Origin of the sequence: Serratia sp. CY33802 (genome assembly GCF_052169095.1) — a bacterium.
Taxonomy (GTDB): Bacteria; Pseudomonadota; Gammaproteobacteria; order Enterobacterales; family Enterobacteriaceae; genus Serratia; species Serratia bockelmannii.
In genome coordinates this window covers 55,456-110,485 of the sequence record NZ_JBJNLL010000001.1, presented here as the reverse complement: position 1 = coordinate 110,485, position 55,030 = coordinate 55,456, and the positions used below count along the sequence as shown (strand labels likewise).

At 59.6% G+C, this 55,030-nt stretch carries 54 protein-coding genes, 7 tRNA genes and 1 other RNA gene (2 of these 62 running past the window's edge); 29 read left to right on the top strand and 33 right to left on the bottom strand.

Features of this window, described 5'->3' with window-relative positions; translation table 11 throughout:
- The 9 genes from ccmI to ccmA form a co-directional block, all read right to left on the bottom strand.
- Nucleotides 1–620, bottom strand: partial view of a c-type cytochrome biogenesis protein CcmI gene (ccmI, locus tag ACJ8HA_RS00590; protein WP_043140192.1) — the 5' portion only. Its footprint begins 595 nt before the window's first position; 620 of the gene's 1,215 nt are visible here — the first part of the coding sequence; it begins with the start codon at nt 618–620; its stop codon lies beyond the left edge, outside the window.
- Nucleotides 620–1,087 carry a cytochrome c-type biogenesis protein gene (locus ACJ8HA_RS00585; protein ID WP_043140196.1) on the bottom strand — a complete coding sequence of 156 codons (468 nt, stop codon included), beginning with the start codon at nt 1,085–1,087 and terminating at the stop codon, nt 620–622. Before ACJ8HA_RS00585 ends, ccmI begins: the two co-directional genes overlap by 1 nt.
- A complete protein-coding gene (locus tag ACJ8HA_RS00580) occupies nt 1,084–1,635 on the bottom strand; it encodes a DsbE family thiol:disulfide interchange protein (protein WP_015378623.1) in 552 nt (183 codons plus the stop codon). The genes ACJ8HA_RS00585 and ACJ8HA_RS00580 overlap by 4 nt, the downstream gene beginning before the upstream one ends.
- Complete coding sequence (locus ACJ8HA_RS00575; protein ID WP_025303728.1) at nt 1,632–3,602, bottom strand: heme lyase CcmF/NrfE family subunit; 1,971 nt, start codon at nt 3,600–3,602, stop codon at nt 1,632–1,634. Before ACJ8HA_RS00575 ends, ACJ8HA_RS00580 begins: the two co-directional genes overlap by 4 nt.
- Entirely contained in the window at nt 3,599–4,093 is a 495-nt protein-coding gene (gene ccmE, locus ACJ8HA_RS00570; protein WP_004936264.1) for a cytochrome c maturation protein CcmE, read from the bottom strand. Before ccmE ends, ACJ8HA_RS00575 begins: the two co-directional genes overlap by 4 nt.
- Entirely contained in the window at nt 4,090–4,326 is a 237-nt protein-coding gene (gene ccmD, locus ACJ8HA_RS00565) for a heme exporter protein CcmD (protein ID WP_442515156.1), read from the bottom strand. Before ccmD ends, ccmE begins: the two co-directional genes overlap by 4 nt.
- Nucleotides 4,323–5,060, bottom strand: coding sequence for a heme ABC transporter permease (locus ACJ8HA_RS00560; protein WP_025303730.1), 738 nt, complete (start codon nt 5,058–5,060; stop codon nt 4,323–4,325). The genes ccmD and ACJ8HA_RS00560 overlap by 4 nt, the downstream gene beginning before the upstream one ends.
- A 120-nt stretch (nt 5,061–5,180) precedes the next feature.
- The gene (ccmB, locus tag ACJ8HA_RS00555) at nt 5,181–5,840 is read right to left on the bottom strand and encodes a heme exporter protein CcmB (protein ID WP_025303731.1); all 660 of its coding nucleotides are present in this window, start codon (nt 5,838–5,840) and stop codon (nt 5,181–5,183) included.
- Nucleotides 5,840–6,472, bottom strand: coding sequence for a cytochrome c biogenesis heme-transporting ATPase CcmA (gene ccmA / locus ACJ8HA_RS00550; protein WP_015378626.1), 633 nt, complete (start codon nt 6,470–6,472; stop codon nt 5,840–5,842). Before ccmA ends, ccmB begins: the two co-directional genes overlap by 1 nt.
- Before the next feature lie 229 nt (nt 6,473–6,701).
- Here ccmA and ACJ8HA_RS00545 point away from each other — a divergent pair, with 229 nt between their 5' ends.
- Nucleotides 6,702–7,628, top strand: coding sequence for a formate/nitrite transporter family protein (locus ACJ8HA_RS00545; RefSeq protein WP_089196128.1), 927 nt, complete (start codon nt 6,702–6,704; stop codon nt 7,626–7,628).
- Nucleotides 7,629–7,757: 129 nt separating this feature from the next.
- Nucleotides 7,758–7,832 (top strand) — tRNA-Arg (locus tag ACJ8HA_RS00540).
- Between the two features lie 93 nt (nt 7,833–7,925).
- Here ACJ8HA_RS00540 and ACJ8HA_RS00535 read toward each other — a convergent pair.
- The 4 genes from ACJ8HA_RS00535 to ACJ8HA_RS00520 all read right to left on the bottom strand — a co-directional run bounded on the left by ACJ8HA_RS00535 (nt 7,926) and on the right by ACJ8HA_RS00520 (nt 11,900).
- Nucleotides 7,926–9,200: a lactonase family protein gene (locus ACJ8HA_RS00535; protein ID WP_235614423.1), complete on the bottom strand. Its 1,275-nt coding sequence runs from the start codon at nt 9,198–9,200 to the stop codon at nt 7,926–7,928.
- A 20-nt stretch (nt 9,201–9,220) separates the two neighbouring features.
- Nucleotides 9,221–10,021, bottom strand: a complete 801-nt coding sequence (locus ACJ8HA_RS00530) for a helix-turn-helix domain-containing protein (RefSeq protein WP_025303734.1) — start codon at nt 10,019–10,021, stop codon at nt 9,221–9,223.
- Nucleotides 10,022–10,705: 684 nt separating this feature from the next.
- Complete coding sequence (locus ACJ8HA_RS00525; protein ID WP_230201404.1) at nt 10,706–10,864, bottom strand: hypothetical protein; 159 nt, start codon at nt 10,862–10,864, stop codon at nt 10,706–10,708.
- Nucleotides 10,865–10,928: 64 nt separating this feature from the next.
- Nucleotides 10,929–11,900 (bottom strand): TIGR04086 family membrane protein, encoded by a 972-nt coding sequence (locus tag ACJ8HA_RS00520; RefSeq protein ID WP_089196130.1) that lies wholly within the window; start codon nt 11,898–11,900, stop codon nt 10,929–10,931.
- Between the two features lie 227 nt (nt 11,901–12,127).
- On the opposite strand from ACJ8HA_RS00520, the gene ACJ8HA_RS00515 reads away from it, so the two are divergent.
- The 3 genes from ACJ8HA_RS00515 (at nt 12,128) to dsdC (ending at nt 15,381) form a co-directional block, all read left to right on the top strand.
- Nucleotides 12,128–13,624 carry a helix-turn-helix transcriptional regulator gene (locus ACJ8HA_RS00515; RefSeq protein WP_089196131.1) on the top strand — a complete coding sequence of 499 codons (1,497 nt, stop codon included), beginning with the start codon at nt 12,128–12,130 and terminating at the stop codon, nt 13,622–13,624.
- A 134-nt stretch (nt 13,625–13,758) separates the two neighbouring features.
- Entirely contained in the window at nt 13,759–14,010 is a 252-nt protein-coding gene (locus ACJ8HA_RS00510) for a CsbD family protein (protein WP_025303738.1), read from the top strand.
- Nucleotides 14,011–14,451: 441 nt separating this feature from the next.
- Nucleotides 14,452–15,381 carry a DNA-binding transcriptional regulator DsdC gene (dsdC, locus tag ACJ8HA_RS00505; RefSeq protein ID WP_025303739.1) on the top strand — a complete coding sequence of 310 codons (930 nt, stop codon included), beginning with the start codon at nt 14,452–14,454 and terminating at the stop codon, nt 15,379–15,381.
- Nucleotides 15,382–15,392: 11 nt separating this feature from the next.
- Here the strand turns inward: dsdC and ACJ8HA_RS00500 are convergent, their stop codons facing one another.
- From ACJ8HA_RS00500 to ACJ8HA_RS00490, 3 genes are read right to left on the bottom strand one after another with little or no spacing between them, the layout of a single operon-like run.
- Nucleotides 15,393–15,695 carry a hypothetical protein gene (locus ACJ8HA_RS00500; RefSeq protein WP_049294901.1) on the bottom strand — a complete coding sequence of 101 codons (303 nt, stop codon included), beginning with the start codon at nt 15,693–15,695 and terminating at the stop codon, nt 15,393–15,395.
- Between the two features lie 3 nt (nt 15,696–15,698).
- On the bottom strand, nt 15,699–16,622 hold the full coding sequence (locus ACJ8HA_RS00495) for a DMT family transporter (protein WP_049294925.1): 924 nt from the start codon (nt 16,620–16,622) through the stop codon (nt 15,699–15,701).
- 46 nt (nt 16,623–16,668) lie between these two features.
- Nucleotides 16,669–16,959: a hypothetical protein gene (locus tag ACJ8HA_RS00490; protein ID WP_025303742.1), complete on the bottom strand. Its 291-nt coding sequence runs from the start codon at nt 16,957–16,959 to the stop codon at nt 16,669–16,671.
- Nucleotides 16,960–17,355: 396 nt separating this feature from the next.
- On the opposite strand from ACJ8HA_RS00490, the gene ACJ8HA_RS00485 reads away from it, so the two are divergent.
- Nucleotides 17,356–18,507: a porin gene (locus ACJ8HA_RS00485; RefSeq protein WP_025303743.1), complete on the top strand. Its 1,152-nt coding sequence runs from the start codon at nt 17,356–17,358 to the stop codon at nt 18,505–18,507.
- 58 nt (nt 18,508–18,565) lie between these two features.
- On the opposite strand, the gene mltB is transcribed toward ACJ8HA_RS00485, so the two are convergent.
- A complete protein-coding gene (gene mltB / locus ACJ8HA_RS00480; protein ID WP_049203736.1) occupies nt 18,566–19,654 on the bottom strand; it encodes a lytic murein transglycosylase B in 1,089 nt (362 codons plus the stop codon).
- Between the two features lie 283 nt (nt 19,655–19,937).
- Here mltB and ACJ8HA_RS00475 point away from each other — a divergent pair, with 283 nt between their 5' ends.
- From ACJ8HA_RS00475 to ypdK, 3 genes are all read left to right on the top strand, one after another.
- Nucleotides 19,938–20,387: a DUF805 domain-containing protein gene (locus ACJ8HA_RS00475; protein ID WP_025303745.1), complete on the top strand. Its 450-nt coding sequence runs from the start codon at nt 19,938–19,940 to the stop codon at nt 20,385–20,387.
- 83 nt (nt 20,388–20,470) lie between these two features.
- Nucleotides 20,471–20,908: an antitoxin HicB gene (locus ACJ8HA_RS00470; protein WP_043140242.1), complete on the top strand. Its 438-nt coding sequence runs from the start codon at nt 20,471–20,473 to the stop codon at nt 20,906–20,908.
- A gap of 558 nt (nt 20,909–21,466) precedes the next feature.
- Nucleotides 21,467–21,541 (top strand): membrane protein YpdK, encoded by a 75-nt coding sequence (gene ypdK / locus ACJ8HA_RS00465; protein ID WP_099782600.1) that lies wholly within the window; start codon nt 21,467–21,469, stop codon nt 21,539–21,541.
- A gap of 66 nt (nt 21,542–21,607) precedes the next feature.
- Here the strand turns inward: ypdK and ACJ8HA_RS00460 are convergent, their stop codons facing one another.
- From ACJ8HA_RS00460 to ACJ8HA_RS00450, 3 genes are all read right to left on the bottom strand, one after another.
- Nucleotides 21,608–22,132, bottom strand: a complete 525-nt coding sequence (locus ACJ8HA_RS00460) for a cytochrome b (RefSeq protein ID WP_043140246.1) — start codon at nt 22,130–22,132, stop codon at nt 21,608–21,610.
- Nucleotides 22,133–22,242: 110 nt separating this feature from the next.
- Nucleotides 22,243–23,472: an alanine transaminase gene (gene alaC, locus ACJ8HA_RS00455; protein WP_016926818.1), complete on the bottom strand. Its 1,230-nt coding sequence runs from the start codon at nt 23,470–23,472 to the stop codon at nt 22,243–22,245.
- 119 nt (nt 23,473–23,591) lie between these two features.
- Nucleotides 23,592–24,131, bottom strand: a complete 540-nt coding sequence (locus tag ACJ8HA_RS00450; RefSeq protein ID WP_060447970.1) for a GNAT family N-acetyltransferase — start codon at nt 24,129–24,131, stop codon at nt 23,592–23,594.
- 168 nt (nt 24,132–24,299) lie between these two features.
- On the opposite strand from ACJ8HA_RS00450, the gene ACJ8HA_RS00445 reads away from it, so the two are divergent.
- From ACJ8HA_RS00445 to ACJ8HA_RS00435, 3 genes are all read left to right on the top strand, one after another.
- Entirely contained in the window at nt 24,300–25,544 is a 1,245-nt protein-coding gene (locus ACJ8HA_RS00445; RefSeq protein WP_089196132.1) for a DUF1479 domain-containing protein, read from the top strand.
- A gap of 99 nt (nt 25,545–25,643) precedes the next feature.
- Entirely contained in the window at nt 25,644–27,335 is a 1,692-nt protein-coding gene (locus ACJ8HA_RS00440; RefSeq protein ID WP_060447971.1) for a sensor histidine kinase, read from the top strand.
- A complete protein-coding gene (locus ACJ8HA_RS00435; protein ID WP_025303751.1) occupies nt 27,332–28,066 on the top strand; it encodes a LytR/AlgR family response regulator transcription factor in 735 nt (244 codons plus the stop codon). The genes ACJ8HA_RS00440 and ACJ8HA_RS00435 overlap by 4 nt, the downstream gene beginning before the upstream one ends.
- 4 nt (nt 28,067–28,070) lie before the next feature.
- Here ACJ8HA_RS00435 and ACJ8HA_RS00430 read toward each other — a convergent pair whose 3' ends face one another.
- A complete protein-coding gene (locus tag ACJ8HA_RS00430; RefSeq protein WP_025303752.1) occupies nt 28,071–28,403 on the bottom strand; it encodes a DUF2502 domain-containing protein in 333 nt (110 codons plus the stop codon).
- 397 nt (nt 28,404–28,800) lie between these two features.
- Here ACJ8HA_RS00430 and ACJ8HA_RS00425 point away from each other — a divergent pair, with 397 nt between their 5' ends.
- Nucleotides 28,801–30,030, top strand: a complete 1,230-nt coding sequence (locus tag ACJ8HA_RS00425) for an L-lactate MFS transporter (protein WP_060433775.1) — start codon at nt 28,801–28,803, stop codon at nt 30,028–30,030.
- Between the two features lie 70 nt (nt 30,031–30,100).
- Here the strand turns inward: ACJ8HA_RS00425 and glk are convergent, their stop codons facing one another.
- Nucleotides 30,101–31,063: a glucokinase gene (gene glk / locus ACJ8HA_RS00420; protein ID WP_060447972.1), complete on the bottom strand. Its 963-nt coding sequence runs from the start codon at nt 31,061–31,063 to the stop codon at nt 30,101–30,103.
- Nucleotides 31,064–31,373: 310 nt separating this feature from the next.
- Between glk and ACJ8HA_RS00415 the strand changes: the two genes are divergently transcribed.
- Nucleotides 31,374–32,621: an ion channel protein gene (locus ACJ8HA_RS00415; RefSeq protein ID WP_025303755.1), complete on the top strand. Its 1,248-nt coding sequence runs from the start codon at nt 31,374–31,376 to the stop codon at nt 32,619–32,621.
- On the opposite strand, the gene ACJ8HA_RS00410 is transcribed toward ACJ8HA_RS00415, so the two are convergent.
- Nucleotides 32,618–33,310 (bottom strand): aspartate/glutamate racemase family protein, encoded by a 693-nt coding sequence (locus ACJ8HA_RS00410; protein ID WP_025303756.1) that lies wholly within the window; start codon nt 33,308–33,310, stop codon nt 32,618–32,620. The genes ACJ8HA_RS00415 and ACJ8HA_RS00410 overlap by 4 nt on opposite strands.
- A 66-nt stretch (nt 33,311–33,376) precedes the next feature.
- Complete coding sequence (locus tag ACJ8HA_RS00405) at nt 33,377–33,829, bottom strand: multidrug/biocide efflux PACE transporter (protein ID WP_049203745.1); 453 nt, start codon at nt 33,827–33,829, stop codon at nt 33,377–33,379.
- A gap of 96 nt (nt 33,830–33,925) precedes the next feature.
- On the opposite strand from ACJ8HA_RS00405, the gene ACJ8HA_RS00400 reads away from it, so the two are divergent.
- Nucleotides 33,926–34,795, top strand: a complete 870-nt coding sequence (locus tag ACJ8HA_RS00400; RefSeq protein ID WP_025303758.1) for a LysR family transcriptional regulator — start codon at nt 33,926–33,928, stop codon at nt 34,793–34,795.
- Here ACJ8HA_RS00400 and ACJ8HA_RS00395 read toward each other — a convergent pair.
- The gene (locus ACJ8HA_RS00395; protein WP_442515155.1) at nt 34,792–36,453 is read right to left on the bottom strand and encodes an alpha-keto acid decarboxylase family protein; all 1,662 of its coding nucleotides are present in this window, start codon (nt 36,451–36,453) and stop codon (nt 34,792–34,794) included. The genes ACJ8HA_RS00400 and ACJ8HA_RS00395 overlap by 4 nt on opposite strands.
- 188 nt (nt 36,454–36,641) lie before the next feature.
- Here ACJ8HA_RS00395 and mgrA point away from each other — a divergent pair, with 188 nt between their 5' ends.
- Both mgrA and ACJ8HA_RS00385 read left to right on the top strand, forming a co-directional pair.
- A complete protein-coding gene (gene mgrA, locus ACJ8HA_RS00390) occupies nt 36,642–37,631 on the top strand; it encodes an L-glyceraldehyde 3-phosphate reductase (RefSeq protein ID WP_099816968.1) in 990 nt (329 codons plus the stop codon).
- Nucleotides 37,632–37,854: 223 nt separating this feature from the next.
- The gene (locus ACJ8HA_RS00385; protein WP_025303761.1) at nt 37,855–38,265 is read left to right on the top strand and encodes a DUF2502 domain-containing protein; all 411 of its coding nucleotides are present in this window, start codon (nt 37,855–37,857) and stop codon (nt 38,263–38,265) included.
- A 40-nt stretch (nt 38,266–38,305) separates the two neighbouring features.
- Here the strand turns inward: ACJ8HA_RS00385 and ACJ8HA_RS00380 are convergent, their stop codons facing one another.
- A complete protein-coding gene (locus ACJ8HA_RS00380; protein WP_025303762.1) occupies nt 38,306–39,541 on the bottom strand; it encodes an Nramp family divalent metal transporter in 1,236 nt (411 codons plus the stop codon).
- Nucleotides 39,542–39,918: 377 nt separating this feature from the next.
- Here ACJ8HA_RS00380 and ACJ8HA_RS00375 point away from each other — a divergent pair, with 377 nt between their 5' ends.
- Complete coding sequence (locus ACJ8HA_RS00375) at nt 39,919–41,106, top strand: NupC/NupG family nucleoside CNT transporter (protein WP_004936373.1); 1,188 nt, start codon at nt 39,919–39,921, stop codon at nt 41,104–41,106.
- 118 nt (nt 41,107–41,224) lie between these two features.
- On the opposite strand, the gene ACJ8HA_RS00370 is transcribed toward ACJ8HA_RS00375, so the two are convergent.
- Together ACJ8HA_RS00370 and ACJ8HA_RS00365 are read right to left on the bottom strand one after the other, a co-directional pair.
- Nucleotides 41,225–41,300: transfer RNA gene (locus ACJ8HA_RS00370), tRNA-Ala, on the bottom strand.
- 60 nt (nt 41,301–41,360) lie between these two features.
- A tRNA-Ala gene (locus ACJ8HA_RS00365) sits at nt 41,361–41,436 on the bottom strand.
- Nucleotides 41,437–41,744: 308 nt separating this feature from the next.
- Between ACJ8HA_RS00365 and ACJ8HA_RS00360 the strand changes: the two genes are divergently transcribed.
- The gene (locus ACJ8HA_RS00360; protein ID WP_043143749.1) at nt 41,745–42,530 is read left to right on the top strand and encodes a formate/nitrite transporter family protein; all 786 of its coding nucleotides are present in this window, start codon (nt 41,745–41,747) and stop codon (nt 42,528–42,530) included.
- A 67-nt stretch (nt 42,531–42,597) separates the two neighbouring features.
- Here the strand turns inward: ACJ8HA_RS00360 and gltX are convergent, their stop codons facing one another.
- Nucleotides 42,598–44,013, bottom strand: coding sequence for a glutamate--tRNA ligase (gene gltX, locus ACJ8HA_RS00355; RefSeq protein ID WP_025303764.1), 1,416 nt, complete (start codon nt 44,011–44,013; stop codon nt 42,598–42,600).
- 294 nt (nt 44,014–44,307) lie between these two features.
- On the opposite strand from gltX, the gene ACJ8HA_RS00350 reads away from it, so the two are divergent.
- The 9 genes from ACJ8HA_RS00350 (at nt 44,308) to ACJ8HA_RS00310 (ending at nt 49,228) form a co-directional block, all read left to right on the top strand.
- Nucleotides 44,308–44,383 (top strand) — tRNA-Val (locus tag ACJ8HA_RS00350).
- A 28-nt stretch (nt 44,384–44,411) separates the two neighbouring features.
- Nucleotides 44,412–44,487: transfer RNA gene (locus ACJ8HA_RS00345), tRNA-Val, on the top strand.
- Nucleotides 44,488–44,525: 38 nt separating this feature from the next.
- A tRNA-Val gene (locus ACJ8HA_RS00340) sits at nt 44,526–44,601 on the top strand.
- 7 nt (nt 44,602–44,608) lie between these two features.
- Nucleotides 44,609–44,684: transfer RNA gene (locus tag ACJ8HA_RS00335), tRNA-Lys, on the top strand.
- A 74-nt stretch (nt 44,685–44,758) separates the two neighbouring features.
- Nucleotides 44,759–44,882, top strand: a non-coding RNA gene (locus ACJ8HA_RS00330) — RtT sRNA.
- A gap of 207 nt (nt 44,883–45,089) precedes the next feature.
- On the top strand, nt 45,090–46,097 hold the full coding sequence (fepB, locus tag ACJ8HA_RS00325; RefSeq protein ID WP_442515154.1) for a Fe2+-enterobactin ABC transporter substrate-binding protein: 1,008 nt from the start codon (nt 45,090–45,092) through the stop codon (nt 46,095–46,097).
- 214 nt (nt 46,098–46,311) lie between these two features.
- On the top strand, nt 46,312–47,367 hold the full coding sequence (gene fepD / locus ACJ8HA_RS00320) for a Fe(3+)-siderophore ABC transporter permease (RefSeq protein ID WP_049209335.1): 1,056 nt from the start codon (nt 46,312–46,314) through the stop codon (nt 47,365–47,367).
- Nucleotides 47,367–48,404: an iron-enterobactin ABC transporter permease gene (fepG, locus tag ACJ8HA_RS00315; protein WP_025303767.1), complete on the top strand. Its 1,038-nt coding sequence runs from the start codon at nt 47,367–47,369 to the stop codon at nt 48,402–48,404. The genes fepD and fepG overlap by 1 nt, the downstream gene beginning before the upstream one ends.
- A 17-nt stretch (nt 48,405–48,421) precedes the next feature.
- Entirely contained in the window at nt 48,422–49,228 is an 807-nt protein-coding gene (locus tag ACJ8HA_RS00310; protein WP_004936408.1) for an ABC transporter ATP-binding protein, read from the top strand.
- 28 nt (nt 49,229–49,256) lie between these two features.
- Here the strand turns inward: ACJ8HA_RS00310 and ACJ8HA_RS00305 are convergent, their stop codons facing one another.
- The 3 genes from ACJ8HA_RS00305 to budA form a co-directional block, all read right to left on the bottom strand.
- Nucleotides 49,257–50,843, bottom strand: coding sequence for an ABC transporter substrate-binding protein (locus ACJ8HA_RS00305; protein ID WP_127146829.1), 1,587 nt, complete (start codon nt 50,841–50,843; stop codon nt 49,257–49,259).
- A 143-nt stretch (nt 50,844–50,986) separates the two neighbouring features.
- On the bottom strand, nt 50,987–52,672 hold the full coding sequence (gene alsS / locus ACJ8HA_RS00300; RefSeq protein ID WP_308381023.1) for an acetolactate synthase AlsS: 1,686 nt from the start codon (nt 52,670–52,672) through the stop codon (nt 50,987–50,989).
- A 32-nt stretch (nt 52,673–52,704) separates the two neighbouring features.
- On the bottom strand, nt 52,705–53,484 hold the full coding sequence (budA, locus tag ACJ8HA_RS00295; RefSeq protein ID WP_049205414.1) for an acetolactate decarboxylase: 780 nt from the start codon (nt 53,482–53,484) through the stop codon (nt 52,705–52,707).
- A gap of 450 nt (nt 53,485–53,934) precedes the next feature.
- Here budA and ACJ8HA_RS00290 point away from each other — a divergent pair, with 450 nt between their 5' ends.
- Entirely contained in the window at nt 53,935–54,837 is a 903-nt protein-coding gene (locus ACJ8HA_RS00290) for a LysR family transcriptional regulator (protein WP_442515153.1), read from the top strand.
- Here ACJ8HA_RS00290 and eutC read toward each other — a convergent pair.
- Nucleotides 54,816–55,030 carry the 3' portion of an ethanolamine ammonia-lyase subunit EutC gene (gene eutC, locus ACJ8HA_RS00285; protein WP_043140316.1) on the bottom strand. It continues 577 nt past the right edge of the window, so the window shows 215 of its 792 coding nt (coding positions 578–792); its start codon lies off the right edge, out of view; it ends in the stop codon at nt 54,816–54,818. The genes ACJ8HA_RS00290 and eutC overlap by 22 nt on opposite strands.

The following is a 55,030-nucleotide window of genomic DNA, read 5'->3' as shown; positions in this document are numbered from 1 at the left end:
AAGACCTCGGCATAGCCGAGCCGCACTTCCAGACTATTCGGATCCAATTGATAAGCATGAGCAAAGGCCTGCGTAGCGGTAGTGGCATTGTTCAACGCCATGCCGACGCGCCCCAGCATCATCCAGTCGTTGATATTGCGATCGTCCTGCTGCAGCGCGGTGCGCAGCCCCAGTCCGAGACGGGCAATCTCTTCCATGCTCAGCGGTTTGGCGCGCTCGTTGGCGACGCGCTCGCGCAATTCCGGCATTTGTGCCTGCACCAGACGCCAGTCCAGCACCTGCGCCAACCCGCCGGTTTTCAGATAAAAGCCAACGGTCACCGCCAGCAGTAACACCACGCCCGGCACCAGCGCCCAGCGGTTGATCGGCTTCGCCTGCACCATCTGCTCGGCCGGGATGTCGTTCAACAGGTTCTGTTGCAGCTCTTTGACCAGCTCCGGGCGCTCGGCCACCACGCCCTGCTGCTCATCCTGCTCCAGCTCGCTGAGGCGATCCTGATAAAACGCCTTGTTCAACGCATCGCGCGTGGCGGCGCTCTGCTTGCCGTGGCGCATCGCCGGCACCACCAGCAACGCGGCGGCGCCGGCCAACAACACACAAATAATCAGCCAAAAAGCCATTAGGGTTTCTTCCTGTCAGTCTCTTGCAACAGCGCCGCCAGGCGCTGCCGTTCCCGTTCGGAGAATTCATCATCCGCCGCCGCATCGGGCCGCCGACGGGTGCGCAGGATCACCACCGCCCCGCCGATCAATACGAACAGCAGCGGGCCGATCCACAAGATCAGCGTCGCCGGCGTTACCGGCGGCTCGTAGGTGACGAAGTTGCCATAACGCGCCACCATGTAATCGATAATCTGCTGCTTGTTTTGCCCCTGCATCATCAGTTCGTACACCTTGGTGCGCATGTCGGCGGCGATGATGGCGTTGGAGTCGGCAATGCTGTTGTTTTGACATTTCGGGCAGCGCAGCTGTTCGGTCAACTCGCGATACTGCTGCTCTTGCTCGACGGAGTTGAAGCGATAGGTATCGATCGCCGCGGCGGCGCTCCAGCTCAGCAGTGCGGCACACAGCAGAACAATCAGCCTCATGCCTCACCCCCGTACTTTTTATACAGCGGCAGCACTTCCTGCTGCCAGACGCGCTCGTTCATGTCGCCGGCGTGGCGATAGCGAATGATCCCCTGGCCGTCGATAAGGAAGGTCTCAGGCGCGCCGTACACCCCGAGATCCAACCCCAGCATGCCGTCGCCGTCGTACAGGCTGAGCGCATAGGGATTGCCGAGGGAATTCAGCCAGGTCACCGCCTTGGCACGATCGTCTTTATAGTTCAGGCCGACCACCCGCACGCCGCGCGCCGCCAGCGTATTGAGATACTGGTGCTCCGCGCGGCAGGTCGGGCACCAGGTGGCCCAGACGTTGAGCAATATCGGCTTGCCGTCGCGCAGCACCGCCTGATCGTAGGTTTTGCCGGGCTGATCCAGCGATTCCAGCCTGAAGGTCGGCACCGGTTTGCCGATCAGCGCCGACTCCAGCATGGTCGGATCTTCGCCGCCGGCGTTGCGCGTCAGTTGCACCATCAGGGCCGCCACCAGCAGCAGGAAGAGCACCAACGGGATAAACAGCAGCTTACGCTTCATGATTGCGCCTCCAGCTTGCCTTCACGCTTGAGCTTTTTGCTCATGCGATAACGCGGGTCGAGAATGCACAGCAGGCCGCCGATCGCCATAAAGACGCCACCGAACCAGATCCAGCGCACGAAGGGTTTATAATACAGGCGCACCGCCCAGGAGCCGTCTTCCAGCTCCTCACCCAGCGCCGCGTACAGATCGCGGCTGAACCCGCCGTCGATCGCCGCCTCGGTCATCATGCTGCGCGCCACGCTGTAGTAGCGTTTCTCCGCATGCAGCGTCGCCTCCGGCTTGCCGTTGCGCGTCACGTCGATGATACCGACGCCGCCGCTGTAATTCGGGCCGCGGATGTCGTGCACGTCGCGGAACACGAAATGATAATTGTGGATATCCACGCTGTCGCCGGCCTTCATCCGCACGTCGCGCTCCACGCTGTAATTCTGGCTGAAGGCGATGCCGATCACCGTCACCGCCACGCCGAGGTGGCCGAGCACCATGCCCCAGTGGCTGCGGGACAGCTGCCGCAGGCCGCGCCAGAAACCGTGACGATGGGTGGCGCGCTCATGCAGCTCCATCAGCGTCAGGATGATCACCCACAGTGCCATGATCAGGCCCACCACCGTCATGCCGGCGATGCTGTCCTGCAACAACCACGGCAGCAGAATCGACAGCACCAGCGTCGCCAGCAGCGCTACGCCGAGGCGCCGCCACAGCTTGCGCGGCTCATCGCGGCGCCAGCGCACCAGCGGCCCAATGCCCAACAGCAGCGCCAGCGGCGCCATCAGCCAGGTGAACATGGTATTGAAGAACGGCTCGCCGATCGAAATGCTGCCCAGCCCCAGCTGTTTGTGCACCAGCGGCAGCAGCGTGCCCAACAGCACCACCAGCATGGCGGCGATCAGCAGCACGTTATTGCCCAGCAGGAAGGTCTCGCGCGAGAAGGTCTCGTGCTGTACACGGCTACGCACCTGGCCGCCCTTGACCGCGTACAGCAGCAGCGAACCGCCGATGACGATCACCAGATAGGCGAGAATAAACATGCCGCGCGCCGGGTCGGAGGCGAAGGAGTGCACCGAGACCAGCACGCCGGAGCGCACCAGGAAGGTGCCCAGCAGGCACAGCGAGAAGGCGGTGATCGCCAGCAGCACCGTCCAGGCTTTGAACGTGCCGCGTTTCTCGGTCACCGCCAGCGAATGCATCAGCGCGGTGCCGGCCAGCCACGGCATAAAGGAGGCGTTCTCCACCGGATCCCAGAACCACCAACCGCCCCAGCCCAACTCATAGTAGGCCCAGGCCGATCCGAGCACGATGCCCAGCGTGAGGAACACCCAGGCGGCGGTAGTCCACGGGCGTGACCAGCGCGCCCAGGCGGTGTCGAGCCGGCCGGCCATCAACGAGGCGATGGCGAACGCGAAGGCGACCGAGAAGCCGACATAGCCCATGTACAGCAGCGGCGGGTGGAAAATCAGGCCGATATCCTGCAGCAGCGGGTTGAGATCGCTGCCGTCGATCGGGAAGTTCGGCAGCGTGCGGGTGAACGGATTGGAGGTCATGATGATGAACAGCAGGAAACCGGCGGTGATCATGCCCATCACCGACAGCACCCGCGCCACCGCGTCCTGCGGCATCGCCCGGCTGCACAACGCCACCGCCAGCGACCAGCAACTCAGCAGCAGCACCCACAGCAGCAGCGAACCTTCGTGCGCCCCCCAGGTGGCGGCGATGCGGTAATACACCGGCAGTTGGGTATTGGAGTTGGTGGCCACGTAGGCGACGGTAAAGTCGTTGACCACGAAGGCATGCACCAGGCACAGGAACGCCAGCGCAATCGCCGCGAACATGCCATAGGTCAGCGGCCGGGCCACCGCCATCATGCGGCTGTCCTGCCGCGCCGCGCCCCACTGCGGGTAGATGCTCAGCAACAGCGCGATCGCCAGCGCCAGGCACAGCAGAAAACTGCCCAGTTCCGGCATCATGACTTGGCACCCTCCGCCTGCGGCGCGTTATACGCTTCCGCCGGCCCTTTGTGATTCTCTTTCATCGCGTCGGCCACTTCTGGCGGCGTGTATTTCTCGTCGTGCTTGGCCAGCACTTCGCGCGCATTGACCACGTTGCCCTCGCCCAGCACGCCCTGCGCCACCACGCCCTGCCCTTCGCGGAACAGGTCCGGCAGAATGCCAGTGTAGGTCACGCCGATCGCGCCGCGCGCGTCGTAAATCTTGAAGCTGACCTGCAGCGTATTGGGATCGCGTTTCACCGAGCCGGGCATCACCATGCCGCCGATACGCAGCCGCTGGCCGACCTCGGGCTTCTCATGATTTTCGCCCTTGCCCTGCAGGATTTCACCCGGGGTATAGAACAGATCGATGTTGGAGCGCAGCGCGTACAGCATCAGGGTTGCGGTCAGCGCAATGCCGATCAGCACAACGATCGCCAGATAAAGGCGGCTTTTACGACGTGGATTCACAATGATTTCTCCCGCGGTGCGGCGGATTTTTGTTTTGATTGTTGCGCATGGCGAATGCGCCGCTCGCGCGCCTGACGGCGGCCGTTCTCGGCGAGCAACTGCCGCCGCTGCCAGACGGTGTGTGCCACCAGCCCCAACAGCGAAATCAGCGTGACGGCGACCGCCAGCCAGACATAGAAGGCATAACCGCCCATGGCGAAAAACGCCGGCCAGGAATCGAATGCGGCATTCATGACTGACGCTCCTTATTCACCAGCCCGGCAACCCACGGGCGCTGGCGCTCCTGGAACAGAATCAAATTGCGCAGACGCATCAGCGTCAACGTAACGAACAACAGCAGGTAGCCGAGGATCGCCCAGCGCAGCGGGGTGCGCATACTTGGCGCGATGGATTGCTGCATGTTGGTCGAGCCCTGATGCAGCGTATTCCACCATTCGACGGAGAAATGGATGATCGGAATGTTCACCACGCCCACCAGCACCAGAATGCCGGCGGCGCGGCCCGCCAGGCGGCGGTCTTCGAAAGCGTTATACAGCGCGATGACGCCCATATAAAGGAACAGCAGCACCAGCTCGGAGGTCAGCCGCGCGTCCCACACCCACCAGGTGCCCCACATCGGCTTGCCCCAGGCGGAGCCGGTCACCAGCGCGATAAAGGTGAACACCGCGCCGATCGGCGCCATCGCCGCCACCACGGTATCGGACATTTTCATCTGCCACACCAGGCCGATAAACGCCGCCACCGCCATCGAGGCATAGATGCCCATCGACCACATGGCCGCCGGCACGTGAATATAAATGATGCGGAAGCTGTCGCCCTGCTGATAATCCTTCGGCGCGAAACCAAAGCCCCATGCCCAGCCAAGCAGCAGGCAGGCCGCCGCCGCCAGCCCCAGCCAGGGGGTAAAGCGGCCGCAGACGTGATACAGCCGTTCAGGCCGCGCCAGTTGATGTAACCATTTCCACATTGTCGTCAGTGCTCACGGTAATTTTTATGCGTCGGCCGCCCCGAGCGATCGAAACGGCGAAAATCTTCTGCAGGGTACGCTCTTGTCGGCCTTGCCCCGTCTGTTCATTCAATACGTTAGCTAGTGCACGCTCACTCGCAGCGCCGCTGCGGTGGCAAACGGTGCCAATGTCACGCTGCCCGCCAGCATCGCACCGAGTATCGCCAGGTAACCGTCGATCGGCATGCCCATCGAGGCGGCGTCGATCGCGCCGGTGGCGAAGATCAGCACCGGGATATACAGCGGCAGCACCAGCAGGCTGAGCAGCACGCCCCCTTTGCGCAAGCCGACGGTCAGCCCCACGCCGATAGCGCCGATCAGGCTCAGCGTCGGCGTGCCGAGCAGCAGCGTACCCGCCACCGCCAGCCAGGTTTGCATATCGAGCGACAACAGCAGCGCCACCAGCGGCGACAGGATCAGCAGCGGCAATCCCGTCACGACCCAGTGAGCACACACTTTGCCCAGCACCGTCATCGGCAGCGGCGTCGGCAGCAGCAACAGCTGCTCCAGCGAACCGTCGAGAAAGTCGTCGCGAAACAGCCGCTCCAGCGACAGCAGCGAGGCCAGCAGCGCCGCCACCCACACGATGCCCGGCGCAATGCGCGCCAGCAGCTGCGGTTCAGGGCCAATCCCCAGCGGGAACAGCGTGATCACAATCAGGAAAAACCACAGCGGGTTGACGATCTCCGACCCTTTACGGCAGGCGATCTTCAATTCGCGACGCACCAGAGTCAAAAACATCACAAACTCCCCGCGTCGTGTTCCGCCAAACGAATTTTGCCCACCGTTTGGCTGACGCCGGCCAAATCCTGATGCGTGGTCAACAATACCATGCCGCCACGCTGCGCATGTTGTTCAAAAAGGCTAATCAACTCGGCTACGCCCTGTTTATCGATCGCCGTCAAGGGTTCATCGAGGATCCACAGCGGCGCCGCGCTGAGCCACAATCGCGCCAGCGCCACCCGCCGCTGCTGCCCGGCCGAAAGCTGCGCCACCGGCAGATCCTCGTACCCCACCAACCCGACCTGCTCCAGCGCGCGCCAGATGGCCTGATGCTCGGCCGCGCCGCGCACCGCCTGATAAAACTGCAGATTTTCGAAGGGTGTCAATACGGCTTTGATGCCCGGTTGATGGCCGATAAACAGCAAATCTTGCTGATACGCCGCGCGATCGCGCAGCGTGTTGCGCCCGCGCCAGCACACCTCACCGCCGTCCGGCCGCGCCAGACCGGCGAGGATGCGCAGCAAACTGGTCTTGCCCGCGCCGTTCGGCCCTTCTACCTGAATGATATCGCCCGGCTGAACCGAAAAGCTTAGCTCGCTAAACAGGATGCGCTCATCGCGCACGCAACTCAGACTTTTGGCTTCCAGCATCAGGGAACTCATATTTTTCTTTGGGATAGCGAATCATAGCATAAGCCTTTCCCCACACGCAGCCTGCGGCGGGCGCGCCGAGGGGCCAATATGGCGAGCAGGATCAAGAATGCGTGGAAAAAATCGGCGGATTTTAACTCTTGTTACCTTTTTCTGTATTTCGCCGCATTTTGGCCGGGCAACTACGCTTAATGACGTGACCTCACCCTTATTGAGCAGGAGCGACAGCATGAACGACCAGCAACGCCAGCAGCACGAGCCGGATGAGACAATGCAGGTAGAGAGCGAAGAGCAGGAACAGGGCAAACGCGAAATCGAAGTCAGGGAAGAGAATCTGCCGTCACGCGCGGCGGCGGTGCATGAACAGATCCGAATGGAAGGCGAAAAAGAGCTGGAGCGCGACGGGCTGGCGCTGCTGTGGTCGGCGATTGCCGCCGGGCTGTCGATGGGCGCCTCGCTGGCGGCGAAAGGCATTTTCCACGCCCGCTTGCCGGACGATCCCAGCCGCTTTTTCATTGAGAACCTCGGCTACACCTTCGGTTTTATCATTGTCATCATGGCGCGCCAGCAGCTGTTTACCGAAAACACCGTCACGGCGGTGCTGCCCATTATGCATAAACCCACGCCGCGCAACCTGCTTATCCTGCTGCGCCTGTGGGGCGTGGTGCTGCTCGGCAATCTGATCGGCACCGCGCTAGCGGCGCTGGCGTTTACCCATATGCCGCTGTTCGACGCCGAAACGCGCCGCGCCTTCATCAGCCTGGGCGAAGAGGTGATGCGCCATACGCCGGGAGAAATGTTCGCCAATGGCATCCTGGCCGGCTGGATCATCGCCACCATGGTATGGATGTTCCCGGCCGCCGGCGCGGCGAAAATTTGGGTGATCGTGTTGATGACCTACCTGGTGGCGATTTGCGATTTGACGCATATCGTGGTCGGCTCGGTGGAGATCCTGTATCTGGTGTTCAACGGCACGATGGGATGGCAAGCATTCGTTTATCCGTTCGCCCTGCCGACGCTGGCGGGCAACATCATCGGCGGCACCTTTATCTTTGCGCTGATCAGCCACGCGCAAATCCGCAACGATTTGAGCGCCAAAAATAAGGCGGCGCGCCTGCAAGAGGAAAAACGGCGCCACGGCGGGGAAAAACCGTGATCGCCGTCGGTTAGCCGAGGAAATTTCGGCGCGAACTGGCGAGGTATTGAGCAAACGCGCCGCTAAGCGCTTATTCTGCGGGTAAAAAAAGGTATAATGCCCCGGCAGCTTCGGTTGCCGGTCCGCAGCGTCCCCGTAGTTAAACGGATATAACAAGCCCCTCCTAAGGGCTAGTTACTGGTTCGATTCCAGTCGGGGACACCATTCTTTCTCATCAAGCCATTCCCCATCATCTGCACCCGCAATCCCCCTTTTCCCTTGTTCAGTCCCGGATTCCTCCAAGCGTTATGATGGGCATTAGTTGAAAAACTTGATATCCGTCGGCGTTGAGATCGTCGCCGCCTCACCTCTGGCCTGCAACTCGCCCGTCTCATCATCGAAATCGAACAGCGTAACGCTATTGGTGAACACATTCGTGACATAGAGGCGGTTGCCGTCGGCATCAAAAGCGAGCGCCCGCGGTTCAATGCCGCCGGCCTCATAGCGCGTCGGCACGCCTGGCAGACCGTCCCTGCCTATTTTAAATACCAGCAGGTGGTTATCGGTACCGCGATGGGTGGCAATAAGATATCTGCCGCCCGGGCTCAGGATAATAGCCCCGCCGCTTTTCGCCTCCGCCGAATCGAGGCCGCCGTTCAGTTTCACTTTTCCTCTCAGAGTCAATCGATTGTCGTTAACGGCAAACGCCTCGATCTCGCCCGCCATTTCAGTGATGACATACGCATATTCGCCTTCTGGCGAGAACACCATGTGCCGTGGACCGGCGCCGGGCGCAAAGCCGACATCGCGCGAAGCATCCGCCTGCAGCGGCTGCGCGTTATCCGGGCGATAGCGGTAGGCGTGCAACTTATCGCCGCCGAGATCCGCCGCGTACAGGTATTGGCCATCGCGGCTGAAGGTGGTGGAGTGCGCATGCCCGCCTTCCTGGCGCCCCTGCACGATGCCGGAGCCGGGTATAAACGGGTAATGCTGCACGCGTTCACCCAGTGTGCCGTCGCTGCGAATCGGCAATACCGTCACCCCCGCGCCGCCATTGGCGACGGAGTAGTTGGCGACAAACAGAAACTTACCGTCCGGGCTGAGTGTGGCATGCGTCGGCTGCTGGCCCGCACTGCTCACCGTATTCAGCATCCGCACGCTGCCAGCGTCGTCTATTGCCAAGGCGGTCACCGTTCCCGCATCCTCTTCATTGGTGACATAGGCGAAACGACCATCGCGAGATTTTGCGATCCATGACGGGCTTTTCATCTTGATGACATTGAGCAGCGTTAACGTGCCGTCGACATTTACCCTCAGACGATAGAGCCCTTCACTGGGGAACGCCGGTTTCTGCACCGCGGGCGCATCCGGAATATGGGTCCAGGTACCGACTAACGCTATTTGTTGAGGCTCCCGATTATTGGCCATCGCATTTCCTGAAAACATGAAGAGGGTTAATGCCAGCATTAATTGAATGACCTGCCAGCCTAAACCGGCAACGTTCACCCTGCCAGACACAGACAACGTTAAAGGTAGCATACCGAAAGCGTAATGGTGTTTATTCATTGAACCGGGGGATTTCTCTACACTCATGATGTCTCCTTTTCTCAACGCTACACCACAGGAATCAGTATATCGACATTAACAACTTCGCTGTTTAAATGCTCGTTTCTATATAGCTCAATAAAAAAGCTTTCCCTCATCTTGACATTAATGGCCGGCAGGTAAGCGTCATAGATGCTTTCAAAAAAATCAATGTACTCAGGCAACGCTCCCATAAAGGGAATAACAATATATTTCCCTCTGGGTATGTAGAAGTTAAAAATAGAGTGAAAAACCTCTTGTTCCTTACTATTTGAATGCCATTTACCCGCTCTGGTTTTTTCCACACCATAAGCTTTTCCATTCTTGCTTAACCATTTTTCATTAGTCTGCGTAATGTCACTGGCATCTCTGTATTTCCTTATGGAATGGAAAATCAATGCTTTGTACTGCTTTAACAACTCAATATCATCCGGCATGACCGTGTGATAAAAATAGGGCTTATTGTCATTGCCATACGGTGGGATCTGGATGGAGAAATCCCATCCCCGGCTGTTTCTAAAGCTGTTGGGCGTTTCGCCAAAGAAACGTTTGAATGCCCGCGTGTAACATTGCTGAGAGGCAAAGCCCGATGCCAAGGCGACATCCAGTATGTTCCCTTGATGTTGTTTAAGCAAAATTGCGGATCGGCTCAGCTTTCTGTGCCTGATATAAGTTCCGAGCGTCATACCAAAATAATGTTTAAACAGCCGTTGCAAATGCCATTTAGAATACCCTGAGATAATAGACACTTTCTCGACGGAAAGCCCCTCTATAATATTCTTCTCCATATACTCTAATACCTGTAAAAGAATATCTTTCCGATAGTCCATGTGCGCTCCTTGCCTTTATAAAAATTGTGTCCTTTTCATTAAAATCGTTAACCAACCAAACCAAGTCATTAAGATTAATCCTAAAAAAAATCACCTTGGCAGCGCCATTTTTGCGGCATAGGAAAAGTCATTACTTAAATAACTGAAAATGATCATGTTATATAAATCCACCCGCAAAAAAACGGCAAAACAAAAACAACCCACATAAAGTGCTCCCGTCAAAGATGCATTTACATCTCCAGGGAGAATCACACTTTTTGCCAATTGTTTTATCTTAACGTGTTTTTTTACACTCCACTGGCATGGCCGAATAGGAATTTCATCATCACAAATTAAATCGTGAATTTATTGTTTGGTCGGCTGATAAAATTATTGAACCTAATGCGAAGAAGTAGGAACAATGTCGAGGGAGGATGCGGTGGATAAACGCAAGGCCTTAACCTCGGGCCAGATAATCGCAGATCTTCATAGCGCGTTTCTTTTTTATCTTTTCCCATACAAAGCAGAATCGATGTTTCAACAAACCTTGTTCGATGCCCTACGTTACCCTCCACGCCAATTGGGGCGCCATTTATGCCTCGCTCTTCCCTCGTAACAGTGCCGTGTCTGCATACGCTGTGCTTTGTTGCCACAGCACGGCAAAAAGCCCGGCTCGCCAGGCCGGGCTTTTCATTAACGGACTGATTAATCAGCCAGGTTGTCGATCTCTGCCGATCGGTGCTTGCGCAACAGATACAGCAGCAAAGATACCCGCCGCTCGGTGCGTTCCGGGGTATCCGGCGGCAGGTTGTAGCGCAAGGTGTAGCGCTCGTTGTTCTCGTTGCAAAAATCGATGACGAGCACGGGAGCAGACGCTCCCGCCACTTTTCGATAGTTCAGCGAGATGCACGACAGGTTTTTTCTCATCTCAACTTACCGCGACGGTACGGCGGGTTGATTCGGCAATCCGCCCCACGCCGGCGCTCAGCGCAGCGCCCAACAGCAGTATCAGCAGTGAGCCCCATGCGGCGCGAGACAGTTGTTTGGCCGCTTCATCAGCCGCTTCACGCGCTTTCTGCTCGGCCTCGGCCTTGAGTTTCTCCACTTTCTGCACCGCTTGCTGGTAAGCCTGAGCATAATTATCGACGATTTGGCTCGCTTCATCGCGGCTCTTGCCGGTGCGTGCCGCAACGATATTCACCAACGCATCCTTGTCGGCGGCGCTCAACGTCGGCTCACCGGACTGCTTGACGCGCTCGAACCACTGCTTAAGCTCGGTGGCGGCCTGCGCCGGATCTGCCGCGGCATCCACGGCCGACTGTTTGCCGTCGGCGGTCGCCCTATCGGCCTTCTGTTCCAACCGAGCCGGATCCAATTCCGGCTTGCCGGTCTGCTTGAGCGTGGCGTTCAACTGATTTTCCAGGCTTCCCCAGTCAAGGCTGATGCCCTTTTTATCCAGCTGTTGCTTGAGGCCTTCACCCACGTTTGGCGCTGCCGCCGCCAGGCCGCTGCCCGCCAGCGAGAGCCCTTTACCCACCGCGCTGCCCGCCAGCCCCACCACGCCGCTTGCCAATGAAACCATCAGCCAGGTGGTCAGCAAGGTGGTGATCGCCCAGCTCAGCAGGCCATGCAAACCGCCGCGGTTCGGCGCAGTGCGTCCGGCGACGAACGCGCCGGCGGCCAGCGATGCCAGCGTGGAAACCAGCAGCCAGATCCCGGTGCCGGTGCCAAAGCCGCTCAGCGGATTGCCCTTTTGCATCATATCTACGGCCTGGGCGCCGATCGCCGTGCCCAGCACGCTGAAGATCAGGTAGGTCACCAGCGCTACGGCACTCCCGGCCAATATCGAGCCCCATGACACCTGAAACGCAAAGCGATTTGATTCATAGACAGTGGTCATCGTTGTTCCTTATATTTTCTGGACAAGTGATTGCACGCACGGTGGATAACCGCGCAGACAAATTCAGTCTGCCGCGCGGCGTCGTCGGCCGTCCCGGTTCATTTGCGCCAGAATGCCTAGTGCATTCACACCCTGCGAATACGCACGTTATGCACTAAGCTGCTCAGCGAGTAGCGTAACCCGCGGCCCCGTCAGAGGCCGCTCCCCTTCTGTCTAGCGGAGAGCACATGAACCCATCCGTCCTGGCCAGCGAAACCCACCGCGGCCACCTGCAGCAAATCATCTCCGGCTTGTCCGACGGCGTGATCCTGACGGATACCGATCAAACGCTTCTCTGGGCTAACGAGGCCGCGTTGGCCATGCACGGCGTGAGCCACCAGAAAGCCCTGGGGGCCAATGCCGTCGAGTACGCGGCGCGTTTTGCCCTGCGTTATCGCAACAACCACCCGCTGGCGCAGGAACAGTACCCGCTGAGCCGGGTTGCCGATGGCGAGACCTTCACCGATGTGGTGGTGGAGGTTCGGCAGGTCGACGGTCCGGAGAGCTTCTGGGTGCACCGATTGCGGAGCCTGATCATCACCGATGCGCAGGGGCAGCCGGAGCTGCTGGCGCTGATCCTGAGCGACGCAACGGAGTGGGCCAGCGCCGAACAGCGCTTTGAAAAAACCTTCAACGCCAATCCGGCGCCGGCGGTCATTTGTCGGCTAAGCGACCTGCGTTACGTCAAGGTCAACCAAGGGTTCCTTGATATGACCGGTTACCAGCGTGAACAGGTCATGGGGCGTTCGGTTTATGAACTCGACGTCTTGGAACAGGCAGAGCACAAAGAGCTGGCGGTTCAGCGCCTGGGGGAAGGCGCCACCATTCCGCAGATGGAGGCCGAGCTGAAACTGCCCGGCGGAGGAAGTAAGCTGGTGGTGGTTGCCGGTCAACCGCTGGATATCAATGAAGACGACTGCATGCTGTTCACGTTTACCGATCTCGAACCCCGGCGCCTGGCGGAATCGGCGCTACGAGAAAGTGAAGAGCGGTTCGCCAAGGCATTTCGCCTGAGCCCGGTGCCGACGTTGGTGTGTACCGCAGACGAGCGGCGCGTGCTGGACGTCAACGAAGCGTTCACCCGCACCACCGAGTACGACGCCGAAGCGTTGATCGGCAAAACGGTCGATGAGATCCAGTTTATTGACGATCCCGAGGCGAACCGCCGTTTGTTTGCCGCACTGGAAAAAAGCGGCAACGTCGAAGGGTTGGATATCCAGGTGCGAAAGAAAGGGAGCGAGCTAATCGACTGCGTGGCCTCGGCGGATGCCGTCAGTATCCATAATGCGCCCTGCTACCTGTTGGTGCTCATGGACATTACCGAGCGTAAACGATCGGAGCTGGAGCTGGTGAATGCCATCGAAGAAGTGATGCAGGATGCCTCGTGGTTCAGCCAAACTTTGATCGAAAAACTGGCCAACGTAAAAAGCATCAACCGGCCCGACCAGGCTGGATTCACCGCCAGCGACCTCACGCCGCGCGAGCGCGATGTGCTGGAATTGATTTGCGAGGGGCTGCCGGACAAGAAAATCGCGGCGCGTCTCAATCTGGCGCTCAACACCATCCGCAATCATGTCGCGACGGTCTATTCCAAACTCGGCGTGCACAGCCGCAGCGAAGCCATCGTCTGGGCCAGAGAGCGCGGGCTGTTTACCGGCGGAGCGGCCTCCAGGAACGGCAAGTAGCCTGCAAATGCACTACCCGCACCGATGCAAACGCCCCTTATGAGCGCAGAGTGAAGTGCATAACATGGCGGTGCAAATGCAGGCTTTCGCTCTGTGCGAACGCCAAACGGATCGAACCTTAGGAGCACATCATAATGAACAGCGAAAAAGCCAATGGCATGATGGACAAAGTGGCGGGCAAAGCGCAGGAAATCGCAGGTGACGTCAGCGGTAACGAACGTTGGCAGGCCGAAGGCGTCACGCGCCAGGCAGTGGGCGCGCTGCAAGAAAAATACGGCGACGCCCTGAGCTGCGCCGGCAGTATGATGAAGAAAAACCCCCTCGCCGCGTTGGCACTCGTTGCCGGCGCAGGTTTGTTGGCCGGCCTGCTGCTGCGTCGCCGTTGATTAGCGCCGACGATCAACCTGCTTTTCCCTGAATGTTGTGCCCGGTGGGTAACCACTGGGCACGGTTCTCTGGCCAGGCGGGGCTCAGCGTTATCGATTGCTACCTCCATCTCGTTGGCATCCGGGCTTAACGCGTACTCAACGTCGCCATGCGACGGATGATTATGGCGAAACCGTTATATCCCGCAGGGAATATGAGCTTTTATCGTTCAGGCTGCGGTACACCGCCTTTACTCGCTGCTTAACGGCACCTCTTTTTATTATATTCGTCCTATTGCTGATTATCATCGCCCCCACCGTCTGTTATTTCCGGTTGTTATGCAATTCTCTTCAACATATCGAAATCCCTCGGCATAAAAACCGAATAGATCAATCAGGCTGGGTTTATCCTCCGCGCCATTAAATGTTAATATTGCCAGATTGTGCGCACGGAGAAATAGCATGTTCCCCAGTAAAAAACATTCACAGCGGGCGACCCCGCTGACCAGCTATCAATTTTCCCGGCTGCATACTTTTGAATGCGTCGCCCGCCATTTATCTTTTGCGCTGGCGGCGCAAGAATTGTCGATCACCCCCAGCGCCGTAAGCCACCGCATTAATTTGCTCGAAAAGGAATTGGGCTTTCTGCTGTTTCAGCGCTTTCATCGCAGAATTACCCTGACGCCGGAGGGCGAGCGCATGCAATGGGCGCTGGACAGTTCCTTCAACACCTTGAATCAGGAAATTCTGGACATTAAAAATCGCGAGTTGACGGGAACATTGACCCTCTACTCACACCCGTCTCTGGTGCAATGTCTGCTGCTGCCGCGCATCGGCGACTTTATCGCCCAGCACCCCACCATTCACCTCAACATTTTGACCGGGCAGGAAATCATCAACCTGGCCAACCGCGGCGTGGACCTGGCGATGTACTTCGGCAAACTGCCCTCGGGGCGGCATCTGGACGAGGCCTTTATGCAGGAATCGATGGTGCCGATTTGCACGCCGCAGTACGCCGCTGCACATAACCTGTACGATGCGCCGGAAAACCTGGCTCACTGTACGCTGCTGCACGATCGCTACAACTCCGGCGAAGATGAGTGGCAAACCTGGTCACAACACTTTGCGTTGGGGCTGGATACCGACAGTAAAAGCATGGAGTTCGACCGTTCCGATCTCGCGGTACTGGCCGCCACACGGCACCTTGGCGTCGCCATGGGGCGGCTTAATCTGGTGCAGGACTGGATAAAAAGCGGCGAACTGATCATTCCGTTCACCAACATGACCGTGCCCTGTGAGCACTGCTATTTTACCTCGACCATTTCCGAACGGCAGTGGCCCAAGATCCTCGCGTTTAAGCAGTGGATCATGAAAATCTCCCCTCTGGTCTGATAGCCAGAGGGTTAGCGCTCTACTTTGGGGGAATAAGAAAAATGCAGCGCGCAGGCGTAGAGCCGGCCGGCCTTTGAATAAGAAATATATTTGCGACTTTTATCCCAGGTCAGCAGGGAATTATTGGCAAAATAATAAACCTCCAATCGCATCCCATTCGCCAACCTCGACCAGCCTCGGCTTCTTATCACGGTAAAATCACCGTTATCGCTGAGCGTAATCAGCGGCACGCCCCAAGCATAGCGGGATATTTGCAACTGAATAATGAATTGGCTTTCGCAGCTTATTTGGTAGTTCTGTACATCAACATCCATAATTTATATTTTTGGTGCCACCCTTCGGTCAAAATAAAGAAGATATGAACAACTCACCACGATTAACCCCAGCACGATCAGCACGGCACCCAATACAAACTCAATTTGCAGTGGTTCGCCGAGAATGGCTACCCCCGCCAGGATGCCGAATATCGGCGTCATAAAGGTGAGAATGCCCAGCGAGGAAGCCTGATAACGGCGCAGCAGTGAAAACCAGATCAGGTAGCTGAAAAACGACACGATCAGCGTTTGGAACAGCAGGCTGCACCAGGCCACCGGGCTCAGGACGACGTGCAAATTGCCCGTCGCTATCGCCAGCAGCGACAGCAGCACGCAGGCGCCCGTCAACTGGAATAACAACGTCTGTTTGGCCGGGCACTCCGCCAGACGCGTGGTACGGATCACCAGGGTAGAACCGCCCCAGGCGATCCCCGCCAGCAGGCCATAGAAATCGCCTTTCAGCCGATCGGCTCCGCCACTTCCGTCAGCCATGCCCGATATGGCCAGCACCACGCCGCCAAAGGCGATGAGCATGCCCAGCCACTGCACCGGCGACAGACGCTCCTGAGGAAGGAGAAAATGCAGACCGAGGGCGGAAAATAGCGGCGCGGTGTACAAAAACACCGCCATATGCGAGGCGCTGGTGTAGCGCAGCCCTTCGGAGACAAAAAAGAACTCCAGCGCGAACAATGCCCCTACGCTCAAACCGGCGCTCAGCGTGGCGCGATCCCAGGTGAAACACTCGCCGCGGCAACGCGCCAACAGGTATACCCCCAGCGCGGCGAGGCCCGAGCGAATGGCAATTTGCAGCACCGCCGACACATCCTGCTCGGCGGCCTTGATCGCCACCTGCTGCATCCCCCAGATGGCGCAAAGCAGCACCATGGCGGCGGCGGCCCTGCCGTCAATACCGACTCTTGCATTCATAATAGCATTCTCGCCACCGTTGAAATAATCACAGGCCACCGTAGAATTATTCTTTATACACCACGATTTCCTGATAAAGTTTAATAACCTCACCATCGCTGTCGACGGAGTCGGTATATTCAGTTTGCTGCGCTAAATGAATCACCCGCCATCCTTTACGCGCCAATTCCGGGATCGTCAGGCGCCCCACGCCGCGGCAGGTAAACAGGGTATCGTCAGATAACCTGAGTTTGCTAACCTCTGCATAATCATAAGCTTGAGAATGGCAAACGTGCGACTCCGCCGCCATCGTCGGTAATGAAAACAGCCCCACCAACAACATTAACAGATTTCTCATGGCGACCTCCCAATCGCTTATTCCTGCCGACCGTTTACGCAGAAGAAGGCAAACGTTAATACGGCGGTGACAGGCTGAAATTAATTATCTCTTGCACGACTAAAATTACAGGCTGACGCCGATGACTGACAAATGAAAAATATAAACCTTGGCGTTAGATGAATTCATCCGAATCGAGAGACATAAATAATGGCGCTTTTCACCGCACGAAATGGTCAAAAACCGGCCAATAATTAGCAAGAAAAGTAATTATTTATCTCACCGTTTATGTTACAAATGCCGCCCGCCGCTAAAACACCAAAAAAACCGTCAAAATGCGTGAAAACGCAGCGTTCTGCGCAAAACATCGGCATGGCGGCGCTGATGGGGCGGTCATACATAAAACAGGGATAACACATGGCAATGAAATTGCGCGTAGTGACTCAAGCGGTGGCGCTGGGTCTGGCGATCGGCAGCGCGTCGTTCGCCGCTCAGGCAGAAATCACTCTGCTGAAGCAAGATCCACAGGCCGGCGATCCGCTCAGCCGCCTGAACTTTACCGTTGGCGGCAGCATCCGTCCGCAGTTCAACAACATGACGGGCGACGGTGACAAGGGCTCGTATAAGCGTAACGGCTTCGATGGCGGCACCCGTTTCCGTTTCGCAGCGGACTACTACCTGTTCGACGATATCAGCTGGATCAGCTACTACGAGCTGGGCGTGAACATTCCGGCGCTGTTTGACTGGGATCACCACTATGCCGACGGCGCGAGAAACACCAGCCGCCGTATGCTGTATACCGGCCTGAAAAGCAACACCTGGGGCCAGATGACCTTCGGTCAGCAAAACAGCGTTTACTATGACGTGGTTGGCGCCAAGACCGATATCTGGGACTACGACATGCTGGCCCAGGCACCGGGCAACGGCATCAACGGCGACTACGACGGCTCTTACCGTTCACGCAAAATGCTGAAGTACAAGAACCGCTTCGGCGATGCGGACGTTTACGCCTCGTACCTGTTCAGCGACAGCGACTACCTGCCGGGCAACGGCCTGCGTTATAAGCGCAAAGGCGGCGGCTCACTGGGCGTGGATTACCACATTACACAGGATCTGACCTGGGGTACCGCCTGGAACTACACCCGCGCCGAAATGCGCAACCCGTCCACCAGCGGCAGCAAGAGTTATGACCAGAACATTTTCGGTACCGCCATCAGCTGGAAACCGGACAACTGGACGCTCACCTTCGGCGGCGGTTACTACAACGACTTCCTGACCACCAAGAAAGCCGACGTCAACAATTACTTCGCCGGCGATGCGTGGGGTATCGAATACCTGGCCGGTTATACCGTGCCGGTGGGCCAGTACGCGGTGAAATCGGTGATGCCGTACTTCATGGGCGACCGCCTGGAATACATCAGCGGCCGCAACTACCAGCGCATCGACAACGGCCTCGGGGTTACCGTACAGTTTGACTACGGTTTCCGCGTTGACGTAGAGCACGTGCTGACATCGAGCACCGACAACCTCGGCGATATGACCGTGGTCCGTCTGCGCTACGATTTCTGATTGCTCAGAACGTAAAAAAGGCCGCGCAAGCGGCCTTTTTCGTTGTTTGAAGCAGCGGTCAGAAGCCGCCGCGCGCCGAGCGCCCTACCGCTTCGCCCAGTTGCCATACCGCCATGGCGTAATGGGTGCTGTGGTTATAGCGGGTGATAGTGTAGAAGTTCGGCAGACCGTACCAATACTGGTAGCCGGTGCCGACGTCCAGCCGCAGCAGGCTGGCCTCTTGGTTATCCCCGAGTGAACCCTGCGGGCTCAGGCCGGCTTCAGCCAGTGCGGCGACCGAGTAGCGGGTCTTGAAGCCGTTTTCCAACCCCGGCGCCTGGCCGTTGGCCTGAATGGCGACCGGCTCGCCCTTGGACCAGCCGTGCGCCTTGAAGTAATTGGCCACGCTGCCGATGGCATCGACCGGATCCCACAGGTTGATATGCCCATCGCCGTTGAAGTCGACCGCGTAGCTTTTGAAGGAAGAAGGCATGAACTGCCCATAGCCCATCGCGCCGGCGAAGGAGCCGCGCAGCTCGAGCGGATCGTCACCTTCGGTGCGCGACATCAGCAGGAAGGTTTCCAACTCACCGGCGAAGTAATCGGCGCGGCGCGGGTAGTTGAAGGCCAGCGTCGCCAGCGCGTCGATAATGCGGGTTTTACCCATTACGCGGCCCCAGCGGGTCTCCACGCCAATAATCCCCACGATGATCTCCGGCGGCACGCCGTACACCTGCCAGGCGCGCTGCAGCGCATCCTGATATTGATTCCAGAACACCACGCCGTTTTGCACGTTATCCGGGGTGATGAACTTGTTGCGGTAGCGCAGCCAGGAACCGTTCGGCCCGGTTGGTCCCTGAGTAGACGGCGTCGGCGCCTGTCTGTCCATCAGCCGCAGCACCGAGTCCAATCGCCGAGCCTGCGCCAGCACGTCGTGCAGCTGCTGCCGGTCAAACCCGTGTTCCTGCACCATCTTATCGATAAAGCGCGCGGTATTCGGGTTATTGGCGAAATCCCCTCCCAGCGGCGCGCCGCTGTGCGCCGGGCTCAGCAAAAAGCCGCCCTTTACCGGGGTGCTCTGCGGCGTAGCGGTGGTACTGGGTTTCGGCGTGCTGCTACAGGCAGCAAGCAAGGTAATCAGCGGTAAAAGCGCAACCAGGTGACGCATCGGATATCCATAGCCATGCAAGAGATAAGTGGGAGTTATGTTAATGCATTGTTCAACGCGAACAAACAGGATTATGCCGCCAATGACCGCGTCAGGTAGCCAAACGTGCCAAATTGTGACGTTTTGCTCGGTGAAAGGACGCCCTGTGCGGCCGCGTGGAATCTCAACCGCGACTAAATGAGAAAAATTATCACCTTGACGCCCCCGTTTACCCCGCTAGAATGCCCGGCTGCTTGCCATCCGGCCTCCGCCGGGCGGCCAATGATGACGACAACGGACTGTGATGGAATCTCTCGGACAACTCACCAAAGACCTTTACCGCGGGCGCATCTCGCGCAAACCCTTTGTTTTCTCGCTGGCGATCTTCGCCGTTGGCATCGTGCTGCTGTCGTTTCTGTCGACCTATCTGGATAAAAACCATTTTCGCGCCCATGCGCACGGCGACACCGAGGAATTCGTCTCGGTGCTGCTGTATCTGCTGTGCATCATGGTGTGGGCGCTGTTCTGTTTTGGCCTGGTGGCGTGGTTTATGGCCAAAACCGCGTTTCGCCTTAATGATATCGGCCTGCCCGGTTGGGTGCTGGCCGTCACATGCTACGTTTGCTCGGTGCTCAACAACTACTCCCCCGGCCCGGTGGCGCGCTGGCTGCCGCTGTTCAGTCTGGCCGTCATGATCTGCGCCCTACTGTTGCCGCCCGACGGGCGTCGCAAGCCGCGTGAACATGCCGATTGAGCGCCATTCCGCTCAAGGCTATGGCTATCCGCCGGCCGCGCCGTCACAATAGCGCCTCATTCAGGTTTCAATCAGGGATTGCCATGTACAGCCACTACCCCGCCCATTACACCTTCGATAGCGACAGCGACGCCTGGCAGATCGGTTTCCACGACTTCCCCGAGTGGCAATCTGCCTGCTATAAACGCGAAGACATCGAGCTGGAAGCGCAGGAAAGCCTGCTGGCCGCCATCGCCGCCGCGATGGATGAAGGTCTGCCTCTGCCCGCCCCTTCTCCTGCGCAAACCGATGACTTGAAAGTACACCTGCCGGCGCTGGTGGCGCTGAAGATCGAACTGCACAATGCCATGCTACGCAAAAACACCGGCAAAGCGGCGCTGGCGCGCAAGCTGGGATTCAACGGCGGGCAAATGGAGCGGTTGCTGGATATCGGCTACGCCTCGAAGGTTGAAGCGCTGGAGCAGGCGTTGTATCTGCTGGGCTACGAAGTGCGCGTGACAATAAACGAAGTTTGCCAATAGGTTAGCAACAGGTAAGCAAAATATTATCCGCAGGGGCTAAATTTTCCTCCATTCGCGCCGATGTGATCGTTACCTAATCACTTGTCGCAACAACGAAGGCTAAAAATGGAGTGGAGTCGCCGTCATATTTGGGCCGTTATTCTGCTGTCTTGTCTCGTTTTTTGGGGCATTCTGGCGACCGGCATCAACGCCGTCGCCTGAGCGCCCGCCGCTGCATTGCTTCATCCCCTATTTTACAGCCCGCCACGGCGGGCTAGTTACTGTCGCCCGCCCATAAAAAGCGTTATAAAACAGCGCACCCTGTTCAAAAAACAGCCGAAAATTGTGATCAAAAACACAGTATTGAAATCAGACCAGTATTGAGAGTACATTAGCGCCGATCCTGTCGCGGTTCGGATTTTACCTCACGGAGCATGAGGCGCGACAACCGGACAGCCCGCGCTCGAGGACGTTGTTCTTTCGCTTGGAAGAATCCGCCCGACAAGCAGGCTGCCCATAAAATACTCAGCACAACAATCGGGATCATTGCTGGCGAGGACTCCAGACAGGAGTTGTTCAGTGAAATATTTTTTGATGGGCGTGTCATTCATGCTGGTTGCCTGGGTTGGCACCTTCATGTTGATGGTTGCCTGACGGTAGCCAGACCAGGAACACAGCCAAAGGGACGCGCAAGCGTCCCTTTGTCGTTTCTGTTAACGATCATTTGCCCGGCATCATGCGGCGCAAGGTGTCGTCCTTACGCAGGTAGTGATGAAACAGCGCCGCCAACGCATGTGCGCCAATGATAAAGTAGCCGATATTCGCCAGCGTCTCATGAACCGTTTTGACCAGCCTGCGCATCACCGGATCCGGCGTCACCCACTGCGGCATCGGCCAGCCCAGCAAAGACCACGATTTCCCGCCGTAGGCCAGGGTTAACATGCCCAGCAACGGCAACATCAGGAAGACCACGTACAGCAGCCAATGGAAGATCTTGGCGCCCACTTCCTGCCATTCCTCCAGCGGCGGCGTGGTCGGCGGCGCAGCGTGGAAAGCGCGCATGGCCAACCGAATCAGCATCAGGGCAAAAACCGATACCCCAAAATTAAAGTGCAGATTTTTGACCAGCGGCGCCCACGCCTCCGGCACTGAATCCTTCAGCAACATCGCCGCATAGGTGAGGATCACCATCAGCAAAGTCAGCCAATGTAAAACGATTTGCGATCGCGCGTAGCGGTTGCTCATACACTCTATCCAAAAAATAAAATTCAGCGTAGTTGAGCATAATGGGGAAATAATGAAGAAAACCTTGGGACGGAAAAAATAAGGCCGGGCGAACGCCCGGCCTGACAGGATTATTTGGCGCTGCCGGCTTTGCCCGGCTTCAGCAGCCCGTCCGCGCGGAACATCGCCTTGATACCGCGCACCGCCTGGCGGATTCGGTCCTGGTTCTCGATCAGCGCGAAACGCACGTGGGTATCGCCGTAGTCGCCGAAGCCGATGCCCGGCGAGACGCAGACCTTGGCTTCCGCCAGCAGGCGTTTGGCAAATTCCAGCGAACCGAGGTGGGCATAAGGCTCGGGAATTTTCGCCCACACGTACATCGACGCCTTCGGGTTTTCCACCATCCAGCCCGCCTCATGCAGCCCCTTCACCAACACGTTGCGGCGCTGCCGATACTGCTCGGCGATATCGCGCACGCACTGCTGATCGCCTTCCAGCGCGGCGATGGCCGCCACCTGCAGCGGCGTAAAGGTCCCGTAGTCGTGATAGCTCTTGATGCGCGCCAGCGCGCTGACCAGTTCGGGATTGCCGACCATGAACCCGATGCGCCAGCCGGCCATGTTATAGCTTTTCGACAGGGTGAAGAACTCCACCGCGATGTCTTTCGCCCCCGGCACCTGCATGATCGACGGCGCTTTCCAGCCGTCATAAACGATATCGGCATAGGCCAGATCGTGGATCACCAGCACGTTGTACTGTTTGGCCAGCGCCACCACCCGCTCGAAGAAATCCAGCTCCACGCACTGCGCGGTCGGGTTGGACGGGAAGCCGAGGATCATCATTTTCGGGCGCGGAATGGTTTCCCGAATGGCGCGCTCCAGCTCACCGAAGAAATCCACACCGTCCACCAGCGGCACCGAGCGCACCTGGGCGCCGGCGATCACCGCGCCGTAAATGTGGATCGGGTAGCTGGGGTTCGGCACCAGTACCGTATCGCCGTGATCAAGGGTCGCCAGCATCAGGTGCGCCAGCCCCTCTTTCGAACCGATAGTGACGATGGCTTCGCTTTCCGGATCGATATCCACCTGATAACGATCGGCATACCAGCGCGAAATGGCACGGCGCAGGCGTGGAATGCCGCGCGAAGTAGAGTAACCGTGGGTATCGTCGCGCTGGGCGACGGCGCACAGTTTTTCCACGATGTGCGGCGGCGTCGGGCCGTCGGGGTTCCCCATGCTGAAGTCGATAATATCCTCGCCGCGACGGCGTGCGGCCATCTTCAGTTCGGCGGTGATGTTGAATACGTAAGGGGGAAGGCGTTCAATGCGCGTGAAACGGCGCTGTGGACTGTTATCAGCCATAGGGGATTCCTCGATAGACGTTAGCGCCCGGACCGTCCGAGCGACGCTGGCCAGCGAACTGACCGAATATCGAACATAGCGCAGCGCCGACGAGCTTGTCGATACCTGGCGCGATATTTTTATTTGCCGCCCTGAAACTCCGTCGCCAACAGCCCGAACAGCCAGTCGTCGCACCACTGATCCGCCAGACGGTAGTTGTCGCGCAGCGTGCCCTCCAGCTGAAAACCGCACGACTCCAGCAGGCCGCGCGAGGCGACGTTACCGGCGGTCACGGTGGCGGTCAACTTGTGAAAACCGCAGGCGTTCACCGCAAAATCCAGCACTGCCCGCAGCGACTCCTTGCCATAGCCCTTGCCCTGCCCGGAAGGCAAACTCCCGTATCCCACTTCCGCCTGCCGATACGGCGCCCAGTGCGGACGAAAGCCGGTAATGCCCACCGCCTCTCCGCTGTGCTTCTCACGCATCACCAGACACAACCACTGCTCGCCGTGTTTGTCCCAGGCCGGCAGCCGCTCTTCGAACCGAGCGCGGATCTCCGCTTCGCTGCGCGGATCGGAGATGTAACGGATCACCTCGGGATCTTGGTACAGGCGCAGAAACAGCGGCCAATCCTCGACGGTTATCGACTGTAAGTGCAGACGTTCAGTGACCAGCTTCATAAAATCTCCGAAAAACGAAAAAGAGGAACTTACGAATGAAAGATATCTCTTTATTTTCCCCGATTGGTTGCCGATAATCATTCACGTTAAAACCACAAAACCTTAACGTCTTGCCCGATTCCCTACAACTGCCCGCCGCCGTTATCCACGCGGCACCAGGAGAACACCATGGCCTCTTTAGTCATCGACGATATTCCGCAGACGATCGTTAACGTCAAGCGCCAGCTGCGCCAGGCATTGCCGAACTACCGCGACGTCTTTCTAGCGCTGGAAGAGAACATCCGCGGCCAGGTCGAACAGATCCGCCGCGAGCTGGCCGCCGGCCATAATCCGGTGCCGCAGATCGACGCAGAAGATATCCTGCAGCAGCGCGTCAGCGAGCAGCAAATAGCGCTGATCAAACAGCGCGGCGCCTGCGCCATTCGCGGCGTGTTCCCCCGCGCCAAGGCCGAAGGCTGGAACCGGGAAATCGGCGACTACCTTGAGCGCAACAACTTCGTCGAACGGTTGAAAAACGCCGCCGAAGACAACTATTTCGGCAAGTTGGCCGCCAGCAAGCCGCAGATTTACGGCATCTATTGGTCAAAACCGCAGGTTGAAGCGCGGCAGGATGCGCGCATGCATGCGGTGCAGGTGTTCCTCAACAGCCTGTGGGCCACCGAGAGCAACGGCAAACAGCATTTCGATCCGACCCGCGTCGCCACCTACGCCGATCGCACCCGCCGCCGCCCGCCGAGCTCCTCGTCGCTGGGCCTGTCACCGCACGTCGACAGCGGCACCATTGAGCGCTGGCTGGACGAAAACTTCCGCTATGTATATCGCCACGTTTTCTCCGGCGACTGGCAGCAGTACGATCCCTTCGCCGCCGACGGCCGCACCGAGGTGCGCGAAATAGCCTCCCCGGCGGTCTGCTCGATGTTCCGCACCTTCCAGGGTTGGACGGCGCTGACGCCGCAGCGCACCAACGCCGGCACGCTGAACCTGGTGCCGATCGCCAACGCCATGGCCTATGTGTTGCTGCGCGCGCTGCAGGACGACGTCGCCGACGACGATCTGTGCGATGCGGCACCGGGCCGCGCGCTGTCGATCTCGGAAAAGTGGCATCCCCTTTTATTAAGTGGGATTTCCCCCATTCCCGATCTGGAGCCGGGCGACACGGTCTTTTGGCACTGCGATGTGATCCACGCGGTGGAGAACGAGCATAACGGCGAGTTCGACAGCAACGTGATGTACATCGCTGCCGCGCCGGGCTGCGAGAAAAACGACGCCTATCTGCAGCGCCAGCTGCCGAGCTTTATCGACGGCAGAACGCCGCCAGACTTCGCCCCTGACGACTTCGAGGTGGATTTCGACGGCCGCGCCACCGTCGACCTGCTGACGCCACTGGGCAAAGCGCAGCTCGGCATGGGCTGATCCCCCGCCCGTGGCGCACGCCACGGGCCCCTTTCGCTGTGGTATACTGCCGCCATCCGTAAGCCGCAGCGAGAACCCGTCGTGCACCCTTTTTTTGAAATGCTGTTGGCGGTGTTTGATCGCGCCGCGCTGATGTTGATCTGTCTGTTTTTCCTGACCCGCACCCGGCTGTTCCGCCAACTGCTGCAAAAAGAAGACCATACGCCGCTCGAGCTCGGCATCGTCACGGCGATCTTCTCGCTGTTCGCGCTGTTCAGCACCTACTCCGGCATCAACGTCGAAGGATCGCTGGTTAACGTGCGCGTCATCGCCATCATGGCCGGCGGCATCCTGTTCGGCCCCTGGGTGGGGATCGTCACCGGCATCATCGCCGGCGTGCACCGTTATCTGATCGACATCGGCGGCATCACCTCGGTGCCTTGTCTTATCACCAGCATCATCGCCGGCATCAGCGCCGGTTACATCAACCTCAAGGTGAAAAAAGAGCAGCGCTGGCGTGCCGGCATCGTCGGCGGCATGCTGTGCGAATCCCTCACCATGCTGCTGATCGTGCTGTGGGCCAAGCCGACCGAGCTTGGGCTGGACATCGTGTCGCAGATCGCCCTGCCGATGATCCTCGGTACGGTGTGCATCGGCCTGATCGTGCTGCTGGTACAGAGCGTCGAGGATGAGAAAGAAGTGATCGCCGCGCGCCAGGCCAAACTGGCGCTGGATATCGCCCACAAGACGCTGCCCTATTTCCGCAACATCAACAGCGAATCGCTGGCCACCATCTGCGATATCATTCGCCAGGACATCCGCGCCGACGCGGTGGCGATCACCGATACCCACCAGGTGCTGGCCTACGTCGGCGTAGGGCGTGAAGCCTACCCGATCGGCCGCGAAGGGCTGAGCCGCGTCACCCGCGAAAGCATTCGCCACGGCAAAATCATCATCAAGAACAACCTGGAAAACCCGGCCGCGCCGCAGATCCATTCGCAGCTGGTGGTACCGCTGTGGGAAAAAGGCGAAGTGACCGGCGCGCTGAAAATCTACTACTGCCACGCCCACCAGATCACCAACACACTGAAGGTGATGGCGGTCGGGCTGTCGCAGATCATCTCCACGCAGATGGAGGTTTCGCGCATCGAACACCTGCGCCAGATGGCGGATAAAGCCGAAATGCGCGCGCTGCAGAGCAAGATTAACCCGCACTTCCTGTTCAACGCGCTGAACGCCATCTCTTCCTCTATTCGCCTGAATCCGGACACCGCGCGCCAGCTGATCATTAACCTGTCGCGCTACCTGCGCTACAACCTGGAGCTGAACGACGAACTGATCGATATCCGCAAGGAGTTACATCAGATTCAGGACTATATCGCCATCGAACAGGCCCGCTTCGGCGCCAAGCTGACGGTAATTTACGACATCGACGACGACGTCTCGGTGCGCATTCCGAGCCTGCTGATCCAGCCGCTGGTGGAGAACGCCATCGTGCACGGCATCCAGCCCTGTAAGGGGAAAGGGGTGGTGGTGATCGCGGTGAAGGATCAGGGCGACCGGGTGAAGATTTCGGTGAAGGATACCGGTAACGGCATCAACCAGGACACCATCGATCGGGTGGCGCGCAACGAAATGCCGGGCCACAATATCGGCCTGCTCAACGTGCATCACCGCGTGTCGCTGCTGTACGGTGAGGGGTTGCATATCCGCCGCCTGGAGCCGGGCACCGAAATCGCGTTCTACATCAGCAAAAACGGCGGCAAGCTGCATCAGGAACCAAGCGCGCCGCCGGTCGGGGAGGCCTCATGAAAGCCATCATCGTGGAAGACGAATTCCTCGCGCAGGAAGAACTCAGCTACCTGATCAAGAAACACAGCAATATCGATATCGTCGCCACCTTCGAGGATGGCCTCGACGTCCTCAAATACCTGCAGACTCACCAGGTCGACGCCATTTTCCTCGATATCAACATCCCGTCGCTGGACGGCGTGTTGCTGGCGCAAAACATCAGTAAATTCGCGCATCGCCCGTCGATTGTGTTCATCACCGCCTATAAAGAGCACGCGGTGGAAGCGTTCGAGATCGAAGCGTTCGACTATATCCTCAAGCCCTATCACGAGGCGCGCATCGTCACCATGCTGCAAAAACTGGAGGCGCTGCATCATCGCCCCGCCGGCGCGACGGAGCCGGCCAGCGCGCCGAGCCGCGGCAGCCATAGCATCAACCTGATCAAAGACGAGCGGATCATCGTTACCGACATCAACGACATCTATTACGCCGCCGCCGATGAAAAGGTGACGCGGGTCTATACCCGCCGGGAAGAGTTCGTGATGCCGATGAACATCACCGAGTTTTACGGCCGGCTCCCGGAAGAACATTTCTTCCGCTGCCATCGCTCTTACTGCGTTAACCTGGCGAAGATCCGCGAGATCGTCCCCTGGTTCAACAATACCTACATTCTGCGGCTGAGCGATCTCGAGTTTGAAGTGCCGGTCAGCCGCAGCAAGGTGAAAGAGTTCCGCAAGCTGATGCGCCTGTAAGCGCTTACCAGCGCGGGCCCGGACGGTAGTAATAGCCGGGCGGCGGCGGTGGCGGCATGCGGTAATGCGGCCGATCTCGCCAGTCGCGCCGCGGTGGCCCGTAGTAAATCACCCGTGGCGGCGGGCCGTAATAGTACCCGCGCGGGCGTTCATACCGGTGATGATCGGCCCACCAACGCGGATCGCGCCAGCGATAGCCGTCCCAGTAGTGGCCGCGATTATCGCGATCGCCGATATGCAACGACAGGCCAGGCACGTTCACGCCGATGGACACGTCGGCCTGGCTCGCCAGCGGCAGCGCCAGCAGCGCGGCCAGTAACAACAGCGTTTTTTTCATTTCATGGACTCCTGCAGAGCGGACCTCGTCCGATCGCAGATAACATAGTCCCGCGCTCATCGCCGCTCTATAGGCGCAATGCCGATTTACGCCTTTCAGACGCATCCTTCACAATTTCACCACAATCGTTCACCGCCGATTAACAATAAATCGTTGATATCTTTGATGTAGATCACGTGTCACCCCCGGCATTTCACGCGCTTTTCGGCGCAAAAACGGCAACTCACGCCGCATAACATGCATTTCATTCCTTCCGTCGTGCAACTCATTCCCGATCCGCCGCCCGCCGGGGGTGCCGGCCATATAATAAGCCCATACCGCGGGAACACAGATTCACCCCGCAAATTTCAGCCAACGGCTCACGCCCGGCAACGCACACACAGGAAGGAGACCGGCCATGAACACCAAACCGGCAAATCGCAGCTTAATCGTTCTCGGCACCATCATCTGTCAGATGGGTCTGGGCACCATCTACACCTGGAGCCTGTTCAACCAGCCGCTGGTCGACAAGTTCCACTGGGGGCTGGCAGACGTTGCCACCACCTTCTCCATCACCAGCTTCTTCCTGGCCTTCGCCACGCTGTTCGCCGGCAAGCTGCAAGAACGCTTCGGCATCCGCAATCTGACGCTGTGTTCCGGCATCCTGGTCGGCCTGGGTCTCATCGCCAGCGCCCACGTCAGCTCGCTTGACATGATTTACCTGCTGGCCGGCGTGGTGGTGGGCTTTGCGGTCGGTATCGCCTACATCTCCACCCTGTCCAACCTGATTAAGTGGTTCCCCGCCAACAAAGGCCTGATTTCCGGCATCTCCGTCGGCGCCTTCGGCAGCGGTAGCCTGCTGTTCAAATACGTCAACGCCGCCCTGATCGCCGACGTCGGCGTTTCCGGTGCCTTCTTCTACTGGGGTGCCATCGTGATGGGCCTGATCGTCGTCGGCTCCCTGCTGCTGAAAGAGCCGGTGCTGGCGACCAACGCCGCACAGCCAGGCGCCAACGGTCTGGGTAACGACTACAGCGTGCGTCAGATGCTGGCCACCAAAGAAGCCTACCTGCTGTTCACCATCTTCTTCGCTGCCTGCATGAGCGGTCTGTATCTGATTGGCATCGTGAAAGACATGGGCGTTCAACTGGCCGGGATGGACTTGGCCACCGCCGCCAACACAGTGTCCGCCGTCGCCATCTTCAACACCGCCGGCCGCATCATCCTGGGTACGCTGTCCGATAAAGTGGGCCGCATGCGCGTCATCAGCTTCACCATGCTGGTTACCGTGCTGGCGATTGTCGCCCTGAGCTTCATGACTCTGAACCACACGCTGTTCTTCATCTGCGTCGGCGCGGTGGCCTTCTGCTTCGGCGGCAACATCACCGTGTTCCCGGCGATTGTCGGCGACTTCTTCGGCCTGAAAAACCACAGCAAGAACTACGGCATCATCTACCAGGGCTTCGGCCTGGGCGCGCTGGCCGGTTCGTTCGTCGCCAAATACTTCGGCGGCTTCCACGCCACCTTTATGGTGATTGGCGTCCTGTCCGCCGCTTCTCTGCTGATTACGCTGTTCATCAAAGCGCCGAAGGCGGTGGCAGCGGAAACGGCAGAAACCGCCCAAACGGCGGAGCTGGCCAAAGCCTGATACCCCACGAAAACGACAAGGGGCGCAACCTGTGGGTTGCGCCCCTTTTTTTATCGTGCCGCCGCGTTGCTTACAGCTGCATGCCCAGCGTCTGGCGCAGATGCGCGCCGGCCCCCAGCAGGCCCGGTTGGCCATGGGTTATCATGAACACCGGAATGTCTCGCACATAGTCGCGGAAGCGCCCCTTGTCTTCGAAAGCGGCGCGGAAGCCCGAGGCCTTGAAGAATTCCATAAAGCGCGGCACGATGCCGCCGGCAATGTACACGCCGCCAAAGGTGCCCAGATTCAACGCCAGGTTGCCGCCGAAGCGCCCCATGATCACGCAAAACAGCGACAGCGCGCGGCGGCAATCGATGCAGCTGTCAGCCAACGCCCGCTCGGTGATGTCTTTCGGCTCCCATTTTTCCGGCAGGCGGTTGTCCGCCTTGACGATGGCGCGATACAGGTTGACCAGGCCCGGCCCGGACAGCACGCGCTCGGCGGAAACGTGCCCCACTTCACCGCGCAGCACCTCCAGAATAATGTCTTCTTCTTCGCTGTTCGGCGCGAAATCGACATGGCCGCCCTCGCCCGGCAGGCTGACCCAGCGGCGATCGACGTGCACCAGGTGGGCAACGCCCAGCCCGGTGCCGGCACCGTACACCGCGATCGGTTTGCCCGGCTGCGCATCGCCGCCGCCAAACTGCAGCACGTCGTCCGGCGAGAGCATCGGGATCGCCATCGAGACGGCGGTGAAATCGTTGATCACTTCCAGATGACTCAGCCCCAGGCTGGCCTTCATTTCTTTGATAGAGAACGCCCAGCTGTGGTTGGTCATCGCCACCCAGTCTTCCGTCACCGGGCAGGCGATCGCGATACAGGCATCCTGCACCTCGATATCGCACGCTTTCAGGTAGTGGCGGATCACCGCCTCCAGGCTGTCGAACTCCAGGCCGGAATAGGTTTTCGCCTGGGTAATTTCACCCGTCGCAACAGTGCACAACGCCAGGCGGGCATTGGTGCCGCCAACATCACCCACGAGGGCATAGGTCATTGATTTCGTCTCCGCAAAATGAAAAATAAAAAGCTGCCCACACTGTAAAATCCTGCTGCGAAAACAACAATCACCCGCCTCGGATCTGCGCCCCAATAGCGATCCGGATCACAAAAAACGTTTCAGCTTGCCTGTGATGCCGCGATTTGAAACAAATTGCGGCAAAAAACGCGCCGCCGCGACTGTTAACCGTCATCGACGCCGGGCAATATCAATGCGTGCCTGCTCGCCGATAGTCTGGCAAGCTGTGGCCACTGCCCAACCACCCGCTCTCCCTGCCCTGCATGGAGGCATCGACAAGGGATTATCCATGCTGCATCCGCGCGCCAATGCCATGTTGGCCTTTGCTTTGCCTGCGCTGATTATCGGTTCCGCCTCCAGTCTGGTGCTGCTATTGATGATGAAAGTCGCCGCTACGCTGCAGCAATGGCTGTGGGTGACGCTGCCCGACGCGCTGAGCCTGGATGCCCAGGCACCCTGGTGGCCGCTCGGCATGCTGACGCTGACCGGTGTGGCGGTCGGCCTGATCGTGCGCTATATGCCGGGCCATGCCGGGCCGGATCCGGCGACGGAATCGCTGATCGGCATGCCGCTGCCGCTCTCCGCCCTGCCGGGGCTGGGATTGGCGCTGATCGTCGGCCTGGCCGGCGGCGTCAGCCTGGGGCCGGAGAACCCGATCACCGCCATCAATATCGCGCTGGTAGCGGCGGCCGGCGCGCGCCTGCTGCCGAAGGTGCCGCGCATGGACTGGATCATCCTGGCGGCCGCGGGCACCATCGGCGCGATGTTCGGCACGCCGGTCGCCGCCGCGCTGATCTTCTCGCAAACCCTGGCGGGCAATAACGAAACGCCGCTGTGGGATCGGCTGTTCGCCCCGCTGGTGGCCGCCGCCGCCGGCGCGGTCACCACCCAGATGTTCTTCGTGCCCAATTTCGCCCTGCAGCTCGACGCCTACGACGTAACGCGACTGCCGGACATCTTCAGCGGCGCCATCGTGGCGCTGATCGCCATCGCGCTCGGCATGGTGGCGCTGTGGTGCTTCCCACACGTTCACCGCCTGTTCCATTCGATGAAGAATCCGGTGTTGATGTTAGGACTGGGTGGCTTTGTGCTGGGCCTGCTGGCGCTGGTGGGCGGAGAGATTACCCTGTTCAAAGGGCTGGATGAAATGAAGCGCCTCGCGGCAGACGGCAACTATTCGGTGCCGGCGCTGTTGACCGTTACCCTGACCAAGCTGGCGGCGCTGGTGATCGCCGCCGCCAGCGGCTTTCGCGGCGGGCGCATCTTCCCAGCGGTGTTCGTCGGGGTGGCGCTGGGGCTGATGCTGCACCAGCACGTTCCGGCGGTGCCGGCGGCGATCACCGTCTCCTGCGCCATTATGGGGCTGGTGCTGGTGGTCACGCGCGACGGCTGGCTCAGCCTGTTCATGGCAGTGGCGGTGGTGCCGGATCTGCACCTGCTGCCCGTCTTATGCATCGTGATGCTGCCCGCCTGGCTGACGCTGGCAGGCAAACCGCTGATGCTGGTGAACCGCCGGCAACCGCCGCACGACGATTAGTCCAGCGCGAACGCCGCGGCGGCGCGGGCGTGGATCGCGGTGGTGTCGAACACCGGCACCGACGCATCCCGCTCGCTCACCAGCAACCCTATCTCGGTGCAGCCGAAAATAATCCCCTGCGCGCCCTGTTGCTCCAGGTCGCTGATGATCCGGCGATACTCATCGCGCGAGGCGTCGCGAATGTTACCGAGGCACAGCTCGTCATAGATGATGCGGTGCACGATGTCACGATCGGCGCTGACCGGCGTCACCACATCAATGCCGTGCAATTCCTGCAGGCGGCCGCGGTAGAAGGTCTGCTCCATGGTAAAACGCGTGCCCAGCAGCCCGACGCGGCGAATGTTTTTTTCCCGCACCTGCAGCGCCGTGGCGTCGGCGATGTGAATCAGCGGCAGGCCGCTGGCCTGCTCGACCGCCTCCGCCACCTTGTGCATGGTGTTGGTGCAGATCACGATGGCTTCGGCGCCGGCGGCGCGCAAAGCCACGGCGGCCTCGGCCAGCAGCCGGCCGGCACCATCCCAATCGCCCTGATGCTGCAAGCGTTCAATTTCCTGAAAATCGACGCTGTAGAGCACGATTTTGGCCGAATGTAGCCCGCCGAGGCGCGCCTTTACCTGCTCGTTGATGGTGCGGTAATACGGAATGGTGGATTCCCAACTCATGCCGCCCAGCAGACCCAACACTTTCATCCTTCGTTCCTCAGCATTTCCGACGATCCTCTGACCTTACCTGAGAATCGCCGGGCTGACGACGCCTTATTTGACGCCGGAATTGATCGGCTGGCGCGCTTCGAACCAGCGCTGGCGCAGCGTGTCGTACAGCCAGTTATAGGCCATGGTGTACGGCAGGAAGAACAGGAAGAAACCGATTTCCAGCATAAACGCCTGCGCCCAGGAGATACTCAGCATCCAGGCGGCGATCGGCACGCCGATCAGGATAAAACCGGCTTCAAAGCCGACGGCGTGCAGCGCACGCACCTTCAGGTTACGCATCACCCGGCTGGCCGGCCACAGGCGGTCGAACACCGTGTTGTAAACCATGTTCCACAGCATCGCGACGGTGGAGAGCATCACCGCCAACGCACCGACCTGCACCATTGAGCGGTTCAGCAGCCACGCGCCCAGCGGGGCGCAAACCATCACGGCGATGGCCTCGAAACCGACGGCGTGGACGATACGTTCAATGAGAGACTTGTTTTGCAGTTGCATACATCACCTTTTTTTCAACAGTTGTTGCGAAAGCCAGGTGATTATCATCGCTTTTTTGGGTAGATTAAAAATAGATTCCATCGATAAAGTAGATACATGCACTATTCACCGGAAGCGTTACAGGCGTTCGTGGAAGCCGCCGCCCTCGGCTCATTTTCCGCCGCCGCGCGCAAGCTGCGTAAAAGCCAATCCACCGTCAGCACCGCCATCGCCAATCTGGAGGCCGACCTGGCATTAACGCTGTTCGATCGCAGCGCGCGCCAGCCGGTGCTCACCGCCGCCGGCCGCAAAGTGCTGGGGCACGTACAGGCGATCCTCGCGGCCAGCGAACGGCTCGATGCCCTGAGCATTCAGCTGGCGGGCGAGGTTGAACCGCGCCTGAGCATGGTGTTTTCCGATACCTACCAGCCCAAGCATCACGATCGGTTAATGCAGCTGTTCGAACAGCGCTACCCGGAAATTGAGCTGGAATGGATGATCGCCGAGGAAGGCGACGTTATCGATCTGCTGCAAAGCGGCCGCGCGCATTTGGGCATGGTAGAAGTGCAAAAACGTTATCCGCCGGATATCGCCTTCTCCCGGCTGCCTGAGCAGACCGAAATGGGGCTGTTCGTCGCCCATCAGCATCCGCTGGCGCAGGTCGCCGCGCCGACGCCAGAGCAATTGTCCAGCACCCGCCAACTGATCCTCAATACCTACACCGGCGCCGAGGCGGCCAGACAGGGTGGCCTGGTCTGGTCGGCGCCCAGCTATCTGCTGTTGCTGGAGATGGCGGAACAAGGATTCGGTTGGGCGGTGTTGCCGCACTGGCTGGTGCAGCAATACGGCCACGGCAGGCTCACCCAGCTGCGGCCGCGCGGCTGGCCAAAACTGATTTCGGTGGATGCGGTATGGTCCAAACTGACCCCGCCGGGCCCGGCGGGGTTCTGGATGCTGGAGCGCCTACTGGGCGATACCCTGCCCTAAGCGGCGGCGTTGCGCGCCTGAATGGCGCGGGAGACGGTATCGAGAAGTTCCGGAATGTCCATCTTCGGCAGCATCACTTCGATGAAGGCCAGCCGTTCGTCGTCCGCTACCACGCGCAGCGCCTGACGCAATCCGTCCGGATCGCTGACCCGCAACGCCTTCACCGGCCGCTCGCCGGCCAACGCCGGCGGTAACTGCGTCCAGTTCCAGCGCGCGATGTCGTTATAACGTTGATCCGGCCCGTGGATCGCGCGTTCAACGGTATACCCCTGATTGTTCAGCACGAAGATCACCGGCTTAAGCCCGTCGCGCAGCATCGATCCCAGTTCCTGCACGGTCAACTGCGCGGCGCCGTCGCCGATCAGCAATACTGCCCGACGCTGCGGTTCGGCAGTCTGCACGCCGAACGTCGCCGGCAGGGTATAGCCGATCGATCCCCAGAGCGACTGCACGATCAGCCGGCAGCCGCGCGGCAACGTCAGCGCCGCCGCGCCGAAACAGGCAGTGCCCTGATCGGCCAGCACGATATCCCCCGGCCGCAGGAAATCCTGTATCTGCCGCCAGAAGGCGTGCTGATCCACCCCTTCCCCATTGCCTTCCGGCAGGGCCGGGCGGACGATCGGCGGCAACGGCCAACGCGACGCCAGCGACAGACTCAGGCGATGCAGCGCCTGTACCGCCTCGCGCATCGGGATGCGGCTAAAACACCGCCGCCCAACCCAGGCTTGGAACGGCTGAATATCGATGCATTTTTCCACCGGCAGATGATGCGTGAAACCGGCGGTAATGGTGTCGGTCAAACGCACCCCGACGTTGATCACCACATCGGCGTTTTCGATAAGCTGTTTCACCGCCGGATCGCTGGCGCCACCGCAGTAGGTACCGACAAAACCGGCGCGGTTCTCATCCAGCACGCCTTTGCCAAGCAGCAGCGTAGCGTGCGGAATGTCGACCTCCTGCAGCCACTCGTCCAGCACCCCTTCGGCGCCGAAGCGATCGGCCAGGAAATCCGCCAACAATGACACCCGCCGCGCCGACAGCAGCTTTTCGCGCGCCGCGGCGATAAATGCCTGCAATGCGCTCTGCGACAGTTTGGCCTGGCGCAGCATCAGCGGCGCCGGTTTACTCGGCAGCGGCGCCTGCGCGACGTCGCTGGGCAACATCAGATAAACCGGGCGATGTTCCAGCAAGGCGACGCCGATCAGGCGGTCTATCTCCATCGCGGCGTTATCGGCGGTCAGATTGGCCTGCGCGACGGTCACCTCTTTGGCGATCCGGGCGAAGTGGGTGAAGTCGCCATCCCCCAGCGAATGATGCAACAAATCACCGGCGCGCTGGGCGCGCTGCGCCGGGGTGCCGACCACGTGGATCACCGGCAGGTATTCGGCGTAGCTGCCGGCCACCCCGTTCAACGCGCTTAGCTCGCCGACGCCAAACGTGGTGAGCAGCGCGGCCGCCGGTTTGCAGCGCGCGTAGCCATCGGCGGCGTAGGCGGCGTTCAATTCGTTGGCGCAGCCTACCCAGGTGATTTGCGGATGAGCGAGAACATGATCAAGAAATTGCAGGTTGTAATCCCCCGGCACGCCGAAGAAATGACGGATGCCGATTTGGGCCAGACGATCGAGAAGATAATCGGCCACCGTATAGGTCTGAGTCATGATCATCACCTGTCTGCAGCTGGAGCGATTATCTTAATTATCGAAGATGCCGTTCAAATTTCGAACAAACGCTCCGGCATCGAACGGCAACCTGGCGTTACATGCCGGCGCTGTGATCGCTCCCCCGGCAGCGTGGTGTGGAAACGTATACACTCAAAGCACTTCACCTCTCGCCGACAAGGATAACTATGTCCTACCAAGCCTCCCCTACGCGTTATCAAGATATGGAATACCGGCGCTGTGGCCGCAGCGGGCTGAAGCTGCCCGCCGTCTCGCTCGGGCTGTGGCACAACTTCGGCGACGCCACGCTGTATGACAACGCCCGCGGCCTGATCCGCTGCGCCTTCGATCGCGGCATTACCCATTTCGATCTGGCCAATAACTACGGCCCGCCGCCCGGCGCCGCCGAGGAGAACTTTGGCCGCATGCTCAACGCCGATCTGCGGGCCTGGCGCGATGAGCTGATCGTCTCATCCAAAGCCGGTTACACCATGTGGCCCGGCCCCTACGGCGATTGGGGCTCGAAAAAGTACCTGGTCGCCAGCCTCGATCAGAGCCTGAAGCGCATGGGATTGGAGTATGTGGATATCTTTTACCACCACCGGCCGGATCCGGACACGCCGCTGGAAGAAACCATGGCGGCGCTGGATTTGTTGGTGCGCCAGGGCAAAGCGCTGTATGTCGGCCTGTCCAACTACCCGGCCGAGCGCGCGCGGCAGGCGTTCGACATTCTGCAGCGGCTCGGTACGCCGTGCGTGATCCACCAGCCCAAGTATTCGATGTTGGAACGCACGCCGGAGGCGGAATTGCTGGATACGCTGGCGGAGCATGGCGTCGGCGCGATCGCCTTCTCGCCGCTGGCGGGCGGCCTGCTGACCGACCGCTACCTGCACGGCGTCCCGCAAGATTCCCGCGCCGCCAGCGGCAGCCGCTTCCTGCAGCCGGAGCAGTTGACCGACGAGCGGCTGGACAAGGTGCGCCGCCTCGATGCGCTGGCGCGGCAACGCGGGCAGAAGCTGTCGCAGATGGCGCTGGCCTGGGTGCTGCGCGGCGATCGCGTTACCTCGGTGCTGATCGGCGCCAGTAAGAATGCGCAGATAGAAGACGCGGTGGGCATGCTGGCCAATCGTCACTTCAGTGAAGAAGAGCTCGCGCAGATCGAGAAAATCTTATTGTAATCGTTTACAAATTCCGCCGCTCAATCGAGCGGCGAGACTCCAGAAAAATCTCAAATCTTGGCCTCCCGCACCGTTTTCAGAGTGGCTCTCAGATTCAACCCTATGCGCTGGCGCTATGATGCCGATATTGCAGCAAAATAACGATAAGGCCGCTTTTTTAAACTGATGAACGCGCTTCATAAAGTGACAAACGGCCAAGCCGCGCAAGCGGGAAGGAGAAGCCATGTTTAAACCTCTGCTCTTGGCCGCCATCTTGGCGGCGACGGTACTGCCCGCCGCACAGCAAGCACACGCCGAAGGGATCAGCATCGATCTGATGCCGGGCGTTTCACTGCGCATCGGCGATCAGGACAATCGCGGCCGTTACTGGGACGGTTACGACTGGCGCGATCGCGACTGGTGGCAAGGCCATCAGGGGCGCTATCTCGGCGACCGCAGCCGTCGCGGTTACTACTGGGACGGCTATCGCTGGCGCGACCGCGACTACTGGCGCAAACACTATTACTATCATGAAGGACGCTATCGTAAATACGACAAGCATTACGATAAGCACCATTGGAAGAAAGAGAAAAAGCACCACCACGATCATGACCGCGATCGCTGGCGCCGCCACGGCGATGACGACCGCGATTAACGACGACGGGCCGGCGTAATGCCGGCCCGCGTTTTTTTGCCTACAGCACGCTGCCGATCAGCAGGTAGCCGTTCAATCCCACCACCACCAGTACGATCAGCTTGCCCAGGTTTTGCACCAGCGGGCCGTTGACCATTTCCCCCATCAGCGCCCGATTACCGGTAAAAGCCAGCAGCGGCACCAGCGCCAGCGCAATGCCGAAGCTGAGCAGCACCTGGCTCAGCACCAGAATGCGCGTGGCGTCCATTCCCAGCATGATAACGATAAACGACGGCAGCATGGTCACCGCGCGACGCAGCCACAGCGGGATATGGAAATGCACAAACCCCTGCATCACCACCTGCCCCGCCAGCGTGCCCACCACGGTAGAGGAGAGACCGGCGGCCACCAGGCTCAGGCCAAACACGGTGGCGGCGGCTTGCCCGAGCAGCGGCTGCAGCGTCAGGTAAGCCACGTCGAGATCGGCGATGCCGCTGTGGCCGCTGAAATGAAACGCGGCGGCGGCAGTGGCCATCATCGCCAGGTTGACGAAACCGGCGATGGTCATGGCGACGGCGACGTCGACTTTGGTGGCGGCATAGCGCTCCGCCTTATCGTGCTCACCGCCGACTTGGGTAAGCGACGAATGCAGATAGATCACGTGCGGCATGATGGTGGCACCCAATACCCCGGCGGCCAGAAATACCGCATCGCCGTTAGGCAGATCGGGCAGCGCCATCCCCTTCAGCAACGGCGCAAACTGCGGCTGAGAGAATGCCAGCTCGACGATGTAAGCGGCGGCGACGAACAGCAGCAGGCCGCCAATCACCCGTTCCAGCGGCTTTTGCCCGCGTTTTTGCAGCATCAGAATTAAAAAGGTGGCGATGCCGGTCAGCACCGCGCCCTGCAACAGGGAAATCCCGAGCAGCAGCTTGAAGCCGATCGCCGCGCCGATAAACTCGGCCAGATCGGTCGCCATGGCGATGATCTCCGCCTGCACCCAATAGGCCCACACCGCCGGCCGCGGAAAGCGATCGCGAATGTGCTCGGCCAGGTTTTTCCCGGTGGCGATGCCCAGCTTGGCAGACAACAGTTGGATCAGCATCGCCATCACGTTGGCCCAGACCACCACCCACAGCAGGCTGTAGCCGAACGAGGCGCCGGCCTGGATGTTGGTGGCGAAGTTACCGGGATCGATATAGCCGATAGCGGCGATGAAGGCGGGCCCCATCAGCGAGAGTTTGATTTTTCTGGCGGAGCGACCGGGGGTGGTTTCAACCACGCGACTGTTCAGCATATGTTGAACCCTTACTGAAATTACGTTTATCTCCACTCTATATAAATGATAATAATTATCAAGCGCATTTAGAGCGGTAAAACTTATCTCTGTAATAGCCAACATTAATGGTTTTATCGAAGGGTCCGACACCAAGCATGCCGATTTCCGTGCTTTTGGGATGGGATTTTAGCTGCAATACCCCTGAAAGACAGGTTAGCACAAGAATACGAATTTCCTATCTCTGCGTTAACATCTTGATTTTTTATGCTTTTGCGCAACACTTTAGGAGAATTCCCGCTATGATTTTCCATATTTGCAATAGAAGTCTCGTTTTTAAACGTAGCGTTACATAAAATGACAGCCGAAATTCAGCCTGCCTCAAATTTGGAGCAAACATGTCCCATATTGCGCACTTTGCGTTGGCGATAGTAGTGGTGGCGATCCTGGCCCTGTTGGTGTGCCGCGATCGTAAAAGCATCCGCATTCGCTATGTTATTCAATTACTGGTTATCGAAGTACTGCTGGCCTACTTTTTCCTGCATTCGGAAGCGGGTTTGGGCTTCGTAAAAGGATTCGCCGCGCTGTTTGACAAACTGCTCGGGTTTGCAGGACAAGGGACTGATTTCGTGTTCGGCGGCATGGGCGACAAAGGCCTGGCGTTCTTCTTCCTGAAGGTGCTGTGCCCGATCGTCTTCATTTCGGCGCTGATCGGTATTCTGCAGTACATCAAAGTGCTGCCTTTCATCATCCGCATTATCGGTACCGTGCTGTCGAAAGTGAACGGCATGGGCAAGCTGGAGTCGTTCAACGCCGTCAGCTCGCTGATCCTGGGCCAATCCGAAAACTTCATCGCCTACAAGGATATCCTGGGCAAGATGTCGGAAAAGCGCATGTACACCATGGCGGCAACCGCGATGTCTACGGTGTCCATGTCTATCGTCGGCGCCTACATGACCATGCTGGACGCCAAGTTCGTGGTGGCGGCACTGGTATTGAACATGTTCAGCACCTTTATCGTGCTGTCGCTGGTCAACCCGTACGACACCAATAAAGAAGAAGAGCTGCATCTGGGCAATCTGCACGAAGGCCAGAGCTTCTTCGAAATGCTGGGTGAATACATCCTGGCCGGCTTCAAAGTAGCGATTATCGTCGCCGCGATGCTGATTGGTTTCATCGCCCTGATCGCCGCGCTCAATGGCGTATTCAGCGCTATCTTCGGCCTGAGCTTCCAGGAAATCCTCGGTTACTTCTTCTATCCGTTCGCCTGGATCATGGGCATTCCTAAACACGAAGCCCTGCAGGTCGGCAGCATCATGGCCACCAAGCTGGTTTCCAACGAATTCGTGGCCATGATGGAGCTGCAGAAAGTCTCTGCCGAGCTGTCGCCGCGCAGCCTGGGGATCCTGTCGGTGTTCCTGGTGTCCTTCGCCAACTTCTCTTCCATCGGCATCGTGGCCGGTGCGATCAAGGGCCTGAACGAACACCAGGGCAACGTGGTGTCGCGCTTTGGTCTGAAGCTGGTGTACGGCTCTACGCTGGTCAGCATCCTGTCCGCTTCCATCGCGGGTCTGGTGCTGGGCTAAGCCTCGAACCGACGACGATAACAAGGCGCCTGCGGGCGCCTTTTTTATTGCTTGGCATTCGGCGAAGGATAAATGACGAAAAGCAAAAAGCCGACCCTAGGGTCGGCTTTTTAAATTGTGGTGGAGCTAGACGGGATCGAACCGTCGACCTCTTGCATGCCATGCAAGCGCTCTCCCAGCTGAGCTATAGCCCCACAAAAGTGGTACGCGTTGACCGGCGTTACGGTATTCCCCAACCTCTCTGAGAAGAAGGTTGGTGGAGCTAGACGGGATCGAACCGTCGACCTCTTGCATGCCATGCAAGCGCTCTCCCAGCTGAGCTATAGCCCCGTTCCACAATCACTTTGTGCTGTGAACGGGGCGCATAATATGAAACCCATTCAAAGCTGTCAACGGCTAAATTGAATTACTGAATCAAGCGTTGAAAAAGCCGCCAAATCAGCATGTTTGGCGCCAAAAAATCATCAGTTTGTGCAGAGTTCATCCATTTTGCGCGCTACATCTCAAAATAGCAAAAGACCCTGCATATCACGTTGATTTTTAATTAACGGAATGTTAGCGAAATGCGCTTGAGTCGGGCTCCCGAGCGGCATAGACTGCCCGCGCCATAAACTTTATTACTATAAACCGAGTCCGTCATGTCTTTGCATTCACCAAAAGAAATCGCCGCCCTCGCCGTTCAGGCCGGGGTAAACAAAAGCCGCGCCCCTCTCGCTAATCTGTTGATTCTGGGCTTTCTCGCCGGCGCCTTTATCGCCACCGGCTTCCTGCTGGATATTCACGTCATCGGCACCCTGCCGGCTGAATGGGGCTCTTTCGGCGCCCTGTTGGGCGCCGCGGTCTTCCCTATCGGTTTGATCCTGACCATTCTGGCCGGCGGCGAACTGCTGACCGGCAACATGATGACCTTGCCGATGGCCTGGTTTGCCCGCGAAATCCCCGCCATCGCCGTGCTGCGCAACTGGTTTTGGGTCACTCTGGCCAACCTGGCCGGCAGCGTGGCCGTCGCGTACTTCTTCGGCCATTTGCTGGGCCTGACCGAAGGCGCGTTCTTGCATAAGACGCTGGCGATCGCGCAGGCCAAAGTGGATGCGGACTTCCTGCACGCCTTCATTTCCGGCGTCGGTTGCAACTGGCTGGTGTGCCTGGCGGTGTGGTTAGCCTTCGCCAGCAAAGATGTGCCGGGCAAAGTGATCGGCATGTGGTTCCCTGTCATGGCTTTTGTCGCCATCGGCTTCCAGCACGTGGTGGCGAATATGTTCATCATCCCGGCGGCCATCTTTGCCGGCGGGATGGGTTGGGAACAGTATCTGCCTAATTTCGTCGCGGTATTTCTCGGCAATGCGCTGGGCGGCGCCGGCTTTGTCGGGCTGATGTATTTCATCGCCTACCGTCCGGGTTTGCCGGCCGGCGAACAAGCCTGACAGCAAGCAATAAAAAAGCCCCGGGATCGCTCCACGGGGCTTTTTCATTTACGGCGTATCAGCCTAATCAGGCCTGGGCTTCACGCTCGGCGATGTAAGCCAGCGCCATATCGATACGCTGCAGCGAGCGCTTCTGGCCGATCGCATGCACGGTCACGTCCATGCCCGGCGACTGGCCGGCGCCGGTCACCGCGACGCGCAGCGGCATGCCGACTTTGCCCATGCCGACACCCAGCTCATCCGCCGTGCCCTGAATGGCGTCGTGCACATTTTCCGGCGTCCAGACGGTGATGGCGGCCAGCTTGGCACGCACCGCTTCCAGCGGCTGACGCGCGACCGGGCGCAGGTGCTTCTTGGCGGCGTCGGCGTCGAACTCGCTGAAGTCTTCGTAGAAGTAACGGCAAGACTCCGCCATCTCTTTCAGCGTCTTGCAACGCTCTCCCAGCAGCTTGACAAGGTCTTTCAGTTCCGGACCGTTGCGGGTTTCAATGCCCAGTTGCTCAACGTGCCATGCCAGATGCACCGCCACTTCTTCCGCCGGCATATGGTTGATGTAGTGGTGGTTCAGCCACTGCAGCTTCTCGGTGTTGAAGGCGCTGGCGGATTTGTTGATCGCTTCCAGCGTGAAGAACTCTTTCATCTCATCGATGGAGAAGATCTCCTGATCGCCATGGGACCAACCCAGGCGCACCAGGTAGTTCAGCAGCGCCTGCGGCAGATAGCCGTCGTCGCGGTATTGCATAACACCCACGGCGCCGTGGCGCTTGGACAATTTTTTACCGTCGTCGCCGAGGATCATCGACACGTGCGCATATTCCGGCACCGGCGCGCCCAGCGCTTTGAGAATGTTGATCTGGCGCGGGGTATTGTTGATGTGGTCTTCGCCGCGGATCACATGGGTGATTTCCATGTCCCAGTCATCGACGACGACGCAGAAGTTATAGGTTGGCGAACCGTCGGTGCGGCGGATGATCAGATCGTCCAGCTCCTGATTGCTAAATTCGATCGGGCCGCGAATTTTGTCGTCGAAGATCACCGAGCCTTCCTGCGGGTTGCGGAAGCGCACCACGTGCGGCTCGTCATCGGTGTGGCTGCACTGGCTGTCGCGGCAGTGGCCGTCGTAACGCGGCTTCTCGCCGTTTTCCATCTGCTTCTCACGCAGCGCTTCCAGGCGTTCCTTGGAGCAATAGCATTTATAGGCCGTGCCCTGCTCCAGCATCTCGTCGATGACCGCGTTGTAGCGATCGAAACGCTTGGTCTGGAAATACGGACCTTCATCCCAATCCAGGTTCAACCAGTTCATGCCATCCATAATTGCGTCGATCGCGTCCTGGGTCGAACGTTCCAGATCGGTATCTTCGATACGCAGAACGAACTCACCGCCCGCATGGCGGCTGAACAACCAGGAATAAAGTGCGGTACGCGCGCCGCCGACGTGAAGATAGCCAGTCGGGCTCGGTGCAAAACGGGTTTTGATTTTCATTGGGTTCACTGCCTTATTACGCAACGCGTGTCGGCGATGGCCGACGATTGCTCGGAATTGAAAAAAGAGTGGACGACATTGTATCACCACGCGCTAATTCCTCAACGCCGACACGATATTGCGCCGGTCGATTTCGCGCATTTTGCGGCGAGTTTCGCATAGCGTTGCGCAAAGAATCGGCGCTGCTGGCGATAATTATCGCGCCCTGCCTAAATTTGCGGCGAACGATTGAAATCATTTTAAAAAGCGTTGACTCACTTTGAACTATCCCTATAATGCGACTCCAACAAGACGGGGCGATTAGCTCAGTTGGTAGAGCATCTCCTTTACACGGAGGGGGTCGGCGGTTCGAGCCCGTCATCGCCCACCATCTTGTTGAGAAAAATGAGAACGAATGAGGGTGATTAGCTCAGTTGGTAGAGCATCTCCTTTACACGGAGGGGGTCGGCGGTTCGAGCCCGTCATCACCCACCATCATTCTCTCGTTTAGCAGTACCTGGAAGTCCTGAAGTGGGTGATTAGCTCAGTTGGTAGAGCATCTCCTTTACACGGAGGGGGTCGGCGGTTCGAGCCCGTCATCACCCACCACTTCTGCGGGTCGTTAGCTCAGTTGGTAGAGCAGTTGACTTTTAATCAATTGGTCGCAGGTTCGAATCCTGCACGACCCACCAATTCAGAAAAAAGCGCCTTTTGGCGCTTTTTTCGTTTCTGCACTATCCGACTCTGACTTCATCTTTCGCCGGCATAGTTTACCGAGTCGTGCAGGATGAAGAACCGTAGAGGTTCGAGCATCGCGCAGCGATACGACAACGCGCAGCGTTGCCCGCAGGGTGAGGCCACAGGCCGAATCAATCCTGCACGACCCACCCATTCAGAGAAAAGCGCCTTTTGGCGCTTTTTTCGTTTCTGCCTCACTCACTGCCCCTATCTCCTTATTCTTTCTGTATTCACTACGCGCTGAGATACGAATGGTTATCATTTTGGCGGCTTGAATGGTAAATTAGCGGGCATACACCACGCAGCCAATCCGCCGCCGGATTGATACGCCTTAGTTCAAGGAAAGAAAGAGCCCGCTCATGACCCTATCCTTACGCCAGCTGTTCATTGCATTCATCGCCACTTCCAGCCTGCTGCTCAGTGGCTGCGGCCCGGACGACAAGAGCGACGGGCAGAAACCGTCCGCCCCCGCTGCCGACAGCAGTTGGCCGCGCACCATCGACAGCGCCAAAGGGAAATTCACGCTGGAAAAACCGCCGCAGCGCATCGTGTCCACCAGCGTCACCATCACCGGCACGCTGCTGGCGATCGACGCCCCGGTGGTCGCCAGCGCCGCCACCAGTCCAAATCCCCTGGTGGCCGATCAACAAGGCTTCTTTACCCAATGGAGCGAAGTAGCCAAACAGCGCCACGTAGAACGGCTGTATCAGGTGGAACCCAATGCCGAAGCCGTCGCCGCCGCCGCGCCGGATTTGATCGTCGTCGCCGCCACCGGCGGGGATTCAGCGCTGAAGCTGTACGATCAGCTGTCCGCCATTGCGCCGACGCTGGTGCTCGATTATGGCGACAAAAGCTGGCAACAGCTGGCCAGCGAGCTCGGTGAGATCACCGGTCACGAAGCCGGCGCCAAACAGGCGGAAGATCGTTTCGAACAGCGCGTGGAGCAAGTGAAGCATGCGATCGCGCTGCCGCCGCAGCCGACCACGCCGCTGGTGTATGCCGACAACGGCCGCGAGGCCATGCTGTGGACACCGGGCTCCGCCCAGGGCAAGCTGCTCACCCAGCTTGGCTTCCAATTGGCCATCCCGCCGGAAAGCGCCAAAGGCAACGCCAGCATGGGTAAACGCCATGACATCATCCAGATCTCCGGCGAAAAAATGGCCGAAGGCCTGAACGGCAAAACCCTGATCCTGTTCGCCACCAATGAGCGCAAAGTGCAAGAGGTGCTGACCAACCCGTTCCTTAAACATCTGGAGCCGGTGGAACAGCGGCACGTCTACGCCGTCGGCAACGACACCTTCCGCCTCGATTATTACAGTGCCACCAACATGCTGAACCAAATCGAACGGCTGTTCAAAAAGCCCTGAACCACGCCGTCGGCAGGCCAGGCTCCTGCCGACGCTTTCCGCAAACGGGGCGACCGTTCACATTCAATCAATTGAAATATCAATAGTTATTAACATCGTCAACGCACCTTTGCCACCAACCGGCGGGTGCATGCGGGCGTAAACTCGTGCTACTATTAGCGCCCGCATGAACGCAAATAACAATGAGAATAAAAATCATACAGGAGTTACCGGTGTGAACGTACCCACTCCGACTGAGCGGACGCTTTCGTCCGCACCGCACGCAGCTTACGCCAGTGGCTTCAAACGCCTCGCCGGGTTCGGTATCGGTTTGGCGCTGTTGCTGCTGTGCATCATTGCCAGCCTGATGCTGGGTTCCAAAGCCATCCCCTTCCATACCGTCTGGCTCAGCCTGCAGGGCGCCGCGAGCGGTTCCGACAGCACCATCATTCTCAACGCCCGAGTGCCCCGTACGCTGGCGGGCATTTTAGCCGGCATGGCGCTCGGCGCCGCCGGCGCGCTGATTCAGGCGTTGACGCGCAATCCGCTGGCCGATCCCGGCGTGCTCGGCATCAACGCCGGCGCCAGCTTCGCCGTGGTCATCGGCATCATGTTTTTCGGCGCCGCCACCACTGAAAGCTATATGGCCTATGCCTTCGTCGGCGCTGCCCTCACCACCCTGCTGGTCTACCTGATCGGCACGCTGGCGGGTGGGCGCATCAACCCGGTGCGGCTGACGCTGGCCGGCGTGGCGATCGGCGCGGTACTGCTCGGCATCACCACCGGGCTGTCGCTGATCGATCCGCAAACCTTTGACCAACTGCGCTTCTGGCAGGCCGGCACGCTGGATATCCGCACGCTGTCCACGCTGCCGGTCACCGCCCCCGCCATTTTGCTCGGCTGCCTGCTGACGCTGCTCATCGCCCGGCCGCTGAATACCATCGGTATGGGGGAAGATTTGGCTATCGCGCTCGGCGCGCGCGTAGTGCTGACTCAGATTGTCGCGGTGATCGCCATCACGCTGCTGTGCGGCGCGGCGACCGCCACCGTCGGCCCAATCAGTTTCATCGGCCTGATGGTGCCGCATATCGCCCGCTGGTGGGTCGGCCCCGACCAGCGCTGGATCCTGCCCTACTCCATGCTGCTGGCGCCGATTTTACTGCTGTGCGCCGACGTGGTCGGCCGCTTGCTGGCGGCCGGTGAACTGCGGGTTTCCATCGTGGCGGCCTTCATCGGCGCGCCGGTGCTGATCTGGCTGGTGCGCCGCAAGAAAACGCTGGGGGGTCTGTGATGAGTCTGCCTCACACGTTGCATATCGGCCGCCCGGACGGCGTCATCAACTGGCGCATGCCGCTGCGCCTGCTGCTGGTCAATCTTTCGCTGCTGGCGTTGTGCCTGGCGATGGCCGTTGCCGCGCTGTGCTACGGCACACTGCAACTTTCGCTGGAACAGGTCTTTGCCGCGCTCAGCGGCGAGGCGCCGAAAAATCTGGTCACCGTGGTCACCCAATGGCGTTTGCCGCGTATTGCCATGGCGCTGTTGTTAGGTGGCGCGCTCGGCATGAGCGGCGCCATCTTCCAGTCGATTATCCGCAACCCGCTCGGCAGCCCGGACGTGATTGGCTTTAACATGGGGGCTTACACCGGCGCGCTGATCGCCATCACCCTGTTCAACGGCGGCTATTACTACATCGCCGGCGGCGCGCTGGCCGGCGGCATTCTCGCCGCGCTGGCCATCTACCTGCTGGCCTGGCGGCAAGGCATCGCCGGCTTCCGGCTGATCATCGTCGGCATCGCCATCAGCGCGGTCTTGGTCTCCACCAATACCTGGCTGATCATCACCGCTTCGCTGGAGCGCGCCATGGACGCCGCCATGTGGCAGGCCGGTTCGCTCAACGGCATGACCTGGCAGAAAGCCCAGCCCGCCACGGCGTTCATCCTGCTGGCGGCCGCGGCCGCGCTGCTGATGGGCAAACGGCTGCAGCTATTGGAAATGGGCGACGACACGGCGCGCGCGCTGGGCGTGAACGCCGAAGGCAGCCGGCTGTGGCTGATGCTGTTCGGCGTTACCCTCACCGCCGCCGTCACCGCCACCGCCGGGCCGATTTCCTTTATCGCGCTGGCGGCGCCGCAGATCGCCCGCCGCCTGGCCGGACAATCCTCGGTCACCCTGACGTCATCGGCGCTGATGGGCGCAGCGCTGCTGCTCAGCGCCGACGTGGTGTCCCAACATCTTTTCGCGCCGATCCAACTGCCGGTCGGGGTCGTGACCGTCTGCATCGGCGGCCTGTACCTGATTTGGCTGCTCATCCGTGAGGCCCGCAGATAATGAAGAGTGATAATGCCATGAGCCACCGCCTGCACGCCTCGCACCTGAAGCTGGGCTACGACAATAAAATCATCGCTGACGATTTGAGCGTGGCGATCCCCGATGGCGCCTTCACGGTGATCGTCGGGCCGAACGCCTGTGGCAAATCGACGCTGCTGCGCGCCCTGTGCCGCCTGCTGAAACCCAGCGCCGGCGAGGTGATGCTGGACGGCAAAAACATCAGCAGCTTCGCCACCAAAGCGCTGGCGCGCGAGCTTGGGCTGCTGCCGCAAACCTCGATCGCACCGGACAGCATTACCGTGGCGGACCTGGTGTCGCGCGGCCGCTATCCGCACCAGAGCCTGTTGAAACAGTGGACGCAGGCCGACAAACAGGCGGTGGAAGCCGCCATGGCGGCCACCAACGTCAGCCAGCTGGCGGATCGCAGCGTCGACGAGCTGTCCGGCGGACAGCGACAGCGCGTCTGGGTGGCGATGGCGTTGGCGCAGCAAACGCCGCTGCTGCTGCTGGATGAACCGACCACCTACCTCGACATCGCGCACCAAATAGAGTTGCTGGATCTGTTCCGCCAGCTCAACCGCGAGCGCGGCCAAACCCTCATCGCGGTGCTGCACGATCTCAACCACGCCTGCCGCTATGCCGATCACATCATCGCCATGCGCGACGGCAAGATCGTGGCTGAGGGGAAACCGGCGGAAATCATTACCGCCGAGCTGGTGGAACGGGTGTTCGGCATGCCATGCATGATCATCGACGATCCGCTGTCCCACACGCCGCTGGTGATCCCGCGCGGCCGCTACCACTGCGACGCGCCGCAGGCATGAAAAAGGCCGGGTTAACCCGGCCTGTGCCTTATTTCTCCAGCGACACCTGCTTGAAGATGTGTTTGCCGAACGGGTCTATTTCGTAGCCTTTCACTTCCTTGCGCACCGGTTCGAAGATGGTCGAGTGCGCGATCATCAGCGCCGGCATCTGATCGTGCATCATCACCTGCGCCTGCTGGTACATCGCCACCCGCTTGGCATGATCGTTCTCTTCACGCGCCTGCAGGATCAGCTGGTCGAACGGTTTGTAGCACCATTTCGCCGAGTTGGAGCCGCCGAGCGAAGCGCAGGTGAACAGCGGGCCGAAGAAGTTGTCTGGATCGCCGTTGGCGGTGGTCCAGCCCATCAGCGCGGTCTGGTGCTCGCCGTTTTTAATCCGCTGTAAATACTCGCCCCACTCGAAGGTGACGATTTTGGCGCGCACGCCGATTTTAGCCCAGTCGGCCTGGATCATCTCCGCCATGCGCTTGGCGTTGGGGTTATAGGGCCGCTGCACCGGCATCGCCCACAGATCGATGTCGAAGCCCTGCCCCAGCCCGGCCTCCTGCAACAGCTGCTTCGCCCGCTCCGGCGAATACGGGTAGTCTTCAAGCTGCGCGTTGCTGCCCCACTGGGTCGGCGGCAGCAGATTTTTGGCCGGCTGGCCGGCGCCGTGGAACACCGCGTCGATGATCGCCGGCTTGTTGACCGCCAGCGCCAACGCCTGGCGCACCTTAACGTTATCCAACGGTTTCTTCTGGGTGTTGAACGCCAGGAAACCGATATTCAAGCCGGATTTTTCCATTACCTGAAGGTTGCCGTCCTGCCGCATGCGCGCCAGATCCGCCGGGTTGGGGAACGGCATCACCTGGCACTCATTCTTTTGCAGCTTGGCGTAACGCACCGCCGCATCCGGCGTGATCGAAAACACCAACCGATCGATTTTCGGCTTGCCTTCCCAGTAACGATCGAACGCCTTATAGAGGATTTTCGCGTCCTTCTGGTACTGCACCAGCTGGAACGGCCCGGTGCCGATCGGATCGTTGTCCACCCGCTGCGGCGTGCCGGCCTTCAGCATCGCGTCGGCATATTCCGCCGATAAAATGGTGGCGAAATACATGCCCAGATCGGCAACGAACGGCGCCTCGGCGCGGGAGAGTTCAAAGCGCACGGTGTGCTCGTCCACCTTGACGATCCGGTCAATCAGCGTGCCGAACTCCATCGACTCGAAGTTGGTGTAGGCGCCGTTGGAGACCTTGTGATACGGGTTGTTGGCATCCTTCTGGCGCATAAACGAGAAGATGACGTCATCGGCGTTGAAATCGCGGGTGGGCGTGAAATATTTATTGCTCTGGAATGCCACGCCCTTGCGCAGATGGAAGGTATAGCGCTTGCCGTCTTCGCTCACCTCCCAGCTTTCCGCCAGGCTGGGTTGCAGCTCGACGGTGCCGGGTTTGAAATCCACCAGCCGGTTGTAGATCGCCGCCGAACTGGCGTCTACCGTGGTGCCGGAGGTGAACAGCTGCGGGTTGAAGCCTTCCGGCGAGCCTTCGGAACAGTAGACCAGCGTATTGGCCCGCGCGCCGCCGGCAATCGCCAACGCCAGCAGCCCGATCGTTATTGCTTTTCTTTTCATTGCGCTATCCCCAGTGGTGAAAAAACAGCCGAACGGATAGCAATAAATCATGCAGTTAGCGATGTAAAGGACAAATTCCGCGCATAAAAACGGGCAGGCGCGCAAGCGGCCTGCCCCGGTGAAACGGCGCGAGGATGATGAAATTAAATCATCTGGCTGAAGTTCATCTGCGCCATCAGCTTATAGTTATCGGCGTAGTCGACCGGGATGGCCACCACTACCGGCCCCTGGATCGCCATCGCCTTGCGCAGCATCGGCCGCAGATCTTCCACCGACTGCACGGCGAAACCGACCGCGCCGCAGGATTCCGCGTAGGCCTTGAAGTCTATCGGCCCGAACTCCACGCCGGATTTGCGCTGGTATTTGTTCACTTCCTGCATTTCCACCATGTTGTAAGCGTTATCGACCCAGATCACGTGCACGATGTTGTTTTTCAGCCGCACCGCGGTCTCCAGCTCCATGCTCGACTGCATGAAGCCACCGTCGCCGGAGATTGACACCACCTTGTCGCCGGGGCGCACCAGCGCCGCGCCAATGGCCCACGGCAGCGCTACCCCCATGGTTTGCTGGCCGTTGGAGATCAACAGCTGGCGAGCGCGGAAGCTGTAAAGATAGCGGGCGATCCAGATGTGGAAACTGCCCATGTCCACACACAGCGTCACGTCGTCGCTGACGATGTCCTGCAGCTCCTTGACGATGCGCAGCGGGTGGATCGGCATGCCGCCGCGGCGGGCGGCGCGCTCCGCCAGCTCAGTGCGCTGGCGGCCGAGATCGGAGAGGATCAGCTCCACCTCCGGCGGCACGCAGACCGCCTCACTGAATGCTTCGGTCATCATGTTCAGCGTGGCGCTGATATTGCCCACCAGCTCGACGTCCGGCCGATAGCAGGTATCGATATCCGCCGGCAGCACGTCGATGTGCACCAGCTTCAGCCGCCCGTGGCTGTTCCACATGCAGGGATCGTATTCGATCGGATCATAACCGACGCTCACCACCAGATCGGCCTTCTGCAGCAGCTGATCGGCCGGCTGGTTGTTGAACAGGCCGACGCGGCCGGCGAAACGGGCGAAGTGGTTGACGTCGATCACCCCCGCCGCCTGATAGGTGCCGACCACCGGCATATGGGTGCGGTACAGCAGATGGCGCACCGCCTCGCTGTTCTCCGGCCGGCTGGCCTGCAAGCCCAGCAGCAGCACCGGGCATTTGGCCTGGCGGATCAGTTTCACCGCCGCCTGAATGTCGTCTGCCGCGGCGGCCCCCATGCGCGGCAAGCGGCAGCCCGCCAGTACCGGCGCGCTGACCGGTTCATTGACGATATCCATCGGCAGGCTGACGAACGATGCCCCCGGCCGGCCGAACTCGGCGCGGCGGAAGGCGTTGGCGATCACCTCGGAAATCGCCGAACCGGCATGCACTTCGGCGCAATACTTGGTGACCGGCCGGAACATGCTGACGGTATCCATGCTCTGGTGCGTCTGCTTCAGGCTGTCGGCGCGCTTCACCGCCCCGCCGAAGGCCACCACCGCGTCCCCTTCCGAGGTGGCGGTAGCCAGCCCGGTGATCAGGTTGGAGCTGCCCGGCCCGGAGGTGACCAGCGCCACCCCGGCCTTGCCGGTCAAGCGGCCGACCGCCGCCGCCATAAAGGCCGCGTTGGCCTCATGACGCACCACCACCGTTTCGATCGACGGCGCGTCCTCCAGCGAGTCGAACACCCGGTCGATCTTGGCGCCCGGAATACCGAAAACGTGTTTGACGCCCTGCGCTTCCAGGTTTTTCACCACCAAATCGGCGCCGCATTGCCAGTCATTGCCTGTTTTTTCCTGTGCCATGGTTCCACCTCCTAAGAAAACGATCGCCGGGGTTAGCCCTCGGCGGAACGAATCGCGCGATCCAAATCCTCTGGGCAGAGGTTGGCGCGCAAGAAATCCGCATCATGCGGTAACTGAAGATTGAGACGCGTGATGACGCCGAACTGCAGACGGCCATGATCGAGCTGGTAGTCCAGTACGTGGCCGCCGCCGCTGCGGTCGTCGGTAACGAAGTGTTCGTGATAGCCGGCCACGCCGATGCCCTGCATGTAATCCGGCGAGCGGAAGCCGACCAGCGTGCCGCGCCGCTGATGGAACGAGAAGGTCGGCTGCTCTTCTATCGCTTCCAGCATTGGGCGGTAAGGCCGTTCCTGACGCGGTACGGTGCGGGTTTCGACATGGCTGAACTCACCGTCCACCCGCACCGCGCAGAACAGGTTCGGCGAGGCGACCTGTTCGTCGATGCACTGGTGCAGCTGTGCCTTGGTGATCGGCCGGTCGAATTGCTGGCTGACGCTGGGCTGGAAAAAGGTGACGACGGCGAAGGGGGTTTTCTGTTGCAGGCCGGCCGGCCGGGCGCTGCCGTCGGCGCGCAGCTGGTGTATTTCCCGATCGAAAGCGATCAGTTCACCGTCCAGATGATTGAAGGTGCCGAGGCCGAAGTTGCCGTGTTTGAGCAACTCGGCAATGGTGGTTTCGCCCTCGTAGACCCCGTCGATGAGCGCGCTCATCAGCGAGATTTGATAGATTTCGCCCTCCCCGGCGTTGATCGACTGCCTGGCAAAACCCTGCGCCAAATGGCGCGCACAGGAACACCCGTGTTTTTCGTTCATGACTAACTCCTCCACCAGCGCGGGATCGCGGTTCCGCGCGTTCAAAAGACCCACCGACGGCGGGCCAAGATGCCTCTCAGGCGCGTTCATCAGTTGGAACGATTCAGCCTGAGGCGACAAAAAAACCGGCACGGCTGGCCGGCCGATATCCAGAGTCAACAGCATGATGAGTGAAAGTAAAGGCTCACTAATCATTAATGCTGGATCGGATATCAAATTGAACGGTTAATCTGGTGTTGGAGCGACTATCAACTCCGCAGGCGGCTCGCGCAGCCTGGGAAAAACATCTGTTATTTAGTGCTAAGCGCCGCGAGGTTTATGCGTTTTCTCTCTATACGGCCGGGATAAGGCGGCGTTGAAGCCCGTCGTCAACCCGCAGCCAGAGTAGCCGCCGCGCCGCCGGCAGAGAAGCGGGTATTCATAAGAAACGCTTTTGCATATAATGCAAAAATGAATGACGCCCGCTATGTAGAACATCTGCCAATTTTTCTCGACGTGGCCCACCTGGGCAGCTTTTCCGCCGCCGCGCGCCAGCTGGGTATGGTGCCTTCTTCGCTGGTGCGCCATATCGATGCCCTGGAAAGTGCGCTCGGTGCGACGCTGTTCGTGCGCTCCACCCGCGGCCTGTTGCTGACCGACGCCGGCGAGCTGCTGCTGACGCGCGCCACCGCGCTGATGACGGACATTACCGGTCTTCGCGCCGAGCTGAGCGCGCTGAACGAAACGCTGCAGGGCACGCTGCGCATCAGTTGCCTGCCGACCTTCGGCAAAACCTATGTGCTGCCGCTGCTGCCGACGCTGGCGGAACGCTACCCGCAGCTGTGGGTCGACCTCGATCTGACCGAACGCCTGACCGATCCGACGCAGGAACGGCTGGACGCCGCCATCCGCATCGGCGAGCAGAAGGACAGCGCGCTGTACGCCAGCCGCATCGCCACCCAACGTTGGGTAATGTGCGCCAGCCCCGCCTACGTCGCCCGCTATGGTCTGCCGGCCGATCTGGAAGCGCTGCCACAGCATCGGCTGATCGCCCGCTACCACAAGCAGCAGCCGGCCTGCTGGGCGCAGATCCTCGACGCGGCGCTGATGAGCCGCTGCACCATGGCGCTGCGCTGCGACGACTTCACCGCGCAGCGTCAGGCCGCACTGCTCGGGCTCGGCATCGCCTTTCTGCCCAACTGGGTGGTGGGGCCGGACGTGCAGCACGGGCAACTGGTGCAAATGCTGGAAGATCCGCGCCATGAGCAGCAAGGCATCTATCTGCTGCGCCCGATGGCGAAGGTGTCCGCCCGGCTGGCGGCCTTCACTGCCCTGCTGCAGCAAACCATCGGTCAGCCGCCCAGCTGGGGGTAAAGCGGCGTCACTCGTCCATGCAGGGCCGGGTTGTCGCTCTCGTCCTTCAGCTCGATGCCGCTCAGCCGCCGCTGGAACGCCTGCTCCAGCAGCCAGGCCAGGCGGAACGCCGCCTGCGGGTAATCCAGCCCCTCGGGCCGTACGTTGGAAATACAGTTGCGCTCGGCGTCCGTTCTGCGCGCGCTCGGTCCCC

Coding starts and splice junctions, on each gene's coding strand:
- ACJ8HA_RS00475 (WP_025303745.1), top strand. CDS start 19,938: ATGGAATCTCTCGGACAACTCACCAAAGACCTTTACCGCGGGCGCATC.
- fepG (WP_025303767.1), top strand. CDS start 47,367: ATGAGTCTGCCTCACACGTTGCATATCGGCCGCCCGGACGGCGTCATC.
- ACJ8HA_RS00485 (WP_025303743.1), top strand. CDS start 17,356: ATGGCAATGAAATTGCGCGTAGTGACTCAAGCGGTGGCGCTGGGTCTG.
- alaC (WP_016926818.1), bottom strand. CDS start 23,472: ATGGCTGATAACAGTCCACAGCGCCGTTTCACGCGCATTGAACGCCTT.
- mltB (WP_049203736.1), bottom strand. CDS start 19,654: ATGCGTCACCTGGTTGCGCTTTTACCGCTGATTACCTTGCTTGCTGCC.
- ACJ8HA_RS00515 (WP_089196131.1), top strand. CDS start 12,128: ATGAACCCATCCGTCCTGGCCAGCGAAACCCACCGCGGCCACCTGCAG.
- ACJ8HA_RS00490 (WP_025303742.1), bottom strand. CDS start 16,959: ATGAGAAATCTGTTAATGTTGTTGGTGGGGCTGTTTTCATTACCGACG.
- ACJ8HA_RS00580 (WP_015378623.1), bottom strand. CDS start 1,635: ATGAAGCGTAAGCTGCTGTTTATCCCGTTGGTGCTCTTCCTGCTGCTG.
- budA (WP_049205414.1), bottom strand. CDS start 53,484: ATGAACGAAAAACACGGGTGTTCCTGTGCGCGCCATTTGGCGCAGGGT.
- mgrA (WP_099816968.1), top strand. CDS start 36,642: ATGTCCTACCAAGCCTCCCCTACGCGTTATCAAGATATGGAATACCGG.
- ACJ8HA_RS00410 (WP_025303756.1), bottom strand. CDS start 33,310: ATGAAAGTGTTGGGTCTGCTGGGCGGCATGAGTTGGGAATCCACCATT.
- ACJ8HA_RS00435 (WP_025303751.1), top strand. CDS start 27,332: ATGAAAGCCATCATCGTGGAAGACGAATTCCTCGCGCAGGAAGAACTC.
- ACJ8HA_RS00380 (WP_025303762.1), bottom strand. CDS start 39,541: ATGCTGAACAGTCGCGTGGTTGAAACCACCCCCGGTCGCTCCGCCAGA.
- ACJ8HA_RS00395 (WP_442515155.1), bottom strand. CDS start 36,453: ATGACTCAGACCTATACGGTGGCCGATTATCTTCTCGATCGTCTGGCC.
- ACJ8HA_RS00400 (WP_025303758.1), top strand. CDS start 33,926: ATGCACTATTCACCGGAAGCGTTACAGGCGTTCGTGGAAGCCGCCGCC.
- dsdC (WP_025303739.1), top strand. CDS start 14,452: ATGTTCCCCAGTAAAAAACATTCACAGCGGGCGACCCCGCTGACCAGC.
- ACJ8HA_RS00360 (WP_043143749.1), top strand. CDS start 41,745: ATGTCTTTGCATTCACCAAAAGAAATCGCCGCCCTCGCCGTTCAGGCC.
- ACJ8HA_RS00290 (WP_442515153.1), top strand. CDS start 53,935: ATGAATGACGCCCGCTATGTAGAACATCTGCCAATTTTTCTCGACGTG.
- ACJ8HA_RS00535 (WP_235614423.1), bottom strand. CDS start 9,200: ATGAGTGTAGAGAAATCCCCCGGTTCAATGAATAAACACCATTACGCT.
- ACJ8HA_RS00405 (WP_049203745.1), bottom strand. CDS start 33,829: ATGCAACTGCAAAACAAGTCTCTCATTGAACGTATCGTCCACGCCGTC.
- ACJ8HA_RS00385 (WP_025303761.1), top strand. CDS start 37,855: ATGTTTAAACCTCTGCTCTTGGCCGCCATCTTGGCGGCGACGGTACTG.
- ACJ8HA_RS00440 (WP_060447971.1), top strand. CDS start 25,644: ATGCTGTTGGCGGTGTTTGATCGCGCCGCGCTGATGTTGATCTGTCTG.
- ACJ8HA_RS00425 (WP_060433775.1), top strand. CDS start 28,801: ATGAACACCAAACCGGCAAATCGCAGCTTAATCGTTCTCGGCACCATC.
- ccmB (WP_025303731.1), bottom strand. CDS start 5,840: ATGTTTTTGACTCTGGTGCGTCGCGAATTGAAGATCGCCTGCCGTAAA.
- ACJ8HA_RS00305 (WP_127146829.1), bottom strand. CDS start 50,843: ATGAAAAGAAAAGCAATAACGATCGGGCTGCTGGCGTTGGCGATTGCC.
- ACJ8HA_RS00510 (WP_025303738.1), top strand. CDS start 13,759: ATGAACAGCGAAAAAGCCAATGGCATGATGGACAAAGTGGCGGGCAAA.
- fepB (WP_442515154.1), top strand. CDS start 45,090: ATGACCCTATCCTTACGCCAGCTGTTCATTGCATTCATCGCCACTTCC.
- ACJ8HA_RS00530 (WP_025303734.1), bottom strand. CDS start 10,021: ATGGACTATCGGAAAGATATTCTTTTACAGGTATTAGAGTATATGGAG.
- ACJ8HA_RS00450 (WP_060447970.1), bottom strand. CDS start 24,131: ATGAAGCTGGTCACTGAACGTCTGCACTTACAGTCGATAACCGTCGAG.
- ACJ8HA_RS00460 (WP_043140246.1), bottom strand. CDS start 22,132: ATGAGCAACCGCTACGCGCGATCGCAAATCGTTTTACATTGGCTGACT.
- ACJ8HA_RS00585 (WP_043140196.1), bottom strand. CDS start 1,087: ATGAGGCTGATTGTTCTGCTGTGTGCCGCACTGCTGAGCTGGAGCGCC.
- glk (WP_060447972.1), bottom strand. CDS start 31,063: ATGACCTATGCCCTCGTGGGTGATGTTGGCGGCACCAATGCCCGCCTG.
- ccmA (WP_015378626.1), bottom strand. CDS start 6,472: ATGCTGGAAGCCAAAAGTCTGAGTTGCGTGCGCGATGAGCGCATCCTG.
- ACJ8HA_RS00545 (WP_089196128.1), top strand. CDS start 6,702: ATGAACGACCAGCAACGCCAGCAGCACGAGCCGGATGAGACAATGCAG.
- ACJ8HA_RS00430 (WP_025303752.1), bottom strand. CDS start 28,403: ATGAAAAAAACGCTGTTGTTACTGGCCGCGCTGCTGGCGCTGCCGCTG.
- ACJ8HA_RS00575 (WP_025303728.1), bottom strand. CDS start 3,602: ATGATGCCGGAACTGGGCAGTTTTCTGCTGTGCCTGGCGCTGGCGATC.
- ACJ8HA_RS00560 (WP_025303730.1), bottom strand. CDS start 5,060: ATGTGGAAATGGTTACATCAACTGGCGCGGCCTGAACGGCTGTATCAC.
- ACJ8HA_RS00415 (WP_025303755.1), top strand. CDS start 31,374: ATGCTGCATCCGCGCGCCAATGCCATGTTGGCCTTTGCTTTGCCTGCG.
- ACJ8HA_RS00375 (WP_004936373.1), top strand. CDS start 39,919: ATGTCCCATATTGCGCACTTTGCGTTGGCGATAGTAGTGGTGGCGATC.
- ACJ8HA_RS00470 (WP_043140242.1), top strand. CDS start 20,471: ATGTACAGCCACTACCCCGCCCATTACACCTTCGATAGCGACAGCGAC.
- ACJ8HA_RS00445 (WP_089196132.1), top strand. CDS start 24,300: ATGGCCTCTTTAGTCATCGACGATATTCCGCAGACGATCGTTAACGTC.
- ccmD (WP_442515156.1), bottom strand. CDS start 4,326: ATGAATGCCGCATTCGATTCCTGGCCGGCGTTTTTCGCCATGGGCGGT.
- ACJ8HA_RS00500 (WP_049294901.1), bottom strand. CDS start 15,695: ATGGATGTTGATGTACAGAACTACCAAATAAGCTGCGAAAGCCAATTC.
- gltX (WP_025303764.1), bottom strand. CDS start 44,013: ATGAAAATCAAAACCCGTTTTGCACCGAGCCCGACTGGCTATCTTCAC.
- ACJ8HA_RS00495 (WP_049294925.1), bottom strand. CDS start 16,622: ATGAATGCAAGAGTCGGTATTGACGGCAGGGCCGCCGCCGCCATGGTG.
- ACJ8HA_RS00310 (WP_004936408.1), top strand. CDS start 48,422: ATGAGCCACCGCCTGCACGCCTCGCACCTGAAGCTGGGCTACGACAAT.
- ACJ8HA_RS00520 (WP_089196130.1), bottom strand. CDS start 11,900: ATGACCACTGTCTATGAATCAAATCGCTTTGCGTTTCAGGTGTCATGG.
- alsS (WP_308381023.1), bottom strand. CDS start 52,672: ATGGCACAGGAAAAAACAGGCAATGACTGGCAATGCGGCGCCGATTTG.